A 57,161-nucleotide genomic window follows, 5' to 3' on the forward strand; every position below is an offset into this window, starting at 1 on the left:
TCAAGTCGCACCATTGGCGGGCTCGCCACCACTTGCTGCTGGGTTTGATACTGCTCCTGACCGTTGACCTGCTGCCAGCTGAAGATGCGCACCTGCATCATGGTGGTGGCGTTACCACGATTCTCCAGCCACAGCTCGCTGGCTTTATCTTGCGGATCAATCGCCGGATCGATCGGCCACACCATCAGTGAATTGGCGGCCTGTACCACAGGCGTTAGTGCCACACATAACAACAGAATCAAGGCGCGCAGGTTCATCATCATTCATCCTTCTTATTGACGCCGTCACCAACTCAGCGTGACGGTTAAGGTGTCGGTATACGTCCCGGCGCGCGTGGGGCCAGGCAGCGTTAATAAGCCGTAAATCGGCAAAGTGATGTTGTTGGCATTGCTGTAGCTCAGCGCCATCGGGCTGTTCACCGGAATGGCCGTGGTGTGTGCCGCATTGGTATACAGGCTGTACGCCACGGTATTGGTGTTGGTGGTGTGTTTGAGATTGCGCGTGGAGGTGTAATTACTGCCGCCGTTGATGCTCATACTTACGGCGGTGCCCGGCGTGCAGGCGAGCGTGATGGTGGTGCTTTGCACATAGCTGGCGCTGACGCTGCTCGCGGCCACGCCAGATTGGGTACCAAAATTAAGCGTGCCAAATACCCCGGTATTGGTACCGGAGACAACACAGCCTGCCACTACTGATGCTGAAACCTGAAACGTTGCGGTCGGCAAGCCCCAGGCGGAGACGCTCCCTATCAGCAGGGCAAGGCCGCCTGCACTGTGCACCAACCGCTGCACCACGGCCTCCCTGATTATCCTTTCCCTCAGTAATTCACCGCCACGTTGATGGTGTCAGTGTATGTTCCTGCCGGAATCAACGGGTTAAAGCCGCCGCCGACCACGCGACCATATATGGCGTAGTTGGTCCCGAGCGTTGGATCCGTGGTGCCACTGGCGGCAATATTCGTGTTGTTGGCGATAGCAGTCGTAAACGCGGCGTCGCTATACAGCGTATAGGCGATGCCCTGCGTATTGTTGGATCCGAGGATCAGGTAGCGCGGCTGGCCGCTGACCGTACCGTAAATGGTCGCTGGAGCGGCATTACTGCTGGTGACCTGCACGTTGAAGGTTTGGCCGGTGGTGCAGCGGACAAAAATACCGTTACCCGACGCGCCGACCAGCGTGGCGTTGAGGGTATCAAAGGTGGCTGCGCTGCTACCAAAGTTCAGGGTACCGAAGTTCACCCCCGTCGTAGCAGATTGACCGTTCACCAGACACCCCGTGGTCAGCGTCAACGTAGCATTGATGGTTCCCGTTGTGGTGGCGGCAAAAACAGCAGTGGGTGCAAGCGCGGCGCTTAGGCTAGTAGCCACAAGAAAAAGCTTGAGTTTCATAATCATTCCTTACTGATTATCCAAGGTCAGTGCTTTTTCACCTGGTCATACATTTATGGAAATACATCCGAAATCAAACAAGAGCCGCATTCGGCCCGATAGCGTAAGCGCCTGCCATCTAAGAAAATTCCTAGATGGTGGATTAATGATTTATATCAGTTTTCTTTACTATAGATCAGCAAATCGGCACTTGTACGCCGAGGGTTCAATTTTTCCCTAATCAATTCACACTTTTCGCCGATAACTCAGTATTCACAAGGGGTAGCGGGTAGTTAAAAAAACTAAACAGCCGATGATTTCTCCCTCTACCGCGCGCTTCGGTTCAATGTTATGTTCGTGCATTAATCAGATATTATTAATTTTTCTCTTAAAGACTGACGATGAAAATAAAAAAAATCCGCACGATGACTCCAGATTTGTCTGGAACGACTTTTTGTTGAACTTCGCCGCAGGCGGTCATTAATCGCCCATGAACGGCGCTTTATCATCCTTGTATTAATTTGACGACACCGCACCTGCTGCGCAGCGGGTGGAGTTTAGGAGCGCACATGCTGCTGGTTACCTGGGATAGCGTTCTGGTTACCGTTTCACTGATCGTGGCCTTCATTGCCGCCTTTACCGCGCTGGATACTGCCGGGCGCGTGGCCGTTTCACGCGGCTGTCTGGCAAAACTGTGGTTAATCGGCGGAGGTACCGCGATGGGCATCGGCGTGTGGGCGATGCACTTTATTGGCATGCTGGCGATGATGATGCCGATGACCATGCGCTACGACGTCGAGCTCACCGCCATCTCATTGCTGGTGGCGATTGTCACCGCCATCTTCGCTTTCGCGCAGGGCGTACAAGGCAGCCATCTCACCCGACGCCGCTTAGTGCGCGGCACGCTGATTATGGGCAGCGGCATTATTGTCATGCACTACCTCGGCATGAACGCGCTGATGATCGCCACCCCGATTAACTGGAATCTGCTGCTGGTGGCGCTCTCGGTGCTGATTGCCTACGCAGCATCGGGCGCGGCGTTGTGGCTGGCGTTTCATCTGCGCCAGGGCGAAAGCCTGCTGTTACTGCGCGCCTGCGCGGCGCTGGTGATGGGCATTGCGATTGCCGGCATGCATTACACCGGCATGGCGGCAGCAGAATTCGTTATGCCGGTGAACATGCAACATCACGGTGCCAGCGAAGAGGGAATGGCGGTGTGGGTCACGATTATCACGCTGAGTATTCTGGGGCTGATGTTGCTGATCTCGATGCTGGATGCGCAACTGCGCGCCGCGCGTCTTGCCGCCAAGCTCAAGCGCGCCAACAGCGAGCTGCGCCAGCTGGCGCTGCACGACAACCTCACCGCGCTGCCGAATCGCGTGATGCTGGAGCAGCAACTCACCACGGAGATTAAGCAGGCGACGCTGCAGGATGAGAACTTCGCGCTGATGTTTATGGATCTCGATGGTTTCAAAGCCATTAACGACACATGGGGCCATCACGTCGGCGACCGCTTATTGATTGCCGTCGCCGATCGCTTGCGGGATGAACTCAGTGAAGAGATTCTGCTGGCGCGTCTGGGCGGTGATGAATTTGTACTGCTGTGCCCGCAATTTCATCTCCATCAGGCCACCAAACTTGCGCAGCAGCTGGTGCAGGTCATTGATGCGCCTTTCGATCTCGATCGCTATTCGCTCCGCGTCTCCTTAAGCGTCGGCATTGTCATCTTCCCGCTGCACGGCCGTAGCCAGCAGGAGCTGATGTTCAACGCCGACTCCGCCATGTATCACACCAAACACAGCGGTCGTAACGGCTGGTGCCTGTTTGAACCGGCGATGAGCGCGGTGGCGCAGCATCAGCTGGAGCTAGCCAACGATCTGTGGAACGCGCTGGAGTATCAGGAGATGCGCCTATTCTATCAGCCAAAATTCCGTGCGGGCGGCACCGTATTGATGGGCTTTGAGGCGCTGCTGCGCTGGCAACATCCGCGTCGCGGGCTGCTAATGCCAGATGCGTTCCTGGCGCGCGCCGAGAAAACCGGGCAAATTGTCGCGCTGGGCAACTGGGTGATTAATGAAGCCTGTCGCCAGCTCAAGCAGTGGCACGATGAAGGCAATGGCGACTGGACAGTGTCGGTCAATCTCTCCGCTCTGCAGTTCCAGCAGCGCGATTTGATTGAGAGCGTACGTCAGGCGTTGCAGCGCCATCAGATTCCTGACGGAGCGTTGATGCTGGAAATTACCGAGAACATCGCCATGCGCGATCCGCAGTTCAGCCAGCAGCGCATTGCCGAACTGCATCGTCTCGGGGTGAAAGTGGCGATCGATAACTTCGGCATCGGCTACGCCAACTTGCTGCATTTGAAACATCTCGAAGCCAGCGAGCTGAAAATCGACCGCGCCTTTATCAACAGCTTGCGCGCTGGCAGTGAAGACGCCACGGTGGTCACTGCGATGTTGACGCTGGCACAAACGCTTAACCTGCGCATGGTGGCGGAAGGGGTCGAAACCGAGGAGCAGCAGCGTTTACTCACCGGTTTAGGCTTCGACACGCTGCAAGGTTATCTACTCGGCAAGCCCACGCCAGCCGATCGCATCGGTGAGTTTACCGCTGCGCTTACGGTGCCGCTGGCGTTTAGCGGTAACGTGGTGCCACTGGCGGGCGCGCAATAAACAATTTTTAGTTTCTTCCGCATCGGAAGGTTTCATCGTTCAAAAACTCAGATCGGCAGGCACTCTGCCGATAATTCCTACAATAAAACCAATAGATCTCACTTTTAACAATAACACCACAGCTGACTTACACCGGCTTTAACTTGGGAAATCACTATGTTAGTGACTTCGTACGACTCGTTTACCGTCATCGTCTCGATTCTGGTGGCGATGCTGGCTTCATTTACTGCGCTGGATATGGCAGGACGCGTGGCTTCCTCAACTGGCAAGGTAGCGCTGGTTTGGTTATTCGGCGGTGGATTCGCTATGGGCGTGGGCATCTGGGCGATGCACTTCATTGGTATGTTGTCGATGAGCCTCGATATGGTAATGAGCTACGATCCCACGCTCACCGTCACCTCCATGGTGGTGGCAGTTTTAGCTTCGGTTTTTGCGCTGTGGCTGGTGTGTGCCACGCCAACCTTGCCGTGGCTGCGACTGTGTGGCGGTGCCTTGGTGCTGGGGTCCGGCGTGGTAGCCATGCATTACACTGGCATGGCGGCGCTGATGTTTACGCCCGGCATCACCTGGAATTGGGGTTGGGTGGCGGCATCGGTGGCGATTGCGCTGGTGGCCTCAGGCGCCGCGCTCTGGCTGGCGTTTAACCTGCGCGAAGGCCACGGCCGCGTTACCGTCTTACGTTTAGGCGCATCGGTGGTAATGGGCTGCGCGATTGCCGGTATGCACTACACCGGTATGGCGGCGGCCGACTTCCCGATGCACAGCCATGCGACGCACATGGGCGTGAACAGCAACTGGTTGGCGGTGGTGGTGACGGTGGTGACGCTGGCAATCCTCGGCATTACTTTGCTGGTCTCGATGTTGGATGCACGTTTGCAGGCGCGCACGTCGATCCTCGCCCACTCGCTGGCGGAAGCCAACCGCGAACTGGCCCAGCTGGCGCTGCACGATAACCTGACGCGCTTACCTAACCGCATTTTGTTAGAAGATCGCCTTGAACAAGCGATCAATAAAGCCAACCGCGAGAAGTCGCAGTTTGCGCTGATGTTTATGGATCTCGACGGCTTTAAAGCGGTGAACGATGCTTTTGGTCACCACGTTGGCGACAACCTGCTGATTGGCGTGACCGAGCGTATGACCGACCAGATGAAAGGGCACTACACGCTGGCGCGCATGGGCGGCGATGAATTTGTGCTGCTGCTGGAAATTGATGATCCCAACGATGCCGCAGCGGTCGCCGATACGCTGGTGAAAGCGGTGGATCGTCCGTTCGACATCTCGCGCTATGAGCTGGTGGTGTCGCTGAGTATCGGTATTGCGGTCTATCCCGGCGATGGCAAAGATGAGCGCGAGCTGATGTTCAACGCCGATGCCGCCATGTATCACACCAAAAACAACGGCCGCAACGGTTACACCTTCTTCCAGCCGTCGATGAACACGCTGGCGCAGTCGCAATTACAGCTGAATAACGATCTGTGGCAAGCGCTGGATAATGAAGAGTTACGCCTGTTCTATCAGCCAAAATACTGCGCGCCGAGCGGCCCGATCCTCGGCTTTGAAGCGCTGCTGCGCTGGCAGCATCCTTCACGCGGTCTGCTGGCACCGGACGCCTTCCTACCGATGGCGGAAAAGACCGGCATGATCATTAACATCGGTAACTGGGTGATCAACGAAGCCTGTCGCCAGCTGCGTTCGTGGCATCTGCAGGGCCATCCGCACTGGTCGGTGGCGGTCAACCTGTCGGCGCTTCAGTTTGAGCAGAGTAACCTGGTAGAAACCGTTACCGAGGCGCTGGCGCAGCACCAGATTCCGGCTGAGCTATTGACGCTGGAAGTGACCGAAACCACGGCGATGCGCGATCCGGAAGAGAGCGTGCGTATTCTTACCGAACTCACCAACATGGGCGTGAAGGCGTCGATTGATGATTTTGGTACCGGCTATTCCAGCTTGTTGTATCTCAAGCGTTTACCGGCCAGCGAGCTGAAAATCGATCGCGCCTTTGTTAATGAACTGCAAGCGCATTCGGAAGATGCCACCATCGTCTCCGCCATTGTCGCGCTGGCGCAGTCGCTGCATCTGAAAGTGGTCGCTGAAGGAGTAGAAACTCAGGATCAGCAGGCGTTCCTCACCGGTTTGGGCTGCGATACCTTGCAGGGCTATTTGTTGGGCAAACCGGTCCCGCCGGAGCGCATTGACGAACTGCCTAATTTTTATGCAGAAGAGCAGGAGCTGGAGCGCATGTCTTAATCTCTTCATTCCTTCTCCCGCTAACGGGATAAGGCTATAGAGAGGTAACAACCTGCTCCCGCCCCCGCATTTAATGCGCCTTTAACGCTCTTCCGGTAAAGGCGCATTTTTTTACTGTTAATTTCTTTAGTTATAAAACACTGTAATCATGCTAAAACGCAGAGTTTTAATTCGTAAAGTAGCTTAAGCACCCTGAAAAATTCAGTTTGCCGGTCGATAACTGGGGGAGCCGAAACGCATCCCTGGAGATCCCATGTTAAAACGAATCAATGTAGTGACCAGTTTAATCGCCGTATTGCTGGTGTTTGGCGCTTTACAATTACTGTCGGGTGGCCTGTTCTGGTCCGCCTTACAAAAAGATAAAGAGGCGTTTGCGGTAGCGCAGATCTCTTCTAACAACGTTGGCGCGATGTCAGACGCCTGGATTGAACTGAACCAAACCCGCACCGTACTCAACCGCGCCATGCTGCGTATGCAGGGCACCATGGCCGCGCAGTCGAATGGCGGTCAGCTGAGTGCCTTAATCGCCCAGACCGAAAAACAGCTCAATGTGGCTGCCGGCCACTATCAACGCTACTACGACTTGCCGGCCACGCCGGGCTTGCCAGACGCGTTGCGCGATAAGCTGGAAGCGAACTACGCCGCTTTCAACGACGGGTTGAAAGCGATGCTGGATCGCCTGAAAGCCAACGATCTGCAAGGCATGTTTGCGCAGAACATTGAAGCTAAACAGGTAGCGATGAAAGCCACTTACGAAGAGTGGCGGACTGAGCAAAGCACATTGGCGGCAGAAGGCGTGGCGCAGAATCAGCGCGCCTTCCACACCATGATGTGGCTGCTGGCGTCGGTGGCGCTGGTGGTGATTGCGGTGATCGTGGGCTGCTGGTTCGGCCTGCGTAGCGTGCTGATTCAGCCGCTGCATCAGCTGCTGGCGCATATTCGCCATATCGCCGCGGGCGATCTCACACAAAATATCGTGGTGGAAGGGCGCAATGAAATGAGCCAGCTGGCGGGAAGCCTGCATGAAATGCAGCAGTCGCTGGTCAGCACCGTGGGCAATGTGCGTGACGGTTCCGATGCGATTTTCACCGGTGCCAGCGAAATCGCCGCCGGGAATAACGATCTTTCGGCGCGTACCGAAGAGCAGGCCGCCTCGCTGGAGCAGACGGCGGCCAGCATGGAGCAGCTCACCGCGACGGTGAAACAGAACGCCGAGAATGCGCGTCAGGCGTCACAGCTGGCACTGAGCGCATCCGATACCGCGCGCAAAGGCGGTGAGGTGGTCGATGGCGTGGTGCGTACCATGCAGGATATCGCCGGCAGCTCGAAGAAGATCGCCGACATTATTAGCGTGATCGATGGCATCGCCTTCCAGACCAATATCCTGGCGCTGAACGCGGCGGTAGAAGCAGCACGCGCCGGTGAACAGGGCCGTGGTTTTGCTGTAGTGGCTGGTGAAGTGCGCAACCTGGCGCAGCGCAGTGCGCAGGCGGCGAAAGAGATCAAAGGCTTGATCGAAGATTCGGTGAACCGCGTCAACAACGGCTCGCAACTGGTCGGCACCGCCGGAGAAACCATGAACGATATCGTCGGCGCCGTCACGCGCGTCACCGATATTATGGGCGAAATCGCCTCGGCATCGGATGAGCAGAGCCGTGGTATCGATCAGGTGGGACAAGCGGTGACCGAGATGGACCGCGTCACCCAGCAGAACGCCTCGCTGGTGGAAGAGTCCGCCGCCGCCGCCGCATCACTGGAAGAGCAGGCGAGCCGCCTGAGCCAGTCGGTATCGGTGTTCCGCATTCCGCGCGCCGCACAGGCGCAACCGAAGGCGAGCACGGTGCGCCAGATCGCCAGCGCACCGCGTAAAGCGGCTGCCGCGCCGGTGAGTGAGGGTAACTGGGAGACGTTTTGAGTTCTGAGTTGCTTCCCCTCACCCCGGCCCTCTCCCGTAAACGGGAGAGGGAGACGCTGCCATATGTTAGCTCGATCAATTCCCTCTCCCGCCTGCGGGAGAGGGTTAGGGTGAGGGACAGCGAGCACCCATCAACCCCCCGCTGGTCCAACCCCTGCGAACACACATAAAGATCCCCTCAGAAAAGCCGATAACAGAGGCGATCCGCCAACCAATGAGGTGTTTATGTTTAGTCGTATTCGTGTTGTATCCGGCCTGCTGTGCGTGCTGGCGCTGTTTGCCTTACTGCAGCTGTTCTCCGGTGGAGTGTTCTACTCCACGGTCAAAGCCGATAAAGAAAATTTTGCCTATAACCAGCGTCTTAGCACGCTGCAGCGGGCAATGGGCACCTCATGGGTATCGCTGGTTCAGGCGCGTAACACGCTGAACCGTGCGGGGATCCGTTACCTGCTGGACAGTCAGCAGGCTGGCTCAGGCGCAACCGTGAAAGATCTGGTGGCGCTGGCGAGTGAGGAGTTGAAGCACGCTGATGAGGGTTTTGCCGAATTTAACGCCAACCTGTCTGAAAAGGGCAAAAAGGCCGAGAACGTGCTGACGCTACAGGCCAACTACAACGCCTATCGCGGAGCATTGGGTGAGTTGATTGATTTCCTCAGTAGTGGAAATTTCAAAGGATTTGTCGATCAGCCGACGCAGGGATTCCAGGACAAGTTTGCTAAGGATTACAACGAATGGTTGAGCTACAACATTGTGCTCGCCAATCAGGGCATTGCAGCCAATGAGGCGGCGTATAACCAATCCATCATGCTGGTGGTCGGCACGCTGCTGGTGACCTTGCTGGTGATTGCGCTGGTGTGGAGCGGCATGCGTACGGTGCTGATCCGTCCGCTAAAGCACAGCATCGAGCACATTCGTCACATCGCGCGTGGCGATTTGACGCAGCAGGTGGAGATCACGGTGCGCAACGAGATGGGCGAGCTGCTCACCTCGGTGCAAGAGATGCAGCAAGAGCTGGCGCGGACGGTGCGTACCGTGCGTGACGGTTCCGATGCGATCTACACCGGTGCGAGTGAAATCGCCATGGGCAACAACGATCTCTCCTCGCGTACCGAGCAGCAAGCGGCTTCGCTGGAAGAGACCGCTGCCAGCATGGAGCAGTTAACCGCCACCGTGAAGCAGAACGCCGAAAATGCCCGTCAGGCGTCACAGCTGGCGCTCACCGCCTCGGAGACCGCGCAGCAGGGCGGCAAAGTGGTGGATGGCGTGGTGACTACCATGAAAGAGATCACCGGCAGCTCGAAGAAAATCGCTGACATCATCAGCGTGATCGACGGCATTGCCTTCCAGACCAATATCCTCGCACTGAACGCTGCGGTAGAAGCGGCACGCGCCGGTGAGCAGGGACGTGGATTTGCCGTGGTAGCGGGCGAGGTGCGCAGTCTGGCACAGCGCAGCGCGCAGGCGGCGAAAGAGATTAAAGGATTGATCGAGGATTCGGTCAGCCGTGTCAACACCGGTTCCGTGCTGGTGGAGAGCGCCGGGGAAACCATGACCAACATCGTGAATGCGGTCACGCGGGTCACCGACATCATGGGCGAAATCGCCTCGGCGTCGGACGAGCAGAGCCGTGGTATCGATCAGGTCGGTCTGGCGGTGAACGAGATGGATCGCGTGACGCAGCAGAACGCCGCGCTGGTCGAAGAGTCGGCAACGGCGGCGGCCGCGCTGGAAGATCAGGCCAGCCGACTGAAACAGTCGGTTGCGGTGTTCAATATCGGTAAAGAATTTGTCGTTCAGGCCGTTAACGTATCTACAGCGGCAAAAAATTTGCGTTCCGGCACGCCAAAAGCACTGGCACCGGCAGGCGCACGTAGCACTGACGATAACTGGGAAACCTTTTAATCCTTGTGGCCGCCGCAAGGCGGCCCATGAGAATGGCGCGACTGGCAGCACAGTAGCAACCGCAGTATCACAATTTAAACAGTTTGTTGCCGGGTGACCTGAAATGAAGAAATCGACGTTATTGGATCAAAGTGAAGCGACCACGCTGCTCTCGCAAATGGTGCAGCGGTTACCGCTCTCAGATACGCATTTTCGTCGCATTAGCCAGCTGATCTATCAGCGCGCGGGCATTGTGCTGGCCGATCACAAACGCGAGATGGTTTACAACCGTTTAGTGCGTCGTCTGCGCATGCTGAATATTGATGACTTTGGCCGCTATCTGGCGCTGCTGGAGCAAGACCAAAACAGTGCGGAGTGGCAGGCGTTTATTAACGCGCTGACCACCAATCTGACCTCTTTCTTCCGCGAGGCGCATCACTTCCCGATCCTCGCGGATCATGCGCGTAAGCGCACGGGTAACTACAGCGTGTGGAGCACCGCCGCCTCAACCGGCGAAGAGCCGTACTCCATCGCCATGACGCTGGCGGAAACGCTGGGCACCGGTCCGGGTAAATTCCAGGTCCACGCCAGCGATATCGATACCCAGGTGCTCGAGAAAGCCGTGGCCGGCGTGTATCGCCAGGAAGAGCTACGTACGCTATCGCAGTCGCAGCTGCAGCGCTTTTTCCTGCGCGGCACCGGTCCGCATGAAGGCATGGTGCGTGTGCGTTCCGACCTCGCCAACATGGTGAACTATACGCAACTGAATTTACTGGCACACGACTGGGCGTTGCCGGGTCCGTTCGACGCAATTTTCTGTCGCAACGTGATGATCTATTTCGATAAAGAGACGCAGGAACAGATTCTGCGCCGTTTCGTGCCTCTGCTGAAACCCGGCGGTCTGCTGTTTGCCGGGCATTCAGAGAACTTTAGTCAGATCAGCAAAGAGTTCTGGCTGCGTGGACAGACAGTCTATGGACTGAGCAAGGAAAGACGATGAGCAAAATCACCGTGATGTGCGTGGATGACTCTGCGCTGATGCGACAGTTGATGACAGAAATCATCAACAGCCATCCCGATATGGAGATGGTCGCGAGTGCGCCCGATCCGCTGGTGGCGCGGGATTTAATCAAACAGTACAACCCGCAGGTATTGACGCTGGATGTGGAGATGCCGCGCATGGATGGCCTCGATTTCCTCGAGAAGCTGATGCGCCTGCGTCCGATGCCGGTGGTGATGGTCTCCTCGCTGACCGGTAAAGGTTCAGAAGTGACGCTGCGCGCGCTGGAGTTGGGTGCGGTGGATTTTGTCACCAAGCCACAGCTCGGCATCCGCGAAGGCATGCTGGCGTATAGCCAGATGATTGCTGACAAGATCCGCGCCGCCGCGCGCGCCAAGCTGCATGTGCGTGCCTCCACGCCGATGCCGGTCACGTTGAAAGCCGGCCCGTTGCTGAGCAGTGAAAAGCTGATCGCCATCGGCTCTTCCACCGGCGGCACCGAGGCGATTCGCCATGTGCTGCAGCCGCTGCCGGCGACCAGCCCGGCGCTGCTGATTACCCAGCATATGCCGCCAGGTTTTACGCGCTCGTTTGCCGAGCGTCTGAATAAATTGTGCCAAATCACCGTGAAAGAAGCGGAAGACGGCGAGCGTATTCTGCCCGGCCACGCCTATATCGCGCCGGGCGCCATGCACATGGAGCTGGGCCGAAGCGGGGCCAACTATGTGGTGAAACTGAATGACGGTCCGCCAGTGAACCGACACAAGCCATCGGTGGATGTGCTGTTCCGTTCGGTGGCGGTGCACGCAGGACGAAATGCGGTGGGTGTGATTCTGACCGGGATGGGTAACGACGGCGCGGCCGGGATGCTGGAAATGCATCGCGCGGGCGCCTGGACCATCGCGCAGGATGAAGCCAGCTGCGTGGTATTTGGTATGCCGCGCGAAGCGATTGCGATGGGCGGCACCAGTGAAGTGGTCGATTTAGGCCACATCAGTCAGCACATGCTGGCGAAAATTAGCGCCGGACAGGCATTGCGAATTTAACGAGCCCGTCCTGCTGGACGAGACAACACGGGAGTAGATATGGCTGATAAAAATATGCGCTTTTTGGTGGTGGATGACTTCAATACGATGCGTCGTATTGTCCGTAACCTGCTGAAAGAGCTTGGATTCAATAACGTTGAAGAAGCAGAAGATGGCGTCGATGCGCTGACCAAACTGCGTGCCGGTGGCTTTGATTTCGTGGTTTCCGACTGGAACATGCCGAACATGGACGGTCTGGAGCTGCTGCAAACCATCCGTGCTGACGCCACGCTGAACAAACTGCCGGTGCTGATGGTGACCGCGGAAGCGAAGAAAGAGAATATCATCGCGGCCGCGCAGGCGGGCGCCAGCGGCTACGTGGTGAAGCCGTTCACGGCGGCCACGCTGGAAGAGAAGTTAGGCAAAATATTCGAAAAACTGGGTATGTAAGGAGATGTGATGAGCGACCTTCCGAAATCAACCGAAGAAGCCTCGGCACACGACATTATTACCCGCATCGGCTCACTGACGCGCATGTTGCGTGACAGTTTGCGTGAGCTGGGGTTAGACCAGGCAATTGCTGAAGCGGCGGAAGCGATTCCTGATGCGCGCGATCGTCTGGATTATGTTGTGCAAATGACGGCGCAAGCGGCAGAACGTGCGTTGAACTGCGTTGAAGCAGCGCAGCCACACCAGGACCAAATGGAAGCCGGCGCCAACCAGCTGAAAGGCCGTTGGGATGCGTGGTTTGAAAATCCGATTGAACTGACAGATGCGCGCGAGTTGGTTTCGGATACGCGCCAGTTCCTGACTGACGTTCCGGGACACACGTCGTATACCAATAAGCAGTTGCTCGAAATCATGATGGCGCAGGATTTCCAGGACCTGACCGGTCAGGTGATCAAGCGCATGATGGATGTGATCCAGGAGATCGAGCGTCAGCTGTTGATGGTGCTGCTGGAGAATATGCCAGAAGCTAACGCCGCGGCGCGTAAAGAGGGCAACAGCCTGCTGAACGGTCCGCAGATCCACGCCAATGCACCCGGCGTGGTGGCGAACCAGGATCAGGTTGATGACCTGCTGGATAGCTTAGGGTTTTAACGGTTTGCGAGCGGTCGGCATGAATGCCGACCCTACAAAACCGCGTAGGGTGGGCATTTATGCCCACCTGGTTTTACACCGCGCGCTTCTGCGCCAACGCCAACTGCGCCACCAACACCTGCACACCTAACGCCTCAAACGCCGCGACCTGCGCCGGAGAAATGCCGCTATCGGTAATCAGATAGTGAATATGGCTCCAGTCGCACGGCAGCGCGAACATCGACACCTTATCGATCTTGCTGGAATCCGCCACCACATACACGCTGCTGGCTGACTTGATCATCGCCATTTTCACCTTGATATCGGTCTCGCTGGGAAAGCTCAAACCGAGACGCGGCGAGATACAGGCTGTGGCAAGAAACAGCTTCTCCGCCAGCACGTTTTCGAAAAACGAGGCGGCTTTCTCACCTGAAGTCGAAAGCGTCGGGAACTTAAAAGTGCCACCGGTCAGCAAAATATTGATACCCGGCTCGCCACCCAGCTTCAGCGCGATATTCACCGCCGTGGTGATCACCGATAAACGACGAATATGGCTGATCGCCTCGGCAATCGCCGTGGTGGTGGTGCCGGAATCGAAAATCACCGTGTCGCCATTTTCCACATGCTGCGCGGCAAGGCGGCCAATCGCCTGTTTTTCTTCCAGATGTGTTTGACGCTCCAGCAACATCGCGCCGGTATTCTGCTTGCCGGTCATCAGCGTGGCGCCGCCGTGATAACGCTGTACGTGCCCCTCTTGCTGCAACATGCGCAAGTCGGTGCGAATGGTGGCTTCGGTCAGGCCGAAGGTATCGGTCAGCGCTTTAACCGTGACGGTGCCGTCTTCGCGGATCATCTCCAGAATCTTCTCACGGCGCTGCTGCATATCTGCCAGCTGCTCAGTTTTGCTTTTCAATCGAAATGCTCCCTCTTTCCATTCACGGTCGGGTTTCGCCAATAAGGAAACCCGAGCTGATTTTACTCTGCGTTTTGGGCATTTGCGAGGCAGCTTCCAGAAACATTCATTTTCGAATGAAAATCATCATTTGCTATGCGATTGATTTCGCAGAAAGCCGTCAGCAGCTCGCTCCATGTCCTGAACGCGGCGAATTTTGCAAATTCAACAAAATCATGAAGATAATTTTTATTGCTGCAATTTGTATGAAATTTGATCTCCTCCACAAACCATTATTAATCGATAGCTTATATTTTTGTTCGAAAATGATATTTGTAAAAACGATAACCCGGCCAGCAATAACCAGCGCCGCCGTACACCATTATGGAGAGAGACGATGAGTGGGGAATATGACGTTAACCTGCGCTACGGCGTGAACATTGAGCAGGATTTAACTGGCAAAGTGGCGGTGGTCACCGGCGGGCTGGGCGGGATTGCGATGGCCAGTAACGCCATGCTGCTGGAGAAGGGCGCACGGCTGGCGCTGCTCTATCCGCCATTCGAAAGCGACAAAGTGGCGGGCGTGCAGGATCAATTTGCTGCCGATCGCGTGCTGCTGGTGTGCTGCGACGTGACCGACCCGGCGTCGGTTGAAGCGGCATTTGAGCGCGTCGAACAGCATTACGGTCAGATTGATATCCTGGTGAACTGCGCGGGCTACGTGATGTTGCAACCGGTGTTAGAAACCGATTTTGCCGAGTGGCAAAAGCAGATCGACGTCAATCTCACCGGGCCTTTCCTCTGCTCGCAGGCGGCCGGTAAACGCATGGTGCGCGCCGGTAACGGCGGCAAAATCATCAACATCGCATCGCAGGCCGCTTCCATCGCTATTGATAACCACGTTGCCTACACCTCCGCCAAAGCCGGTCTGCTCGGCATGACCAAAGTGATGGCCAAAGAGTTCGCTCCCTATCGCATCAACGTCAATACCTTATCGCCCACCGTGGTGCTGACGCCGATGGGTGAAAAAGCCTGGCGCGGCGAGAAGGGCGAGCAGATGAAAAAGCTGATCCCGCTGGGACGCTTTGCCTATACCGACGAAATCGCCGCCGCGGTGCTGTTCTTCGCCAGCAACGGCAGCGACATGATCACCGGCGCAGATTTGATGATCGACGGTGGCTTTACCATCTGGTAAGCCGCGCCAACACCAGAACGGCTGACCCTGCGTGACCCACTATAACAATGAGAGAACCTCACCATGAAAAAACGTACCCTGCTGTTAACTGCCATTGCCAGTTGCCTGATCTCCCAAGCCAGTTTCGCTGCCGATAAAGGCACCATCATGATTCTGGTGAACTCGCTGGATAATCCGTATTACGCCTCCGAAGCCAAAGGTGCCAACCTTAAAGCGCAGGAGCTGGGCTATAAAACCAGCGTGCTGTCGCATGGCGAAGATGTGAAAAAGCAAAGTGAACTGATTGATGCCGCCATCGGCAAAAAGGTGCAGGGCATCGTGCTGGATAACGCCGACTCCACCGCCAGCGTCGCCGCGATTAAAAAAGCCAAAGATGCCGGCATTCCGGTGGTGCTGATCAACCGCGAAATCCCGGTGGATGACGTGGCGCTGGCGCAGATCACCCACAACAACTTCCAGGCCGGCTCCGACGTGGCAAACGTGTTTGTGGAGAAGATGGGGGAAAAGGGCAGCTACGCGGAACTCACCTGTAACCTTGCTGACAACAACTGCGTCACACGCTCCAAATCCTTCCATCAGGTGCTCGACCAATATCCCGATATGAAAAGCGTGGCGCGTCAGGATGCCAAAGGCACGCTGATTGACGGCAAACGCATCATGGACAGCATTCTGCAGGCGCATCCGGATGTGAAAGGCGTGATCTGCGGTAACGGCCCCGTGGCGCTGGGCGCGATTGCAGCTCTGAAAGCGGCAGGCCGTAACGACGTCATCGTGGTCGGCATTGACGGCAGCAATGATGAACGTGACGCGGTGGAAAAAGGGGATCTGAAAGCCACGGTGATGCTGCAGGCACAAGCCATCGCCGCACAGGGCGTGACCGACCTCGACAACTTTATTCAGAAAGGCACCAAGCCTGAGAAGCAGCGCGTGATGTTCCGCGGCATTCTCATTACGCCAGACAACGCCAAAGGCGTGCAGGACTTTAACTTCAAGTCGTAATCAATGCGGTGCGCCCGTAGATCGGGCGCCCAGGAGAATGTGATGCACAGACGACTCTGGTTACTGCTTCCTGTCGTGATCCTTAGCGGTTGCCGCATTGTGTCGCAGCAGGAGCTGGCCGACCTGAAAAATCCTCCCAATCCCAAAATGGGCAATATTGCCCAAACGTGGCAACAGAAACTGGTACCGCAAGTTCAACATGATGCGAAGCCGGTGGCCGAGTTATTGAATGCGCTGAAATCCGCCAAAGATTTTGATAGCGCTTGTAAAACCTACGGCTATCGCAGTCAGGATGAGAACCCGTGCGTGTTCAGTGTCAACGTGAGCGGTGAAATCACGGCGGTTAACACCACGTCGCGTAACGGTCGGATGACAGTGAAAGATGTGTCCGGTGACACTGTCACGGTACAGGTTGGCCCGATTTTTCCCGGCACGGTGTTGCGCGATGCCTACAAAGGTGCCAGCTATCAGGACTTTAACGATCAGGTGCTGTTTGGCGACTACAGTCGTGCCATCAATCAGCAGGCGGCGAACATGATGAGTGCTTTCAAGCCCAAAGTGGGTGACAAAGTGCAGCTGGCTGGCGTGTTTAGCAGCTTTGATACGCCGGAGCAGGTGCCGAATGTGACACCTGCGGCGATTACACGTCAGTAAGGAGCGGATATGCAACAGCCTCAACATGACGTGATTATTGAAACCCGCAACGTGTCGCGCATCTATCCCGGCGTCACCGCGCTGGATCAGGTCAATTACCGCGTCTATCGCAATAAAGTTAACGTGCTGATTGGCGAAAACGGTGCCGGCAAATCCACCATGATGAAAATGCTGGCGGGCGTGGAGATCCCGTCATCCGGCGAGATTCTGCTGGACGGCGCAGCAGTGTCGCTGAGCTCCACGCATCAGGCGGAAAAACAGGGCATCAGCATTATTTTTCAGGAGCTGAACCTGTTTCCCAATATGAACGTGATGGACAACATCTTCATGGCCAATGAGTTTTTCCAGCGCGGCGTGATCAACGAGAAGTATCAATATTCGCTCGCCAAAGCGCTGCTGGAACGGCTGGAACTGGATGTCGATCCCTACGCGCCGCTGGCTGAACTCGGTATCGGCCATCAGCAGCTGGTGGAGATCGCCCGCGCGCTGTCCAAGGACACGCGCGTGCTGATCATGGATGAACCGACCAGCGCGCTCAGCCAGTCAGAAGTGAAAGTGCTGTTCAACGTCATCGACCAGCTTAAACGGCGTGGCGTCACCATTATCTATATCTCACATCGGCTGGAAGAGCTGATGGAGATTGGCGATCACATCACCATCTTCCGCGACGGACGCTTCATCAGCGAACGCGAAGTCCGCGACGCCTCGATTCCGTGGATCATCGAGCAGATGGTGGGTGACAAGAAGAAACACTTCGATTATCAACCGGCGACGCAGGGTGAAACGGTACTCAGCGTCAACGGGCTGACCGCGCTGCATCAAAACGGCGGTTACAAGCTCAATGATGTCTCTTTCTCGCTGCGAAAAGGCGAAGTGATTGGCATCTACGGTTTGCTGGGCGCCGGGCGCACCGAGTTGTTCAAAGGGTTGATTGGCATGATGCACTGTCAGTCGGGCAGCGTCAGTCTGAACGGCGAAGCGCTGGAGAAGCGCAGTTTCCAGCAGCGACTGAAAAAAGGCATCGCGCTGGTGCCGGAAGATCGTCAAACCGAAGGCGTGGTACAGCTGATGTCGATCACCGCCAACATGACGCTCAGCGATCTCAGCCTGCGGGGTTTCCGCCGCTGCTGGCGCAAGCTCAATCCGCACAACGAGCAGCGCCGTGTGGATGAAATGATTGGCCATCTCGCCATCAAGGTCAGCGATCCCGAGCTGCCGATCACCTCCTTAAGCGGCGGCAATCAGCAAAAAGTGGTGCTGGGCAAAGCCCTGATGACCGGGCCGCAGGTGGTGCTGCTGGATGAGCCAACGCGCGGCATCGATGTGGGGGCCAAAACCGACGTTTATCACCTGATTGGCAACCTGGCGCAGCAGGGATTAGCGGTGATGTTCTCCTCCTCCGAACTGGATGAAGTGATGGCGCTGGCTGACCGCATTCTGGTGATGGCGGATGGTCGCATCACCGCCGATTTACCGCGCGCGGCGGCCACGCGCGAAGCCCTGATTAGCGCCTCAACGCCACATGATTGAGCCCGCTGGAGAGTAAAACGATGAATCAAAAATACCTGATCTACATGTACCTGCTTAAGGCGCGCACCTTTATTGCCTTACTGATCGTGGTGAGTTTCTTCAGCTTTATGGTGCCTAACTTTCTCACCACCTCCAACCTGCTGATCATGACGCAGCATGTGGCGATCACCGGCTTGCTGGCGATCGGCATGACGCTGGTGATTTTGACTGGCGGCATCGATCTTTCGGTGGGGGCGGTGGCGGGCATATGCGGCATGGTGGCGGGTGCGCTGCTCACCAACGGCGTACCGCTGTGGGGCGGCAATGTGCTGTTCTTCAACGTGCCCGAGGTAATTCTGGTGGTGGCGCTGTTCGGCGTGGCGCTGGGATTGATTAATGGCGCGGTGGTGACGCGACTCGGCGTAGCGCCGTTTATCTGTACGCTCGGCATGATGTACGTGGCACGCGGCGCCGCGCTGCTGTTCAACGACGGCAGCACTTACGCCAACCTTGTCGGCACGCCAGCACTGGGTAATACCGGCTTCGCCCTGCTCGGTTCGGGTTCGATATTGGGCGTGTATATCCCGATATGGATGATGCTCGGCTTCCTGCTGCTGGGGTTGTATCTGACGCGTAAAACACCGCTGGGTCGTTACATCTATGCCACCGGTGGCAACGAATCGGCGGCGCGCCTGGCGGGTGTGCCGATCATCAAGGTCAAAGTGTTTGTCTACGCCTTTTCCGGCTTATGCGCCGCGCTGGTCGGTTTGATTGTGGCGTCGCAGCTGCAAACTGCGCACCCGATGACCGGCAACATGTTCGAGATGGACGCCATCGGTGCCACGGTGCTAGGCGGCACGGCGCTCGCGGGCGGACGCGGTCGCGTTTCAGGCTCGATTATCGGTGCTTTTGTTATCGTGTTCCTCGCCGATGGCATGGTGATGATGGGCGTCAGCGATTTCTGGCAAATGGTGATTAAAGGCTTAGTGATTGTCACTGCGGTGGTGATCGACCAGTTCCAGCAAAAATTACAAAGTAAGGTGGTGCTGCTGCGCAGACATGAAAAAAAGCAGCAATCGGCCGCCCTGCCTGAAGCGACACATGGATAACAGGAGGCAATATGACACGCGATTTTAGTGGAAAGACGGTGGTGATTACCGGCGCCTGCCGCGGCATTGGCGCGGGCATTGCAGCGCGCTTTGCCCGCGACGGGGCGCGTTTGGTGATGGTGTCGAATTCGGAACGCGTCTTCAGTACCGCGCAGGCCATCGAACAGCAGTTTGGCAGTGAGGTTCTGGCGCTGCAGGTCGATGTTACCGATGAAACGGAGGTGCAGCAGCTCTACCAGCAGGCGGCTGAGCGCTTTGGCAGCATTGATGTGTCGATTCAGAATGCGGGGGTGATCACCATCGATCGTTTCGATGCGATGCCCAAAAGTGACTTCGAGAAGATCCTCGCGGTGAACACCACGGGCGTGTGGTTGTGCTGCCGCGAAGCGGCGAAATATATGGTTAAGCAGGGCAGCGGAAGCCTGATCAACACCTCATCCGGTCAGGGACGTCAGGGCTTTATTTATACACCGCATTATGCCGCCAGCAAGATGGGCGTGATCGGTATCACCCAGAGCCTGGCACTTGAGCTGGCGCCGTGGCATATCACGGTGAATGCCTTCTGTCCGGGCATTGTTGAGAGCGAAATGTGGGACTACAACGATCGCGTGTGGGGCGAGATCCTCAGCAGCGATAAAAAGCAGTATGGCAAAGGCGAATTGATGGCGGAGTGGGTAGAAAATATCCCGCTTAAGCGCGCAGGACAGCCGCAAGATGTCGCCGGATTGGTGGCTTTCCTCGCCTCTGACGATGCGCGCTATATCACCGGGCAGACCATCAATGTGGATGGCGGGTTAATCTTCTCCTGATATTTTATTCCCGACCGTTTTTAAGGTCGCCATTGATGGCGACCTCCTTTCCAGATATGCACTAATACGCATCCCACAAATCCGAAAGTACGCATCATTGTCTTAATCGAAACCAGACATTTCCGGCACTTGCATCAGAATATGCTAGGGTAGACTTATGCAGTTTTGTGAGCCACCTCTAATTCTGAACCGGGTCGAACCCTACTTTTAGCTATGTTATCTATTTTGTTATCACTCAAAAGCGTGCGTTATCTCTCTGGTTTTTCACTACTTGCCGCATCCGCGCCTGCGCTGGCGTTAATTTCTGACACTAAACTCGCCGATGCGCCGTTTAGCGATCCCACACGTTTTCAGAAAATGGCCGATCAGTTGCCTGCTTTGGGTTACCAGGATGAAACGGAAGCGTTCAACAAAAAACTGGCGACCATTGCCAAAAGCATTGGCGAAGCCAGTCAGAACAGCACTGAAGACAATTCATTAAGTCAGCAAGCCGGCCTGTGGGCCTTTAATCATTTCCGCGATGAAGTGGGAAATCGACTGGTTAATGAAGGGCAGTCCTTGCTATCGCCGTATGGCAACGCACAGATCGACTTCAACGTGGATCTCGACGGCAACTTTACCGGCAGCGGCGCCTCGTTGCTGACGCCGTGGGCGGATAACTATCGCTATCTCACCTTCAGTCAGGTTGGCTTTCATCAAACCGATGATGGTTTGGTGGGCAATGTGGGTCTCGGCCAGCGCTGGATGGCGGGCAAATGGCAGTTGGGCTATAACGGCTTTGTCGATCGCATGTTTAGCAGTGGCCTACAGCGCGCTTCGCTGGGGACCGAAGCATGGGGCGATTATCTGCGCTTCTCCGCCAACTACTATACGCCGCTCTCAGGTTGGCAGGATCGCAATCCTTTCCAGCAGCAGCGTATGGCGCGCGGCTACGATTTCACCACCCAAGGCTATTTGCCGCAGTATCGTCAGCTCGGTGCGTCGGTGAGCTGGCAGCAATATCTTGGCGATAACGTCGATCTGTTTAGCTCCGGCAATCGCTACCACAATCCGTCGGCGTTGACCTTTGGTGTCACTTACACGCCGGTACCGCTGGTGACCTTATCCGCCAGCCACAAAACCAGCGACAGCGGTGAGAGCCAGGATCAGCTCGGATTGCGCCTCAACTATCGTTTTGGCGTGGCGCTCAGCCAGCAGTTGAGTCCGGATAACGTAGCGGCGGCGCACTCGCTGCGCGGCAGTCGCTACGATAACGTGACGCGCAGCTATACGCCGGTGCTGGAATATCGCCAGCGTAAAACGCTGTCGGTGTTTCTTGCCACGCCACCGTGGCAGCTGAATGGCGGAGAAAGCTTGCCGCTGAAATTGCAGATCCGTAGCACCAACCCAATCACTAAAGTGATGTGGCAGGGCGATACGCAGGCGCTGAGCCTGACGCCGGGTGCCAATCCCAACGATCCACAGGGTTGGAGCGTGATCCTGCCCGCGTGGGATAGCTCGCCGGGCGCGCGCAACAGTTATCGCTTATCGGTGGTGTTAGAAGACAGCAAACAGAATCGCGTCACTTCGAACGAAATTGTCCTGCAATTGCAACCGCCGTTCTCACTGGATCAGGGCGATGATAATCGCTTTGATTTGATGGCGCCGTAATTACCGCGTACCAATAAAAAAGGGCAGCTTTCGCTGCCCTTTGCGCATATTCAGCCGACACTAGCCGAATAGCCATGAGGGTATTGCCACTTAGAACTGGTAAATCAGACCCACAGCAGTGACATCATCAGAAGCGATGCCCAACGCATTGTTATCTTTCAACAGGTTGATCTTGTATTCAGCATACACAGACATGTTTTTGTTGAAGTAGTAGGTTCCACCTACAGCGACGTATTTGGTGAGATCGACATCACCAATATTTTCAATCTCTTTGCCTTTCGATGAAACATAGCCGATTGAAGGACGCAGTCCGTTAATGAACTGATACTGCGCAACGGCTTCAAAGTTAACGGCTTTGTTAGCAAAGCCACCAGTGATTGGGGTTGCGTTGAGCGTTTCGCCGTACATGGTTGCCAGGTAAATCTGGTTCGCATCGTATTTCAGGCCCGCAGTCCAGTGCTGTGCTTTCTCGCCTTCGCCATGTAAGGCCTGGTTCTGCGTATTGGTACGATCCAGGCTAGCGTAAGCGCCAACCAGGCTCAGACCGAAATCGAAGTCATAAGAAGTGGAGAGCGCGAAACCATCACCGTTTGAACGACGAACCGCAATGTCTGCATTGTTACGATCGTTTTTACCTTCGTACTGAGCGGCAACGTTCCAGCCTTTCACCAGACCGAAGAAATCTTTGTTGCGCCAGGTCAGCACGCCACCAGAGCGGCTGGACAGGAACCCATCAGAGTAACCTTGATCGCCACCGAAGAAGGGCAGCATATCGGTGTAACCCAGCACATCATAAATCAGACCGTAGTTACGACCGTAATCGATCGAGCCAAATTGACCAAACTTCAAACCGGCAAAGCCCAGACGGGTTCTGTTACCGTTGTTTGCATCGCTACTGCCTTCAGAGTTGCTCAGGCTGTACTGATATTGCCATTGACCGTAGCCGGTCAGTTGATCGTTGATCTTGGTTTCGCCTTTAAAACCAATACGGGTATAAGACGAGGTATCACCATTTGACCCTTCGTTATCGGAGAACAGATGCGAGACGTTAATTTTGCCAGTCAGGTCCAGCTTGTTGCCATCTTTGTTATAGATTTCGGCGGCCTGAGCCGAAGAAAGTCCCAGCAGTAAAGGCATCACTGCTGCCAGTAAGGAGCGCTTCATCATTTAATTTTTACCCTGTGATATTTTTTAATTTTGTCCCCATCTGCGGGGTGAAAAGAAAATGACACAAAAGGTTCAAGATCGACAGTGCAATATATGTAACCAAATATTTCTCGTTAACTTTTTGTGTGATTTTTAATCTTAAATTCCATTATGTGGAATTTTGTATTGGTTAAACTTATCCATAAAACATAAGGGGAGATGCTGAATTTAATATTTATAAATATGATTTTATTGAATAATTTTAAAATTAAAGATGCGTAAATAAAGTAAGTAGCTTGTTCGTGAAATAGCACAAGCCTATGCATTATTGTTCAATAGCAAATATCTGAATCCAACTAATCATTAGCAGGGTAATTATCGGCTTCATGGCTTTGTGTCCTTTTATTTCTGTTCTGATAATAACCTTGGTCACAAAATGTTATTTACCTCTTAGCTTAACAACGAACTGGTGAAATAATATTCAATCCCGCGAGGAAAATGTTAAAACCTGATTAATTCACTCCATGCTAAATTTGCACCGCGCTAACACTTTCCTGCACCAATCAGGCACATTGCGCCCCAAAAAAGTGCGTTTATCGCATTAATTTGGCGAAATATTTCCTGCCCGATCACAAAAGCAATATTTCATTTTGCCGATGCATAAATCCGCTAAATAAATTACTGCTATTCAGCCTGCATCAGACTGATATTCACTTTTTATGCAATTAAAGTGAATATCAGTACCCGTTAACTTATTGATATTACGTAGTGATAAGACGGTTATGCATTTTTGCGGCTGGCTGGCACGCTATCTGCAATATACAGTAGAGCTGCCACTTAACATTTTTAACAATTTCAAAACAAAAGGCTTCACCGGGTGTGGAGCAGGAGAAAGGGCTATGTCACTGCAGGTTTCACGTCAGAATTTCGATCAATGGATGATGCCAGTTTATGCACCCGCGGCTTTTATTCCGGTCCGCGCGGAAGGTTCAACGCTGTGGGATCAGCAAGGCAAAGAGTATATCGATTTTGCCGGTGGCATTGCGGTTAACGCATTGGGTCATGCGCATCCCGCCTTGCAGCAGGCGCTGATCGAACAGGCCGGCAAACTGTGGCATACCGGTAACGGCTACACCAATGAACCGATCCTGCGTCTCGCCAAGCAGTTGATTGATGCCACTTTTGCCGATCGCGTGTTCTTCTGTAACTCCGGCGCTGAAGCGAATGAAGCGGCGCTGAAACTGGCACGTAAAACCGCACACGACCGTTTCGGTGCCGAGAAAAATGGCATCGTTGCCTTTAATAATGCTTTCCACGGTCGCACGCTGTTTACCGTGACAGCAGGCGGACAACCGGCCTATTCCCGGGATTTTGCGCCGCTGCCACCGGCGGTCGAACACGCTAATTTCAACGATCTGGCCTCGGCGGCCGGGCTGATCAATGACCGAACCTGCGCGGTGATCGTCGAGCCGATTCAGGGTGAAGGCGGCGTCCTGCCAGCCGATCCCGCTTTCCTGCGCGGACTGCGTGAACTCTGCGACAAACATCATGCGCTGCTGATTTTTGATGAAGTGCAAAGCGGCGTGGGTCGCACCGGTTCGCTGTATGCCTATATGCATTACGGCGTGACGCCGGATGTATTGACCACCGCCAAAGCGCTGGGTGGCGGCTTCCCGATTGGCGCAATGCTGACGCGTGAAGATCTGGCGCAGGTGATGGGCGTGGGCACGCATGGAACCACCTACGGCGGCAATCCGCTGGCGGGCGCAGTCGCGGGCAAAGTGATGGAGCTGATTAATCAGCCGGAATTTATGGCCGGCGTGGCCGAGCGTCATCAATGGTTTGTTACGGCGTTACAGGAACTGAACAAGCGTCTGCCGGTATTTAAAGAAGTGCGCGGGTTGGGTCTGTTGATTGGCGCCGTGCTTAACGATGATTTCGCCGGTAAAGCCAAACAGTTCAACCTCACCGCGGCCGAAGAGGGCGTAATGGTGCTGATAGCAGGCGCCAACGTGGTACGTTTCGCGCCAGCGCTGAACATCAGCGAGCGCGAAGTTAAAGAAGGTTTGGCGCGCTTTGAACGTGCCTGTGAACGCGTGCTCAAAGGAGCTACATCATGATGGTGATTCGCCCCGTCGAACGTGACGATCTCTCGCAGTTGTTGTCGCTGGCGGGCAAAACCGGGGGCGGCTTAACCTCGCTGCCCGCGGATAGCGAAACGCTCAAAGCCCGTATTGAGCGTTCGCTGCTCACCTGGCAAGGCGCGTTGCCGCCTGCCGAACAAGGCTATGTGTTTGTGCTGGCCGACAGCGAGGATAATCGCGCCGTCGGCATTTGCGCCATCGAAGCGGCGGTGGGTTTGCAGGATCCCTGGTACAACTTCCGCGTTGGCACACAGGTGCACGCCTCGAAAGAGCTGAACGTTTACGCCAGTTTGCCGACGCTGTCGCTCAGCAACGATCATACCGGCAGCAGCGAACTCTGCACATTGTTCCTCGATCCCGATTACCGCGATGGCAAAAACGGCCATCTGCTTTCGAAGTCGCGCTTTCTGTTTATGGCCAACTTCCGCGACCGCTTTATGCAACATGTGGTGGCGGAGATGCGTGGCGTCAGTGATGACAATGGCCACTCGCCATTCTGGGACAGCGTCGGCAGCCGCTTCTTCTCGATGGAGTTCAGCAAAGCCGACTTTCTGAGCGGCACCGGGCAAAAAGCCTTTATCGCCGAGCTGATGCCCAAACATCCGCTCTACATTCATTACCTGTCTGAAGCGGCGCAAAAAGTGATTGGCGAAGTCCATCCGAAAACTGCGCCCGCGCGTGCGGTGCTGGAGGCGGAAGGTTTCCGCTATCTCAACTATGTCGACATCTTCGACGGCGGCCCGACGCTGGAGTGCGAAATCGATCGCATTCGTGCCATTCGCAAGAGTCGCCAGTTAACCGCTGAGAGCGGTGCAGCCGATGAAAGCTGGCCGCTGTGTCTGGTGGCCAACGCGGATTTTCAGCATTTCCGCGTGGCGCTGCTGCCGGTGGATATGGCATCCGGCACGGTAAAACTGACTGAAAGCCAGCGCGTGGCGCTGCACTGCAACATTGGCGATCAACTGCGTGTGGTCACGCTGTGTCGCGAGGAGAAAAAAGCATGACGCATTTTATTCAAGGTCAATGGGTGACCGGCGGCGCTGATGCGCTGAGCAAACTCAATCCGGTTAGCGGCGAAACGCTGTGGCAGGGCAAAGCGGCATCGGCAGCACAAGTGGCTGCGGCCTGCGAAGCGGCGCGCGCGGCGTTCCCGCAGTGGGCGAGAAAACCGTTTGCGGAGCGTCAGGCGCTGGTGGAAGGGTTTGCCCGTCTGCTTGAAAGCCACAAAAACGCGCTGGCGGAAACCATCGCCCAGGAAACCGGCAAGCCGCGCTGGGAAACGCTGACCGAAGTGCAGGCGATGATCAACAAAATCGCCATTTCGATTAAGGCCTATCACAGCCGCACCGGCGAACAGGCCGATGGAGAGAGCTCGCTGCGCCATCGTCCGCACGGCGTGCTGGCGGTGTTTGGTCCGTATAATTTTCCTGGCCATCTGCCGAACGGCCATATTGTGCCGGCTCTGCTGGCGGGGAACTGCGTAGTGTTTAAGCCGAGCGAACTGACGCCGCTGACGGCGGAGAAAACCGTGCAGCTGTGGCAGCAAGCCGGTTTACCGGCGGGCGTAATGGCACTGCTGCAGGGCGGTCGGGAAACCGGTCAGGCGCTGGCCAATGCGTCGCAAATTGATGGCCTGCTGTTTACCGGAAGCGCCGCCACCGGCTATCACCTGCATCGTCAGTTCGCCGGACAACCAGAAAAAATGCTGGCGCTGGAGATGGGCGGCAACAATGCGTTGATTGTTGAAGATCCTGCGGATCTCGATGGTGCGGTACACATCGCCATTCAATCGGCCTTTATTACCGCCGGGCAGCGCTGCACTTGCGCGCGTCGTCTGCTGGTGAAGCGCGGCGCGGCGGGCGATGCCTTCCTGCAGCGTTTGGTTGAGGTCAGTGCGCGCTTGCAGCCTGGCGCGTGGAATGCCGAGCCGCAGCCGTTTATAGGCAGCGTGATTTCACCCGCCGCCGCCGGACATATTTTCGCCGCCTGGCAGCAGCAGGTGGAAAAGGGCGGGAAAGTGTTGCTCGGCATGCACTGGCCGGATCGCGACAGCGCCATCATCACGCCGGGCATCATTGATGTGACCGAAGTGAAAGATTTAGCGGATGAAGAAGTCTTTGGTCCGCTGCTGCAAGTAATTCGCTACGACAGCTTCGAGCAGGCGATTGCTATCGCCAATAACACGCGCTATGGCTTATCGTGCGGCCTGATTTCGCCGCAGCGCGCGCAGTTTGATCAGCTGTTGCTGGAGGCGCGCGCCGGTATCGTTAACTGGAACAAACCGCTGACCGGTGCGGCCAGCACTGCACCTTTCGGTGGTATTGGCGCATCCGGCAATCATCGTGCCAGCGCATGGTACGCCGCCGATTACTGCGCGTGGCCAATGGCGTCGCTGGAGAGCCCAAGCCTGGCGCTGCCGGGCAGCTTAGCGCCGGGCCTCGATTTCTCCGCGCAGGGAGCGAAATAATGAAAGCGTTTGAAGCGAACTTTGATGGGCTGGTCGGTCTGACACATCACTACGCGGGATTGTCGTTTGGTAACGAAGCCTCGACGCGCAATCAGCTGCAACCTTCGAACCCGCGTCTGGCGGCGAAGCAGGGCTTGCTGAAGATGAAAGCGCTGGCGGATATGGGCTACGTGCAGGGCGTGATCCCGCCGCACGAACGTCCTAATCTGCCGCTGCTGCGACAGCTCGGTTTTAGCGGCAGCGATGAGCAGGTGCTGGCGCAGGCGGCGAAGCACGCGCCGCAGCTGCTGTCGGCGGCCAGCTCAGCCTCGGCGATGTGGGTGGCGAATGCCGCCACGGTGTCGCCGTCGGCGGACAGCGCCGATGGTCGGGTGCATTTCACCGTCGCCAATCTGAATAACAAATTCCATCGCGCCATAGAGGCACCGGAAACCGCCGATCTGCTGCGCGCCATTTTCCGTCATCCGCAGCACTTCAGCGTGCACGATGCGCTGCCGCAGGTGGCGCAGTTTGGGGATGAGGGCGCGGCCAATCACAATCGCTTCGGCAGTGATTATGGCGATGCGGGCGTGCAGCTGTTTATTTATGGCCGTGATGGTCAGCAGCAGGGCGCAACGCCAGCACGTTATCCGGCGCGCCAAACGCGGGAAGCTAGCGAAGCGGTGGCGCGTTTGCATCAGCTCGATGCGCAGCGCACGCTGTTTGCCCAGCAAAATCCAGCGGTGATCGATCAGGGCGTGTTCCATAACGATGTGATTGCGGTGAGCAATCAGCAGGTGCTGTTCTGCCATCAGGATGCCTTTGTGAACCAGCCGCAGTTGCTGAGTGACATCGCCGCCCGCGTTAGCGGTTTTCAGCCGATTGAAGTGCCGCGCGATAAAGTTTCGGTAACGGATGCGGTCAATACCTATCTGTTTAACAGCCAGCTGTTGCAACGCGCCGACGGCGGTATGCTGCTGGTGCTGCCAGAAGAGTCACGCCAGCATACAGGCGTGTGGCGTTATCTCACCGAGCTGGTGGAGAGCGGCGGGCCGATTCGTGAACTGAAAGTTTTCGACCTGCGTGAAAGCATGTTTAACGGTGGCGGTCCGGCTTGTTTGCGTTTGCGTGTGGTGTTAACCGAAACCGAGCGTCAGGCGCTGAATCCGGCGGTACTGATGAACGATCGCCTGTTTGCCACGCTCAACGATTGGGTGGATCGCCACTACCGCGATCGCTTAACCCAGGCCGATTTAGCCGACCCGCAACTGCTGCGTGAAGGGCGCACCGCGCTGGATGAGCTGACGAAGCTGCTAGACTTAGGCAGTGTCTACGCGTTTCAGCGTTAACGCCGGGGTGAGAGGTTCGCCCCACGTCGTTAAAAAGGAGTGAACATGCAGGATTTTTTACAGCAGACCTTGTCTGGTGAGCCGCCACAGCAAAGAGAGGGCAGCAACGATCATCTCAGTTGGCAATGGCATAACGAGGGACTGATGTCCCTCACGCCGCATACGCCCACACAGCAGGCGCTGGTGCTCTCTGCGGGTATTCACGGCAATGAAACCGCGCCGGTTGAGATTCTCAATATGTTGCTGACGCCACTCTTAAAAGGCGAGAAGCCGCTGGCGGTGCGCTTACTGGTGATTTTGGGTAATCCCGCCGCGTTGCGCAGCGGCAAGCGCTATCAGCAACATGATATCAATCGCCTGTTTGGTGGACGCTGGCAGCAGGTGGCTGATGTACCCGAAGCGCAGCGCGTGCTGCAGCTGGAGCAGGAGCTGGAGAGCTTCTGGCGCGCCTGTCTCGATCATGAAGTGCGCTGGCACCTCGATCTGCATACCGCGATTCGCGGCTCGTATCATGCGCGTTTTGGCGTGATGCCGCTGAATCCCAATCCGTGGCCCGAGGCGTTTATGCACTGGCTGGCGGCGGCAGAAATGGAGGCGCTGGTGTTCCATCGTTCACCGGGCGGCACCTTCACCCATTACAGCTGCGAGCACCATAATGCGGCGAGCTGCACGCTGGAGCTGGGCAAGGCTTTGCCGTTTGGTGAGAATGATTTAAGCCAGTTTGCTGGCGTACAGCGGGCGCTGGCGGCGTTGCTGTATGGCGATGCCTTGCCGGAGGTGCGTGAGCAGCCGCGCCATTATCGCGTGGCGCAACAGCTGACCCGGCACGGCGATAAGTTTGTGTTGCACATGGGGCCGGAGACGCTGAACTTCACCGCTTTCCCGCAGGGCACGCTGCTGGCGGAGGAGGGTGACCGGCGTTACTACGTGCAGCAGGCGCGCGAGTATGTGCTGTTTCCCAATCCAAATGTCGCGCCGGGATTGCGCGCCGGGCTGATGCTGGTGGAGGAGAATGAACAGACGCAGGCGCTGGCGTTGTGATTTTCTGCGTAGCTGGTCGCCATGAATGGCGACCCTACGACGGACGCGGTGCGCAATGGTGCGCACCAGCTTGCAACGGGATTAAGCGCCGACATTTCCCTTCCTGAAAACCGACAATACCGTTACACTCCTCCTTAATTCCTGCGTTTTTCCCTTGATTGTCATAAACTTTTTCAATTCCTCACGCATTTCTTCTCTTTCTCTCCATGATTGCCTGATCTCTGTCTTTTATGCTTTCAGGGCTTTACTCAGCCTCTGAGTAGTTGACGTTCAGCGTCGTATGCTTGTTTCCGAAGACGCGACACAGGCTGTCGTCATTAAACTGATAAGTAAGGACAATATTATGCGTAAATTAACTTCTGTGTTCCTGGCTACCGCAATGGCTTTTGGTGCTGCAAATATCGTCCATGCAGCGGCAGACAACCTGACTCCGCCGCCAGCAGGCAGCGAAAAACCGATGCATAAGCCGCCGATGCGTCATCACGGTATGGAGATGATGTTTAAAGGTCTGAACCTGACCGATGCGCAGAAAGCGCAGATCAAAACCATCCTGCGTGATGGACACAAAGAGATGAAACGCCCGTCGCTGGAAGAGCGTCGTGCTGACCATGCCATCATCGCTTCCGATACCTTTGACCGTGCGAAAGCCGAAGCGCAGGCTGAGAAGATGACTGCGAATGCCAAAGATCGTGCGCTGCAGATGATGGAAACCCAGAACAAGATCTACAACGTGCTGACACCAGAGCAGAAGAAACAGTACAACGCGAACTTTGAGAAGCGCTTAACCGAGAAAGGCCCGCACGATGGCAAAACGCCACCACCGCCGGCTGATGCTGAATAAGTTCTTTCGCTAACTGAATAGAGACCGCCGGGGTTGTCCATCGCATCTGATGCTTTGGGCAACCTCGGCGGTTTTGTTTTTACAGCTCGATCAGCGGGAACACGCCAGAAAGCAGCGGACGGCAAAGGATTTTATAGCCGTCATGATCGAAGCCGTGCGAGGCGCGCTGCAGCTGGCGCGCTTCGGCTTCGCTGCTGACCGATCCCAGCCAGAACCAGTGATCGATCACATGGATTTGCGTAATCTCCGTGCCCGTTTCCACCATGCCAACCGGGCCTTGCCACGGCCAGCATTGAATGCGCATCTGCTCTAATGCCGCATGCAGGCGCTGCTGATGCTCAGCAACCGACTCGTTACCACAGCAGGCACCGGCGCAACGTTTTAGTGCAGCGCGAAAACAGCCGCGTCCCGGACGCAACGACTCCAGCCCAAGCAAGCCGTGGCACAAGCGCTGCTCATCGGCGATGGCTTTTAGCTTCTCCAGCGCGGCAAAGCGACTGCGAAACAGGCCATAAAGATTAGGCGAGCGTGAGAAGTCGAGATCCTTTGCATACACCACCTGCGGCGCACCGTCGCCCAGTTGCAGCGAACAGAGCTGGCGGTTCTTACGCAGGCGCTTGTTAAACAGCGGCTGTTGCGTTTTGATCATCTGCGCTTCCAGCAGCTGCGCGCCGACGTCGCCAGCGGTGGGGATCCAGGTGACGCGTCGTGCCTGACGCAGCATTTTAGCTTCATCCGGCGCACGGAAATGCGCCATCACCCGACTGCGCAGGTTGACGCTTTTGCCGATATACAGCGGCAGATTTTCGCTTTCACCGTGAAAGGTATAGACGCCCGGCTGGTTGGGTAAACCTTCCAGCCACTGACGTAAATGTTCGGGATATTGATAGATGGCTGCCGCATCGACATCGAGGCGGTGGCTGGCTGCACGTCTGACCAAAGCACACTCCAATTACTGGTTGTCCATCCAGTGTATCAAACTGTGCTTTTTCTCGCCAGTCAGCGGCGATGAGAAAGTTTCCCGCCCACACGGCGGGAAACGCGAGGGGCTTATTTCTTCCAGAAGTCGTCGAACACGGTGATCGGCGGGCGACGCTTGTGCTCGGTTTTCAGATACCAGCCTTCGATGGTTTTCGCAGCGGCGGCATCGATGTTTTTGCCTTCCAGATAGGCATCGATTTGCTGATAAGTCACGCCGAGCGCCACTTCATCCTGCAAGCCGGGACGATCATCTTCTAAATCGGCGGTGGGATGCTTGAGATAGAGGTGCTCCGGGCAGCCCAGCGTTTTCAGCAGCTGTTTGCCCTGGCCTTTGTGCAGACGGAAGATGGGGTTGATGTCGCTGCCGCCGTCACCGTACTTGGTGAAGAATCCGGTGATCGCTTCTGCCGCATGGTCAGTACCGACTACCACGCCTTTGGTCATGCCGGCGATGCTGTACTGCGCTTTCATGCGCTCGCGCGCTTTTTCATTGCCGCGCACGAAATCCGACACCGTGATACCCGCGTCTTTCAGCGCACGTTCGCTGGCCAGAATCGCTTCTTTGATGTTCACCACCAGCGTGCGATCCGGCTGGATAAACGCCAGCGCATCCTGACAATCCTGCTCATCGGCCTGCACGCCATACGGCAAGCGCACGGCAATAAAGGTGTAATCGTTATCGCCGCTCTCTTCACGCAGTTCGCGAATCGCGGTTTGCGACAAAATGCCGGTCAGCGTTGAATCCTGGCCGCCGCTGATGCCGAGCACCAGCGTTTTCAAAAAGGGATGGGCTTTCAGGTAAGACTTCAGAAAATCAACGCTGACGCGGATCTCCTGCTGCGGGTCGATAACCGGTTTTACACCAAGGGCTTCAATGATTTCCTGTTGCAGTGACATGAACCTCTCCTCAAGTCAGTAGCCTGACGGCACAATGCGAATCATCTGCTAAAGCTAACGCCTCTCCCCACAAACAACAAGCCGCACGGCTGGTTGTTCAGGTTATTTGCTGGCAAATCAGACGTTTTTTGCCTTCTGCACCAGCAAATTGAACGACACAATCGCCAGCATAAAGCAGCCAAAGATGGTGCCGGTCATGCTCGCCACCGAGGTGCCACCCAGGCCGGTGATCGGCACGCTGATGGCACCAAAGGTGAACATGCCGACGCCAATCACCGCCGAGGCGCTGCCCGCGCGCTGGCCCTGGCTCTGCATCGCCAGCGAAGAGGCGGTGGTGGCGATCACGCCGTTACTGGCAATGGTAAAGAACAGCGCAACCAGCAGAACTGGCAGCGCCGCGCCGGTAAGTCCCGCCAGCAGCAAGCAGCTCGACGCAACAAACGCCAGTGTCAGACCACCTTTCAGTACGCGGTATTCACCCCATAGCGGACAGAGGCGCGCACTGGTTTGTGATGCAATAATCAGGCCGATCCCGTTGGCAGCGAAGCAGAAGCTGAAGGCTTGCGGCGTCAGGCCATACAGCTGTTGCAGTACAAACGGCGAGGCGCCGATATAGGCAAACATGCCGGACATCATAAAACCTTGCGTCAGGCAGAAGCCCATAAACTGCCGATGCGTGACGACCTGGCCGAGCGCCGCCCAGGCGGAAAAGATCGAGCCCTGACTGCGGCGCGCTGGCGGTAAAGTTTCGTGCAATTTCCAGCGGGCAAGGAAGATCAGCACGACGGCAATGCAGCCGAGCACCACGAAAATGCCGCGCCAGTTAAGCACCGTCATCAACGCGCCGCCCAGCACCGGCGCACCAATCGGCGCTAAACCGTTGACCAGCATCAGCAGTGCAAAGAAACGCGTCAGCTCATGGCCGCTATACATATCTCGGGCAATGGCACGCGACAGCACCGCGCCGCCGGCGCCTGCCAAACCTTCAAACAGACGCGCCACCAGCAGCGAGTGGATGTCTTTTGCCAGCGCACAGCCAATCGAGGCAATAAACAGCAGCACCAGCGATAACAGCAGCGGACGGAGGCGACCAAACTTGTCGCTCATTGGCCCAAATAGCAATTGACCCGCACCTAAACCCAGCAGGCCAGCGGTGAGGCTCAGCTGCGCCGTGGCGGTTTCGGTGTGCAGATCGCGCGCCAGCTCCGGCAGCGCCGGCAGGTAAAGGTCGATACAAAGTGGCCCGAGCGCAGCGAGCAGGCCCAACGTGATGGCATAAACCAGCCGATTAGAAGGTGCAGGTGTCATTAATCCTCTGTCATTATTCATTGCTAAAGGTATTTTTTCGCGGGTGATTATACGAACCGTAGCGCATCAACACAGCATTTTTACCAAATCCTAACGCTTCGGAATTTGGCTAAATTTATCCCATAAAGTTGATAAATCTGGGTTTATGTTCCAGGCTTACTCCACATGGACAAAAAAACGAGGAACAACAACATGAATAAAGTGATGGGATGTATCGCTGCCGCTATGACGCTGGCAGCCCTGTCTGGTTGTACGACTTATGACAAAGCCGAAAGCTACGTAACCAAGCCGGTAGTGAAGGATGTGAAGAAAGGCATGACGCGCGATCAGGTTCGCCAGATTGCCGGCCCAGCGTCTACTGAAATCACCATGGTTCACGCCCGCGGTACTTGCCAGACTTACGTGATTGGCGAGCGCGACGGCAAACCGCAGACCTACTTCGTGAGCTATAACGATACCGGTCGCGTCATGAACTACGGTTTCCAGAGCTGTAAAGACTACGATACCGATCCGCAAGCGGCTCAGTAATCGCAGCAGAATAAGAAACGGCCCGTCATTGACGGGCCGTTTTTCGTTGTGGCGCTTATAAACCGTAAGGACGCGGCACTTCGATATACTCGCCGCCGATCTCGCGCTGGTAGTAATGACCTTCCTGCACGTAATAACGCTTGCCGTTGAAATCCAGCACGCGCATACCGCCGCCCGGCGGGGCTTCAGGCGGCTGCACCACCACATAGGTGTCGCCCTGACGCTGATAGTAGTTACCGTTCAGCATGTAATAGGTCAGACCGCCCAGCAAAACGGCGGTTGCTGCTTCGGGTAGGAAACGCAGCGGGCCGGGACCGCCCCAACGTGGACCTCCACCCCAATGCGGGCCTGGGCCGGGGCCCCAACCGCCGGGATGGGCAAAACTGATGGCTGGTGTTAATAAGGTTAACGCCAGCACCGAGGCGATAACTGTTTTCATCGGTGATTCTCCTGCTGTGATTAACAGCAGAATTGGCCTTCCTGAGCGAAAACTCAAGCGAAAAGCGGCTGATTTTTCCTCTGTTTACCATGCTTAACGCTTTCCTGACGCTAGCGCCATGATTGGGTTGAATTGGGGAGGAAAGCGGGGAAGGTCGTCATAAACGGCGACCTTACGGGGCATATCGCGCAGGCATAAAAAAACGGCAGACCTTGCGATCTGCCGTTGTTGCAACTCATCAATTTAGCGGTGTGCCAGTTCGGCGTGTTCGTCGCTCTCCAGCACTTTCTTGTCGGTCAATCCGAGCCAGCGGCTGGTGAGTGAACCGGCGGTCATTGAACCATTAACGTTGAGCGCGGTACGCCCCATATCGATCAGCGGTTCGATGGAGATCAGCAGCGCGACCAGCGTGACCGGCAGGCCCATCGCCGGCAGCACGATCAGCGCGGCGAAGGTGGCACCGCCGCCGACGCCAGCCACACCGGCAGAACTCAGCGTCACGATACCTACCAGCGTTGCAATCCACATTGGATCAAACGGGTTGATGCCCACGGTTGGCGCAACCATCACCGCCAGCATGGTGGGATAGAGACCGGCACAGCCGTTCTGACCGATGGTGGCACCGAATGACGCCGAGAAGCTGGCGATCGATTCTGGCACGCCCAGGCGACGCGTTTGAGTCTCCACGTTCAGTGGAATACTGGCGGCGCTGGAACGGCTGGTGAAGGCGAAGGTGATCACCGGCCATACTTTACGGAAGAAGCGCATTGGATTGATGCCGTTAACCGACAGCAGCAGCGCGTGTACGGCAAACATGATCGCCAGACCGAGATAAGAGGCCACCACGAAGCCACCCAGCTTGATGATGTCCTGCAGGTTGGAACCGGCTACTACTTTGGTCATCAGCGCCAGCACACCGTACGGCGTCAGCTTCATGATCAAACGCACCAGCTTCATGACCCAGGATTGCAGGGTATCGATCGCCACCAGTACGCGATCGCCTTTGACCTTGTCATCTTTCAGCAGTTGCAGCGCCGCCACACCGAGGAAGGCGGCGAAAATCACTACGCTGATGATCGAGGTGGGGTTGGCGCCCGCCAGATCGGCAAACGGGTTTTTCGGAATGAAGGAGAGCAGCAGCTGTGGCGTGCTGAGATCAGCCACTTTGCCCACGTAGTTGCTCTGAATCGCGCTCAGACGCGCGGTTTCCTGCGCACCTTGCACCAGACCTTCAGCGCTCAGGCCAAACAGGCCGGTCACCAGCACGCCGACCAGCGCGGAAATTGCGGTGGTAAACAGCAGCACGCCAATGGTCAGCACGCTGATTTTACCCAGCGATGAGGCATTGTGCAGTCGTGCAACCGCGCTCAGGATCGAGGCGAACACCAGCGGCATCACGATCATCTGCAACAACTGCACATAGCCGTTACCGACGATATTGAACCAGCCAATCGACGCTTTCACGGTTGGGCTGTTTTCGCCATAGATGGTTTGCAGCGCCAGACCAAAGGCCACACCGAAAACCAAACCTGTCAGCACGCGTTTGGACAGGCTCCAGCTTTGGTTGCCAATCCGATTCAGCAGAATTAGTAGTGCGATAAACGCCACGATATTAATAATGAGGGGAAAATCCATGCTCAACTCCAGAGTGTGACGCGCCATCCTGGGATGGCACGAAAAACAGTAAGTCCCCGTTAGGGAATATTTGGAATGTTATCAGCTCAGCGTGGGGCGGGCTTATACCCAAAAAGAATGCTTTATAACTTTATCGCTTGATTCGGCTGCTTATTGACCGCTTTGGCCATTAACCAACCGACCGACGCCATTTTGTAGTGTATTGAACAGTTGCTCCGGCCAGCCGTTGGCACCAAAAGAGGGCATGCCGGGCGGGAACCATAACGCATAACCGACCAGCGCCAGGCAAAGTGCTCGCTCCAGCTGGTTACCTTTTTGACTATTCAGGATGGGCAAACGGAAGCGCCAGCGGCAGGGCCACAGCAGCGGCACGCCGGCGGGCGTGAGCATATCGGCGACAATATGGCTGAGATAGCCGAGCGTCATGCCTTGCAGTACGTCGGCGGGAAGAAACCAGTCGGCGGGCACATTGATCTGGAATAGCCACAAACTCACCGCCACCGCCAGCAAACTGTGGGTAAAACCGCGATGACCAAAGATGCGGGCGATGGGATGCGATAGCCACCTTAAGCGCTGGCCAAGCACGGATTTAGGGTGATCGATATCGGGCAGCAGGCAGGTTAACAGCGCAGCAGGCACTAAATGCCACCAGTCGGCGCTGGCCAATACTGGCGTCAGCTCCGCGCGCTTGGCAAAAATGGCGCTGGCAATGGCAAAAATGATATGGCCTTCGGCCGTCATGATGAAACCTGGCTGCATAAAACTGTCGATGCATCCAGTATAGGGATTTATCCAGTGAATGAGAATGGTGACGCTGTAACGAAGCGTTAATATTTTTCACTTTCCCGCGTCACAATGACGCGGGAAAAGAACGGGTTAGCCTAGCGCGCTAACCATCCGCCGTCGACGGCCAACGTATAACCTTGCACATAGTCGGAGGCACTGGAGGCGAGGAACACAATCGGGCCCATCATGTCGTCCGGGATGCCCCAGCGACCTGATGGAATGCGGCCTAAAATCTCCTCGTTGCGTGACTCATCGCTGCGCAGCTGTTCCGTGTTATTGGTGGCCATGTAGCCCGGTGCAATGGCGTTAACATTGATGCCGTGCTTCGCCCATTCGTTGGCCATCAAACGGGTTAACCCCATCACTGCGCTTTTTGATGCGGTATAAGAAGGCACGCGAATGCCGCCCTGGAACGACAGCATCGAGGCGATATTGATGATCTTGCCGCCATTGCCTTGCGCGATAAACTGCCGGGCGACCTGCTGTGACAGGAAGAACAGACTTTTGCTGTTGATGTTCATCACATCATCCCAATCCTGCTCGCTGAAGTTGAGTGCATCTTCGCGGCGAATGATGCCGGCGTTATTCACCAGAATGTCGATGCGACCGGCCTGCGCCACCGCCTGTTCAACAATTTGCGGCACGATGGATGGCTTGGTCAGATCGGCCTGAATTGACCAAAAACGGCGGCCTAATGCCTCAACTTTGGCCTGCGTATCATCCGGTCCGGCGCGGTTAACGCCAATAATATCACATCCCGCCTGTGCCAGACCCAGCGCCATACCTTGTCCTAAACCGGTATTGCAGCCGGTGACCAGCGCGATTTTGCCTGCAAGATTAAATGCGTTGAGTATCATGATTCGCTCCTTGTTAGCGCAGTGCGCTGATGTTGACGTGGTCCATGTCATCAAATACCTGGTTTTCGCCCACCATGCCCCAGATAAAGGTATAGCGCTGCGTTCCCACGCCCGCGTGAATCGACCAGCTCGGTGAAATCACCGCTTGCTCGTTATGGACTAATAGATGACGCGTCTCCTGCGGCTGGCCCATCATGTGGAACACGGCGCTGTCGTCGGCCATGTCGAAATAGAAATAGACTTCCATGCGACGTTCGTGGGTGTGACACGGCATGGTGTTCCACAAGTTGCCGTCATCAAGGCGGGTTAATCCCATGGTTAACTGGCAGGTTGGCAACACGTCGGGCACGATGAATTTGTTAATGGTGCGGCGGTTCGAGGTGGCCGCGTCGCCGAGCGTGGCTTTCACTGCCTCGTCGAGGGTGATTTTTTTGTCTGGATAATGGGTGTGTGCCGGCGCGCTATTGTAGTAAAACTTCGCCGGGCGGCTGGCATCGCTGCTGCGGAAAATCACGCTCTGCGCGCCTTGTCCGACATACAACGCTTCCTGCTGACCAATCTCCCAGGTTTTGCCATCCACTTCAATCACCCCGGGTCCACCGATGTTGATTACGCCGAGTTCGCGGCGTTCGAGAAAGTAACTTACGCCCAGCTGCTTACCCACTTCATGGCCGATAGTTACCGGTTTCTGCACCGGCATCACGCCGCCGATAATGATGCGATCGATATGGCTGTAAGTGAGGGTGTAATTGTCGGCGTCGAAAATCTTGTCGATCAGAAACTCACGGCGTAAGCCGTCCGTGTCCAGGGTTTTGGCATGCTCGCTATGAATGCTTTGACGAATGTCCATCTCAGGCCTCTTAAGAGTCAAAGGAAGTGGTCCCGATGCGGGTCTTTGGGCATCTTAGGCAGGATGAGATGTGAATTCAATAAAAATGAAACGATGTTTTATTTATTTGCGTGCGCGATCAAGTTGCATAAAAAAGCCCGCGTTAAGCGGGCTGCGATTAACCGTGCAGATGTTCGGGTTTGAGCTGGGTTAAATCATCAAGAATCACATTGGCCAGCGCCCAACGCGCATCTTCACGATGCTCGGCCGCCGGCACCACAATTGAACGCATGCGTGCGGCTTTGGTAGCGATCATGCCGTTGAAAGAATCTTCCAGCGTGACGCAGTTAAGCGGATCGATCCCCAGTTTGGCTGCGGCGTCGAGATAGACCTGCGGATGCGGCTTGCTGTACGGCAGCGCTTCCGCGGACGCCAGCACATCAAAGTATTTGCGCAGGTCAAACATCTCCAGCACTCGCTCCAACATGTGCAGCGGCGAGGCGGAGGCGAGGCCGATTTTCAAACCTTGCTGCTGGCACAGTTGCAGCGCCTGCTCCACGCCAGGCAGCAGCGGACGCGTCTCTTCCACCAGCGCCAGCGCGCGGGCGATGATGCGTTGCGTCACTTCCTGTTGATCCGGACCGCTCCACGGCAGCGCTTCAAACCACATGCGCACGGTTTGATCGATGCGCAGACCCAGTGTATCGGGCAACTCGTGGCGGCGGGTGATATCCACGCCAAGGCTGGCGAAAATATCCAGTTCCGCGCGATCCCACAGCGGTTCTGAGTCGATCAACAATCCATCCATATCAAAGATGGCGGCCAATACAGGACGACGATATGACATATAACTGCTCCCTTAGAAATTTGGCTTACCATAGCACGAGAGCCGGATAAAGCCGACTTGCGGCAGGCCACGCATTTTTCAGGAAAAATTGCAGTAGTGCAGGTAGACTTATGCAAAACTATTTTTGGTTCAGGGAGACACCATGACTTACCAACAGGCTGGCCGCATCGCCATCCTTAAGCGAGTGGCTGGCTGGGTGATTTTTATACCCGCATTGTTATCCACGATTATTTCGCTGCTGGGCTTTATGTTTAAGCACAGTGAAAAGCAGCCGGGCATCGATGCCGTGATGCTCGATTTTGTGCATGTCATGGTCGACATGGTGAAGTTCAATACGCCGTTTCTCTATGTGTTTTGGCAGAACTCTCCGGTGCCGGAATTTAACGGTGGCGCGAATATCGGGTTTTGGCTGATGTACATCCTGATCTTTATCGGCATTGCGCTGCAGGCTTCAGGTGCGCGCATGTGGCGTCAGTCGCGCCATATTAAAGAGGGAATTGAAGATCAGCTGATCATGGAACAGGCCAAAGGCAGTGAAGGGCGCACGCGAGCGCAGCTGGAAGAGAAAATCCACATCCCGCGTCACACCATTTTCTTGCAGATTTTCCCGCTCTATATCCTGCCGATCATTATCGCTATCGCGGGCTACTTTGTGCTGAAACTGCTCGGCATGCTGTAACGCGTCAGGCCGGTCTGGCCTGACGTTCGCCCAACACATCTTCATCTAACAACTGGCCGATGGCGAACTGCGCTTCGCCCGTCCAGTTGCCACCGAAAACATTGGCGCGATTCAGCAGGTAATAGAGCTGATACACCGGCTGACGCTGCGAGAATCCGTCTTCCAGTGGCCAAACAGCCTGGTAGCCATCATAGATCTGGCGCGGCAAATCGGCGTAGTAACTCAGCATCGCTAAATCGCACTCGCGATCACCCCAATAGCAGGCGGGATCAAACAACCACGGACCCTCTGCGCTGCCGGCGCAGTTGGCGGGCCACAAATCGCCGTGTAATAAAGAAGGTTGCGGATGGTGGTTGGCTAACGTGCGCTGCACACAATCAACAATCAGTTCGGTATCGCCATAGTGCACGCCTTTTTCTGCGGCCAGTTGCAGCTGCCAGCCGATGCGCTGCTCAGCGAAGAACACTGACCAGCGGCGTAACCAGCTATTCGGCTGAGGTGAGGTGGTGATGTTGTTGTCGAAATCGAGACCAAATTGCGGTTGCTCGCTCCATTGGTGTAGATGCGCCAACTGCTGGCCGAGCTGGAAAGCGCTCTGTGCGGTAAAGGGATGAGGCGGAATATATTCCAGCAGCAGGAAGCTGGTATCACGATCATTGCCAACGCCATACACTTTCGGGACGCGAACGGTTTGCGTGCGCGCCAGCAGGTCGAGTTGATCGGCTTCCCAACTGAACAAGGTGAGCATATCGCGGGTGTTACATTTGACGAACACATCCAACTCGCCATAGCGGATGCGCCAGGCGGGATGGACATCGCCACCGGGAAGTTCCTGACGGTCGGTGATTTCGGCATCACCGGCGTACTCGCTTAACAGACGACTAATGGCTGACCACATCGGGTAATCCTCTTTGTTCGCTGCGTGAGTTCGATTGTAACGCGCAAAACCTGAGCAAACCTGGCGTCGATGCCGTTTTTTGCACTGCGTCAGGATTGTTGTTTCAGAAACCCCTCTAACGTGATGACGGTGACCTCAGGTTTATGATCGAGCGCGATTTGGGCATATCCCGCGGCTTGCTCTGCTATTTCATGCTCCTCTAACGCGCTGACAATGCCGAAGCTATTGGTGCCCAACTCATGTGGATGACCTTTATCATCGCTTAAGGTGGTGCTGTATCCGCCATTGATCATCGCGCTGTCCACTGACTGCACGTCGCCGAGTCCACTTTCCTGATATTTCAACGTGACAATGTAACGTTTGACATCATGGTCACTCATTATTCACCTCATTGTTATCGAACAGATTTCAGCGTAGACCAGCGCGCTGTATAGAGCGAATTTTAGCCAATTCAGTAGTTAAAATAGCAGGTAAAGCTTTGTCAAAAGAGTTCAGAAAAATCTTGTAGCCTTCAGGCTGCTATTTGAGTAATTGCCCCCTATAATGCGCAGCGAAAATGGGAAAAGTCCCATTAAAAGAGCGGTCCAGCGGCTTTCCTGGTTTTTTATGCGGATACATACTTTTTTACAAAACTTACGGTAAATTGCATTGATTGGCCGGAGAAACGCTTCAGACTCTTCGTTTTTTAAACTGTCGTACGGATTACTTTTAATGAAAGCCTTTAACAAGCTGTCCGCTGTTTTATTGCTCTCTGCTGGAGCATTTTGTCACCAGGCCTTTGCAGATAACGCCGTTTTCACCTCCATGGATGACCCTGCAACGGCGAAAAAGCCGTTTGAAGGCAGCGCGTCAGCGGGTTACCTGGCTCAAACTGGAAACACCACCAGTTCTTCGCTGAGTGCGTCTACCAATATGACGTGGTATCAAACCAATACCGCATTGAGTCTGTGGGGCAACGCCGCAAACAACTCCTCAAACGATGAGCGTTCATCTGAGACTTACAATATCGGTGGCCGTAGCCGCTATAACCTCAATAGCGCTGATTACCTGTTTGGCCAGGCAAGCTGGCTAAGCGACCGTTTCAACGGTTATGACTCACGCGATGTGCTGACCGCCGGTTACGGTCGTCAGATCCTCAGCGGCCCGGTTCACTCACTGCGTGCTGAATTCGGTCCGGGTGTGCGTTACGACGATTTCCATGATGGCGGCCATGAAACCAAAGCATTGGGTTATGGTGCAGTGAGCTATCAATGGCAGCTGACAGATACCACCAAATTTATCCAGGGTGTTTCTGTGCTGAGCAGCTTTGGTGAAGACACCACACTGAACTCAGAAACCGCGCTGCAGGTGGCCATCAATGCCCATTTCGCGCTGAAGCTGGGCTACAACGTGACCTGGAACAATAATCCGCCAGAATCTGCGCCGGATCGTACCGATACCAAAACTACGATCCAGCTCTCATACTCAATGTAAGCGAGACGGATGTGAATCACCGCTGCCAGGCCTGTGCCTCGCAGCGGTTTTTTTTATTTCTCTTTAGCTTAGCGAATCTCTGCACGGGTTTTGATCGGCGGCGAAAGCTGCTATTATCATCGCCGCTTTACATTCCTGGCGTCATTCCGACAACGTGGGTCTGACATCACGCCGGGTTACACACTATGAAACTCATTTTTGCATGTAGGCTTTCGTGTGGCTTACCACTGCAATTAAGGATATGAAATGCCAGTAATTACTCTTCCTGATGGCAGCCAGCGCAGCTTTGACCGTCCGGTCAGCGTGATGGATATTGCGTTGGATATTGGACCGGGTTTGGCGAAAGCCTGCATCGCGGGTCGCGTGAATGGCGAATTGGTTGATGCGGTTGATCCGATCACCGAGGACGCTCAGGTCGCGATTATTACCGCTAAAGACGACGCCGGTTTAGAAATCATTCGTCACTCTTGCGCGCACCTGTTAGGGCATGCGATTAAGCAGCTGTGGCCAAACACCAAAATGGCGATCGGCCCGGTGATTGATAACGGTTTCTATTATGACGTTGACCTGGAACATACCTTAACCCAGGAAGATCTTGAGCTGCTGGAAAAGCGTATGCACCAGCTGGCTGAAACCAACTACGATGTGGTGAAGAAAAAGGTGAGCTGGCAGGAAGCACGTGACGTGTTTGCTGAGCGTGGCGAAAGCTACAAAACCACCATTCTTGACGAGAACATCAGCCACGACGATCGTCCTGGCCTGTATCAACATGAAGAATACATCGACATGTGCCGCGGTCCGCACGTGCCGAACATGCGTTTCTGCCATCACTTCAAACTGCAGAAAATCTCCGGGGCTTACTGGCGCGGCAACAGCGACAACAAAATGCTGCAGCGTATTTACGGTACGGCCTGGGCGGATAAAAAGCAGCTGGCTGCCTATCTGCAGCGTCTGGAAGAAGCGGCGAAGCGCGATCACCGTAAAATCGGTAAGCAGCTCGATCTCTACCACATGCAGGAAGAAGCACCGGGCATGGTGTTCTGGCACAATGACGGCTGGACCATCTTCCGCGAGCTGGAAGTGTTTGTGCGTACCAAGCTGAAAGAGTACGACTATCAGGAAGTGAAAGGTCCGTTCATGATGGACCGCGTGCTGTGGGAGAAAACCGGGCACTGGGAGAACTATAAAGAAGCCATGTTCACCACCTCTTCAGAGAACCGTGAATATTGCATCAAGCCGATGAACTGCCCAGGCCACGTTCAGATCTTTAATCAGGGTCTGAAATCCTACCGCGACCTGCCGCTGCGTATGGCGGAGTTTGGTAGCTGCCATCGTAACGAGCCATCAGGTGCCTTGCATGGTCTGATGCGCGTGCGCGGCTTTACCCAGGATGATGCTCACGTCTTCTGTACCGAAGATCAGGTACGTGATGAGGTGAACAGCTGTATCCGCATGGTATACGACATGTACAGCACCTTCGGTTTTGAAAAAATCGTGGTGAAGCTGTCGACCCGTCCGGAAAAACGTATCGGTAACGACGAAATGTGGGATCGTGCGGAAGTGGATTTGGCAGAAGCGCTGAAAGAGAATGATATTCCATTCGAATATCAGCCGGGAGAAGGTGCCTTCTACGGCCCTAAAATTGAGTTTACCCTGTACGATTGTCTCGACCGCGCCTGGCAGTGTGGTACCGTTCAGCTAGACTTCTCCCTGCCGAAGCGTCTGGACGCGACTTTTGTCGGCGAAAACAACGACCGCCAGACACCGGTAATGATCCATCGCGCAATTCTCGGTTCAATGGAGCGCTTTATCGGCATCCTGACCGAAGAATTCGCTGGATTCTTCCCGAGTTGGCTGGCGCCGGTGCAGGCTGTGGTGATGAATATCACCGACAGTCAGTCAGAATACGTCAGTGAATTGACGAAGAAATTGCAGAATGCTGGCATTCGTGTCAAAGCAGACTTGAGAAACGAGAAGATAGGCTTTAAAATCCGCGAGCACACATTACGTCGCGTCCCTTATATGCTGGTTTGCGGTGACAAAGAGGTGGAAGCAGGCAAAGTTGCCGTGCGCACCCGCCGTGGTAAAGACCTTGGGAGCATGGACGTAGATGTGTTTGTTGAGAAGCTGCAACAAGAGATTCGCAGCCGACATCTTCACCAATTAGAGGAAACAGGTTATTAAAGGCGGAAAACGAGTACAACCAACACGTCCGAACCGTATCAACGGCGAAATCCGTGCCACCGAAGTGCGCTTAACTGGCGTAGACGGCGAGCAACTTGGCATTGTCACCCTGCGTGAAGCCATTGAGAAAGCTGAAGAAGCCGGCGTAGATTTAGTTGAAATCAGCCCGAACGCCGAACCGCCGGTTTGCCGTATCATGGATTACGGCAAGTTCCTTTATGAAAAAAGCAAGTCTTCTAAGGAACAGAAGAAGAAGCAGAAAGTTATCCAGGTCAAGGAAATCAAATTCCGTCCTGGTACCGATGATGGCGACTATCAGGTCAAACTACGCAACCTGATTCGCTTTCTGGAAGAGGGTGATAAAGCCAAAATCACGCTGCGTTTCCGCGGTCGTGAGATGGCGCACCAGCAGATCGGTATGGAAGTGCTTAACCGCGTCCGTAAAGATCTGTGTGAAGACATGGATCTGGCGATTGTCGAATCCTTCCCTTCGAAGATCGAAGGTCGTCAGATGATCATGGTGCTCGCTCCTAAGAAGAAACAGTAGGCCTTCAAGTAATAATGCCGCGCAGCGCTTGCGTTGTGCGGATTTTTATTCGCCTGTCTGATTCATTTTATTAACAATGCGAAGTGGATATTTGTAAAAATGCCAAAGATTAAAACTGTACGTGGCGCCGCTAAGCGCTTCAAGAAGACCGCTTCTGGCGGCTTCAAGCGTAAGCACGCGAACCTGCGTCATATTCTGACTAAAAAGTCTACTAAGCGTAAACGTCACCTGCGTCCGAAAGGCATGGTGTCTAAAGGCGATCTGGGTCTGGTTATTGCCTGCCTGCCGTACGCATAAGTAAATTTTTTTTAGTTTAATTCCCCGAAAGATTTCGGGTTGCAGCAAGGCGGCAACTGAATGAATCCCTGAACTTACATCAGTAAGTGACTGGGATGAATGAAGACAGCCAACGCCGCTGCGGCACGAAAGATGAAGGGAAATCACAGAATATGATATAGGAGAGCTAACATGGCTCGCGTTAAACGTGGTGTAATTGCTCGCGCACGTCATAAGAAAATCTTAAAACAAGCTAAAGGCTACTATGGTGCACGTTCACGTGTATACCGCGTTGCCTTCCAGGCTGTTATCAAAGCTGGTCAGTATGCTTACCGTGACCGTCGTCAACGTAAGCGTCAGTTCCGTCAACTGTGGATCGCGCGTATCAACGCTGCGGCTCGTCAGAACGGTATCTCTTACAGCCGTTTCATCAATGGCCTGAAAAAAGCCTCTATTGAAATCGACCGTAAGATTCTGGCTGACATCGCTGTATTCGACAAAGTGACATTTACTGCACTTGTTGAAAAAGCAAAATCAGCTCTGGCGTAAGTCGGTTGAAAAAGGGAGCTTGCTCCCTTTTTTATTACCCGCAACTCACGCAAAAGATTGACATTTTGGCCGCTGCGCATTTCAATAGTGCGGTTTCTAAATATGACAAGGTAACGCAAGCATGAATGCTGCTATTTTCCGTTTCTTTTTTTACTTTAGCGCCTGAACATCAGGGGCTTTTGCGCATAAGAAAAGAAACGAAAAATCGCGCTGAAAGCCTCCCTCGTGGAGGCTTTTTTGTTTCTGGCGACACTTAATCGGATCAGCTGATCCCAACGAGAACTGACCAGCCCGGCTGGAAGAAGAGGAAATCATGTCCCAACTCGCAGACCTGGTGGCTCGTGCCACGGCCGCCATCGACGAGGCGGCGGATATCGCTGCTCTGGACGCCGTGCGCGTCGAATTTCTGGGTAAGAAAGGGCATCTGACGCTGCAAATGACCACCCTGCGTGAACTGCCAGCAGAAGAGCGTCCGGCAGCGGGTGCGGTCATCAACGATGCTAAACAGCAAGTGCAGGATCGCCTTACCGCGCGCAAAGATACGCTGGAAAGCGCCGAGCTGAATGCGCGTCTGGCTGCGGAAACCATCGACGTGTCGCTGCCTGGCCGCCGCGTTGAGAATGGCGGCTTGCATCCGGTGACCCGCACTATCGACCGTATCGAAACCTTCTTCGGCGAACTGGGTTTCGCGGTAGTGACAGGTCCGGAAATTGAAGACGATTACCACAACTTTGATGCGCTAAACATTCCGGGCCATCACCCGGCACGTGCCGATCACGACACCTTCTGGTTCGATGCCACGCGTTTGCTGCGCACCCAAACCTCAGGCGTGCAGATTCGCACCATGAAAAACCAGCAGCCGCCGATCCGCATTATCGCGCCAGGCCGTGTTTATCGTAACGATTACGATCAGACGCACACGCCGATGTTCCATCAGATGGAAGGTTTGATTGTCGATAAAGACATCAGCTTTACCAACCTGAAAGGCACGCTGCACGATTTCCTGAACAACTTCTTCGAGGAGAATTTGCAAATTCGCTTCCGTCCTTCTTACTTCCCGTTCACCGAACCATCCGCTGAAGTGGATGTGATGGGTAAAAACGGCAAGTGGCTGGAGGTGCTGGGATGCGGCATGGTGCATCCGAACGTATTACGCAATGTTGGCATCGATCCGGAAATTTATTCAGGCTTTGCGTTTGGCATGGGCATGGAGCGTCTCACCATGCTGCGCTACGGTGTGACCGATCTGCGCGCCTTCTTCGAAAATGATTTACGTTTCCTCAAACAATTTAAATAAGGGCAGGTTATCCAATGAAATTCAGTGAACTCTGGTTACGCGAATGGGTAAATCCAGCCCTGGACAGCGCTGCGCTGTCTGAGCAAATCACCATGGCCGGCCTTGAAGTGGACGGCGTGGATCCGGTTGCCGGCGCTTTCAACGGTGTTGTGGTGGGTGAAGTGGTTGAGTGCGGCCAGCATCCGAACGCCGACAAACTGCGCGTCACTAAAATCAACGTCGGTGGCGATCGCCTGTTGGATATCGTCTGCGGCGCGCCAAACTGCCGTCAGGGCCTGAAAGTGGCGGTGGCGACCGTTGGCGCTGTGCTGCCGGGCGATTTCAAAATCAAAGCAGCAAAACTGCGTGGCGAACCGTCTGAAGGCATGCTGTGCTCCTTCTCTGAGCTGGGTATTTCCGACGATCACAATGGCATCATTGAGCTGCCAGCCGATGCGCCAATTGGCACCGACATCCGCAGCTATCTGCAACTGGATGACAACACCATTGAAATCAGCGTCACGCCAAACCGCGCCGATTGCCTGGGCATCATTGGGATTGCGCGTGATGTAGCAGTTTTGAACGGTTTGCCGCTGACGGCGCCCGCGATTGAGCCGGTAAAAGCCACCATCAACGATACCATCCCGATTCGCGTTGATGCCACCGCCGCGTGCCCGCGCTACCTTGGCCGCGTGGTGAAAGGTGTCAACGTCAAAGCCGCTACGCCATTGTGGATGCGTGAGAAGCTGCGTCGTTGCGGTATTCGCTCAATCGATCCGGTGGTCGATATCACCAACTTTGTACTGCTGGAGCTTGGCCAGCCGATGCATGCCTTCGATCTCGACCGCATCGACGGCGGCATCGTGGTGCGTATGGCAGAAGAGGGCGAAGTGCTGACGCTGCTGGATGGTACCGAAGCTAAACTCAGCAGCGACACGCTGGTGATTGCCGATCACCACAAAGCGCTGGCGATGGGCGGCATCTTTGGTGGCGAGCATTCGGGTGTCAACGAAGAGACGCAAAATGTGCTGTTCGAATGCGCCTACTTTGATCCGCTGGCGATTACCGGCCGCGCTCGCCGTCAAGGCCTGCATACCGATGCATCACATCGTTACGAGCGTGGTGTCGATCCGGCACTGCAGCACAAAGCGATTGAACGCGCGACGCAGCTGTTGCTCGACATCTGTGGCGGCGAAGCGGGCCCGGTTATCGACCAAACTGACGCGAGCGCGCTGCCGCCACGCGCCACTATCACGCTGCGCCGTGAAAAGCTCGATCGCCTGATTGGCCATGTCATTGCTGACGAACAGGTTACTGACATCCTGACGAGTCTCGGTTGCGAAGTTAAAGTTGGTGCAGGTGAGTGGCAAGCCGTTGCGCCAAGCTGGCGTTTCGATATGGCTATCGAAGAAGATCTGGTCGAAGAAGTGGCGCGCGTTTACGGCTATAACAACATCCCTGATGTGCCGGTGAAAGCCAACCTGATCATGACGCAGCATCGTGAAGCCGACCTGTCGCTGAAGCGTGCGAAAAATCTGTTGGTAGATAAAGGTTATCAGGAAGCGATTACTTACAGCTTCGTTGATCCAAAACTGCAACAGTTGCTGCATCCGGGCGAAGAGGCGCTGATCCTGCCCAGCCCAATATCCAGCGATATGTCGGCAATGCGCCTGTCGCTGTGGACCGGTTTGCTGGGCGCGGTGGTGTATAACCAAAACCGTCAGCAGGGCCGCGTACGCCTGTTTGAAAGCGGTTTACGCTTTGTTCCTGATACACAGGCCGATCTGGGTATCCGCCAGGATCTTATGCTGGCCGGCGTTTTAAGCGGTAATCGCTTTGAAGAGCATTGGGATCTGGCGCGTCAGACGGTTGACTTCTATGATTTGAAAGGCGATTTAGAATCGCTGCTGGATTTGACTGGTAAACTTGATGAGATTTCCTTCCGTGCGGAAGCCAATCCGGCGCTGCATCCAGGACAAAGCGCCGCAATTTATTTATGCGGCGAACGAATCGGATTTATCGGGGTGGTTCATCCAGAGCTGGAACGTAAGCTGGATCTGAATGGTCGCACCTTAGTGTTTGAACTGCTTTGGAATAAGGTCGCAGACCGCGTCCTGCCTGATGCGCGCGAGATTTCTCGCTTCCCGGCAAACCGTCGTGATATCGCCGTTGTGGTGGCTGAAAATGTGCCTGCAGCAGATATCATTGCGGAGTGTAAGAAAGTTGGCGTAAATCAGGTAGTTGGCGTAAACTTGTTTGACGTGTACCGTGGTAAGGGCGTAAACGAAGGTGAAAAGAGCCTAGCGATTAGCCTGATTTTGCAGGATACCAGCCGGACACTCGAAGAAGAGGAGATTGCCGCGACCGTTGCCAAATGCGTTGCGGCATTAAAAGAGCGATTCCAGGCAACCTTGAGGGATTGAACCTATGGCGCTTACAAAAGCTGAAATGTCAGAGTACCTGTTTGAAAAACTCGGGTTGAGCAAACGCGATGCCAAAGAGTTGGTAGAACTTTTTTTTGAAGAGGTTCGCCGCGCGTTGGAAAACGGAGAACAGGTAAAACTGTCCGGATTTGGTAATTTTGATCTGCGTGACAAAAACCAGCGTCCGGGCCGTAACCCGAAGACGGGGGAAGATATTCCTATCACCGCGCGCCGAGTGGTGACATTCCGTCCGGGACAGAAGTTGAAAAGTCGCGTCGAGAACGCGACACCCAAGGATGCTGACTAATTTCAGTACGACAAAAAGGCCGCTTAGCGGCCTTTTTTTTTGTCTTAAATCTGGCCGCTCCTCACGATTTATTCACGATGTAAGGATTTAGTAAGTATCAGGAAAATAGGGCGAAAATCGGTCCTCACCGATAGTGACGGCATTAACACTTTTGTTATAACAGCGCCATCACAGAGCAAAAGGTTCGAATAATGAAAAAGACAGCAATTTTATTAAGTGTCTTGTTAGGCATGCCGCTGCTGGCTAGCGCCAATGTTTCCGTCAACATCAATACACCGGGCGTTTCGATTCATATCGGCGATCAGGATAAACGTGGCTACTATTGGGATGGCTACGACTGGCGCGCGCCAACGTGGTGGAAACAGCACCATAACCAGCGCATCGGCACCAAAGGTCCGCACGGTTACTGGAACGGTAACGGCTGGCAGGCGCAGCATCCGGGCAATGGACCGCACCGCGACGACAAACGTCAGCCACAGCGTCAGCCGCAACCGCAGCATCACGACCAGCGTGACAATCAGCAGAAGCGTGATAATCACGGTCAGCCGCTCCCTCCGCATCAGTAAGGCTTCTCCAGCGGCGCCTCCACAGCGCCGCTTTCTTTTTGCTGTAATCCCACTACAATCAAATCTCTGTTTTCTCAGCCAATCTTATCTATGACTCTGCTGGATCAGCTTGCTTCCCAGGCAAATCGCCGCAGCCAGCGCTGGCTCATCGCACTCATTGCGCTGCTATTGCTGCTCATCGGGCTTAGCCTGTGTGCCGGCGACAGCTGGATCTCCCCCACACAATGGTTTTCGGCGGAAGGCGATCTGTTCGTCTGGCAGCTGCGCATGCCGCGCACGCTGGCGGTGCTGCTGGTGGGTGCAGCGCTGGCGGTGTGCGGCGTAGTGATGCAGGCGCTGTTCAACAATCCGCTGGCGGAACCCGGCTTACTTGGCGTGTCTAACGGGGCGGGGATTGGTCTGGTATTAGGCGTGATGCTCGGTAACGGCTCGCTATGGAGCTTAGCGCTGGCGGCCATGGCCGGTGCGCTGCTGATCACGCTGATTCTGCTGCACTTCGCCCACAAACAACTGTCGGTAAGCCGCTTGCTGTTGACCGGCGTGGCGCTCGGCATTATCTGTAGCGCCATCATGACGTGGGCGGTGTACTTTAGCACCAGCCTCGATCTGCGCCAGCTGATGTACTGGATGATGGGCGGTTTTAGCGGCATCGACTGGCGCTATGGCTGGATGATGCTGGCGCTGCTGCCGGTTACGCTGCTGCTGATCGCCACCGCGCGCACGCTGAATTTGCTGGCGCTGGGCGAAACCTCGGCGCGTCAGCTCGGATTACCGCTGCTGCTGTGGCGCAACCTGCTGGTGCTGGCGATGGGCTGGCTGGTGGGCGTGAGCGTGGCGATGGCGGGGGCAATCGGCTTTGTCGGTTTGGTGATCCCGCATTTGTTGCGTCTCAGCGGTTTCAGCGATCATCGTTATTTGTTGCCTGCGGCGGCGTTAGCCGGTGCCGCAGTGCTGCTTGGCGCGGATATTATTGCGCGGCTGGTGTTAACCTCCGCCGAACTGCCGATTGGCGTGGTAACGGCCACGCTCGGCGCGCCGCTGTTTATCGTGTTATTAGTGAAGTCTTCGCGCTAGCTTCGGCTGGCAACTTGTTATCAACAACAGGAATCGACTATGAGCATTTATCAAACAGAACTAGTTACGCTGGACGGTGAAAAAACCACGCTGGCGGCCTATGAAGGCAAGGTGCTGCTGGTAGTAAACGTGGCATCCAAATGTGGCCTGACGGCGCAGTATGAGCAGTTAGAATCGCTGCAGAAAGCCTGGCAGGATAAGAATTTCAGCGTGCTTGGCTTCCCGTGTAATCAGTTCCTCGAGCAAGAGCCGGGCAGCAACGAAGAGATCAAAACCTTCTGCAGCACCACTTACGGCGTCACTTTCCCAATGTTTGATAAAACCGACGTCAACGGCGAGCATCGTCATCCTCTCTATGCGCAGCTGACGGCGGCGCAGCCAGTGGCGCAACGCCCGGAAGGCAGCGGTTTCCTCGAGCGTATGGAGAGCAAAGGCCGTGCGCCGAAAGCGCCAGGCGATATCCTGTGGAACTTCGAGAAGTTCCTTATTAATAAGCAGGGCAAAGTGATTGCGCGCTTCTCACCGGATATGACGCCAGACGATCCGATCATCCTGAAAAGTGTAGAGCAGGCGCTGGCCGAGTAAATGCTATTGCAGTGTCAGGGAGCCAGCGTCGCAGGGCGTTTGGCTTCCGTTGAACTTAGCGTTAACGCCGGTGAATTAGTGCATCTGGTGGGGCCGAACGGCGCCGGCAAAAGTACCTTGCTCAACGCGCTGTCCGGTTTGTTGCCGAGTCAGGGCAGCATTCTGCTGGATGGCGCGCCGCTGTCAACGTTAAACTGTGCAGCATTGGCCCAGCTGCGCGGCTGGCTGCCGCAACAGCAGATGGCACCGGGACAAATGCCGGTGTGGCATTACTTACGCATGCATATCAGCGCACAAACGGCGGAAACAGACTGTGTGTTACAAGAGGTGCTCGCGCAGTTAGCGCTGCAGGACAAACTGACGCGCAGTCTTACGCAGCTTTCTGGTGGCGAATGGCAACGCGTGCGGTTGGCTGCCGTGGTGTTGCAGGTTCATCCGGCGGTCAATCCACGCGGCAAACTCCTGCTACTGGATGAGCCGATGAGTGCACTCGACGTGGCGCAACAGCGTTCGGTCGATAAGCTGCTGGCTGAACTGTGTTGCAGCGGCCTGGCGATTGTTGCCAGCGGGCACGATCTCAACCACAGCCTGCGCCATGCCGATCGCGTGTGGCTAATGCATCAAGGCGCGGTTGTCCGTCAGGGCAGGGCCAGCGAGGTGCTGACCGCTGCGCATTTAGCGCCGCTTTACCAAACCCCGTTTGAACAAATTGATACCGCACAAGGTCCGCTGCTGTTTATTCCCTGACAGAGGATTGCGTGCCGTGGCGCTTTGCCGCTACAGTGTCTGCCGGACGAGGGAGAGAGGAAAAGGCGGATGCGGCTGACAATTTTGATTTTGGCACTGTTGCTGGCGGGCTGTAGCCATCATGCACCGCCGCCGAATGGCCGTTTGTCTGACTCTATCACCGTGATTGCCCAACTCAACGATCAGCTGAGCCGCTGGCGGGGAACGCCGTATCGCTATGGCGGATTAAGCCGCGGTGGCGTGGATTGTTCCGGCTTCGTCTATCTCACCTTCCGCGATAAATTCGATATGCAACTGCCACGCTCGACCATTGATCAAACCGACATTGGTACGCGCATCGACAAAGGCGATCTGCTGCCTGGCGATCTGGTGTTCTTCAAAACCGGCAGCGGAGAAAACGGTTTGCACGTCGGTATTTACGATACCGACAACACCTTTATTCACGCCTCGACCAGCCAGGGTGTGATTCGCTCGTCGCTGGATAATGTTTACTGGCGTAAAGTATTTTGGCAGGCGCGTCGCATCTAAATAGCGTTGTTATCGCTTAATAAAGACGCGAAAAAAGAAAGTGTATCTCACCCTGAATTAAATCTGAATTCTGCCGATATTTAACTATCATTTAAAATGGCACTTTACCTGCCATCGATTTAATACTAATAATAAAGCTAAATTTATTTAATTGGTATGGACATTAACCCCGGCTTATTTGGCTTAAGTATTATTTGCGGCTTAAATCAGCGTAATAAGACCTAAAACGGCACCTCTTCAAACGTTTGGTCCTATTGCCTGGTAGAATTCGTTGATATACGATGCGCCAATTGCCATTGCTTCTGGCTTGAAAAATGAAAGTCCATTTGTCTGCCGACTATCAGTCGGAAACCTGGTTTTATCCAGTTTACTCTCTGGCGGGCCAGCTGACTGCGGTCGAGCTGGTGACGCAATTTGTCCACGACAGCGCACCTATTACGCTGCCGCAGGATTTGCTGTTGCCGCAATTGGACGATGCGCAGCAATTACGTTTGCTGCAGAGCCAGCTTTCATTGCTGGAAAAGTACCGCGATTTTTTTGAGATTAATCAAATTACCGCGTTGGTACGTATTGATGATTCTATGGCCAATACACTTTTAGCCAGCGAATTTCTGTTAAGGAAATTCCGACAAATCCCTTTTATTGTTTTAGATATCAGCGAAACGTTTCCGCAATTATCTTTGGGTAAATCCCATCCATTGCTCGCAGCATTACAAAGTGAATTTCGTTTATCGCTTTCACAATTTGGCGCAGGAAAAGCACCGGCAACCGCGGTGTACGATAATCTGTTTAGCGTGTTAAAACTGGATAAAGCCTTTATTCACAACCTGGCCAAGCGCGCCTCGTTTACGCCTTTTATTCAGACGGTTATCAATAATTTTTCCGATTTTGCGGACCAGATCATTATTTGTGGTATTGACGATAACCACATGATGGAAAAGATGACCACGTTGAGTGGTGCGCAGCTACAAGGCAGCCTGTTCCCGGTGGTGAAAGCTGAACGTCTTAACGATCTCATCTATTCCGACCTGAATTTACACACGCCTTCGCAGCAGTAACCCTTTCGCCTGTCTTCCGCGCCGCGTCGGCGTTACACTCTCTGTTATCTTATAACTCATTGCGGGTGCCTGATTTAAGCGCACCTTCCGGAGTGTCGATGCAATTTATCAATAGCTGGCAGCAAGAATTACCCGGATTCTACACCGCGCTGGATCCAACGCCATTAGCGGGCGGACGGCTGTTTTATCACAATGCCCCGCTGGCACAAGAGATGGGTTTAGACAATGCGCTGTTCGCCGGCAGCGGGCATGGCGTGTGGTCAGGACGCGAAATGCTGCCCGGCATGTCGCCGCTGGCGCAGGTTTATAGTGGCCATCAGTTTGGCGTCTGGGCCGGACAGTTGGGCGATGGGCGCGGCATTCTGTTGGGTGAACAGCAGCTGGCCAACGGCCGCAAGCTCGACTGGCACTTAAAAGGGGCCGGATTAACGCCCTATTCGCGCATGGGCGACGGACGCGCGGTGATCCGCTCCAGCGTACGCGAATTCCTCGCGTCTGAAGCGCTGCACCATCTTGGCATTCCCACCACGCGAGCGTTGGCGTTAGCCATTGGCGATGAGCCGGTGCTACGCGAAACCCAGGAACGCGGTGCGATGCTGATGCGCATTGCCGACAGCCATCTGCGTTTCGGTCATTTTGAGCATTTCTATTACGGCGGTGAACAAGACAAAGTGCGCCAGCTGGCGGATTACGCCATTCGCCATCACTGGCCGCAGCTCAAGGATGAAGCGGATCGTTACCTGCTGTGGTTCACCGATATCGTTAAACGCACGGCGAGCCTGATCGCCCATTGGCAGAGCGTTGGCTTTGCGCACGGCGTGATGAACACCGATAACATGTCGATTCTGGGCTTAACGCTGGACTACGGCCCTTACGGTTTCCTCGACGACTATCAGCCGGATTACATCTGCAATCACAGTGATTATCAGGGCCGCTACGCTTTCGAAAATCAGCCGATGATAGGCTTGTGGAACCTCAATCGCCTGGCGCATGCCTTGTCAGGCTTGATGACCACCGAGCAAATCAAGCAGGCGCTGGGTCATTATGAAGGTGAGCTGATGCGCGTCTGGGGCGAGAAAATGCGTGCCAAACTCGGCTTGCTGACGGCGGATGCCAATGACAACATGCTTCTGACCGGCTTGCTGTCGATGATGACGGCGGAACACAGTGATTACACGCTGACCTTCCGCATGCTGAGCGACACGCAGCAAGATGAAAGCCGTTCGCCGTTGCGTGATGAGTTTATCGATCGTGAGGCCTTTGATCGCTGGTACAGCGATTATCGCCAGCGTTTGTTGCAAGACCACGCCAGCGATGCGCAGCGTCAGGCGGTGATGAAAGCGGCTAATCCGGCGCTGGTGTTACGCAACTATCTGGCACAGCAGGTGATTGAAGAGGTCGAGAACGGCGAGACCACGGCGTTAGCGAAGCTGCATAGCGCGTTACAGCAACCGTTTAGCGATGTAGCCGTCAGCGCAGAGTTGCGCCAACGGCCACCAGAGTGGGGCAAAACGCTGGAAGTGAGCTGTTCCAGCTAGATCAGCATTAAAAACGGCTGTCGACCGCGGCAGCCAGTTTTGCCAGCACCTCGGCGCTGTCTTCCCAGCCGAGGCACGGATCGGTGATTGACTGACCATAGGTCAGCGCCGCACCGCTCACCACTTTCTGATTCCCTTCCTGCAGGAAACTCTCGATCATCACGCCCGCAACCGCGCGCGATCCGGCACGGATTTGCGCCGCCACATCATCGGCAACGTCACGCTGACGACCGTGCTGCTTCAGGCAGTTGCCGTGGCTGAAGTCGATCACCAATTGCTCCGGCAGATTGAAGTCGCGCAGATTGGCCGCTGCCGCCGCCACATCTTCGGCGTGATAGTTCGGCTGTCGACCGCCGCGCAGGATCACGTGACCATG

The 57,161-nt window shown here is 55.2% G+C and carries 56 protein-coding genes and 1 other annotated feature (2 of these 57 only partly in view); of the genes, 39 read left to right on the forward strand and 17 right to left on the reverse strand.

Going from position 1 to position 57,161, the window contains the following annotated elements; all coding sequences use genetic code 11:
* The 3 genes in view from K5Y32_RS04160 to K5Y32_RS04170 are tightly spaced (at most 26 nt apart) and all read right to left on the reverse strand, a layout consistent with a single transcriptional unit that may run on beyond the window.
* Positions 1-260, reverse strand: partial view of a molecular chaperone gene (locus K5Y32_RS04160; RefSeq protein ID WP_222182890.1) — the start only. The gene continues 439 nt to the left of window position 1, outside the view; 260 of the gene's 699 nt are visible here — the first part of the coding sequence; the start codon lies at positions 258-260; its stop codon lies off the left edge, out of view.
* A gap of 24 nt (positions 261-284) precedes the next feature.
* The gene (locus tag K5Y32_RS04165; protein WP_370634170.1) at positions 285-791 is read right to left on the reverse strand and encodes a spore coat U domain-containing protein; all 507 of its coding nucleotides are present in this window, start codon (positions 789-791) and stop codon (positions 285-287) included.
* A gap of 26 nt (positions 792-817) precedes the next feature.
* Positions 818-1,387 carry a spore coat protein U domain-containing protein gene (locus K5Y32_RS04170; RefSeq protein ID WP_008103338.1) on the reverse strand — a complete coding sequence of 190 codons (570 nt, stop codon included), beginning with the start codon at positions 1,385-1,387 and terminating at the stop codon, positions 818-820.
* 548 nt (positions 1,388-1,935) lie between these two features.
* Between K5Y32_RS04170 and K5Y32_RS04175 the strand changes: the two genes are divergently transcribed.
* From K5Y32_RS04175 to cheZ, 8 genes are all read left to right on the forward strand, one after another.
* Positions 1,936-4,038: a bifunctional diguanylate cyclase/phosphodiesterase gene (locus K5Y32_RS04175; protein WP_222181867.1), complete on the forward strand. Its 2,103-nt coding sequence runs from the start codon at positions 1,936-1,938 to the stop codon at positions 4,036-4,038.
* Between the two features lie 156 nt (positions 4,039-4,194).
* Positions 4,195-6,285: a bifunctional diguanylate cyclase/phosphodiesterase gene (locus K5Y32_RS04180; RefSeq protein ID WP_222181868.1), complete on the forward strand. Its 2,091-nt coding sequence runs from the start codon at positions 4,195-4,197 to the stop codon at positions 6,283-6,285.
* Between the two features lie 253 nt (positions 6,286-6,538).
* On the forward strand, positions 6,539-8,200 hold the full coding sequence (locus tag K5Y32_RS04185; RefSeq protein ID WP_192233601.1) for a methyl-accepting chemotaxis protein: 1,662 nt from the start codon (positions 6,539-6,541) through the stop codon (positions 8,198-8,200).
* Positions 8,201-8,425: 225 nt separating this feature from the next.
* Complete coding sequence (locus K5Y32_RS04190; protein WP_137385648.1) at positions 8,426-10,102, forward strand: methyl-accepting chemotaxis protein; 1,677 nt, start codon at positions 8,426-8,428, stop codon at positions 10,100-10,102.
* Between the two features lie 103 nt (positions 10,103-10,205).
* Positions 10,206-11,081 carry a protein-glutamate O-methyltransferase CheR gene (cheR, locus tag K5Y32_RS04195; protein WP_101764604.1) on the forward strand — a complete coding sequence of 292 codons (876 nt, stop codon included), beginning with the start codon at positions 10,206-10,208 and terminating at the stop codon, positions 11,079-11,081.
* Positions 11,078-12,127: a chemotaxis response regulator protein-glutamate methylesterase gene (locus K5Y32_RS04200; protein ID WP_008102868.1), complete on the forward strand. Its 1,050-nt coding sequence runs from the start codon at positions 11,078-11,080 to the stop codon at positions 12,125-12,127. The genes cheR and K5Y32_RS04200 overlap by 4 nt, the downstream gene beginning before the upstream one ends.
* A 39-nt stretch (positions 12,128-12,166) precedes the next feature.
* The gene (cheY, locus tag K5Y32_RS04205) at positions 12,167-12,556 is read left to right on the forward strand and encodes a chemotaxis response regulator CheY (protein ID WP_008102871.1); all 390 of its coding nucleotides are present in this window, start codon (positions 12,167-12,169) and stop codon (positions 12,554-12,556) included.
* A gap of 9 nt (positions 12,557-12,565) precedes the next feature.
* Positions 12,566-13,207, forward strand: coding sequence for a protein phosphatase CheZ (gene cheZ / locus K5Y32_RS04210; RefSeq protein WP_101764603.1), 642 nt, complete (start codon positions 12,566-12,568; stop codon positions 13,205-13,207).
* 73 nt (positions 13,208-13,280) lie between these two features.
* On the opposite strand, the gene K5Y32_RS04215 is transcribed toward cheZ, so the two are convergent.
* Positions 13,281-14,099, reverse strand: coding sequence for a DeoR/GlpR family DNA-binding transcription regulator (locus K5Y32_RS04215; RefSeq protein WP_222181869.1), 819 nt, complete (start codon positions 14,097-14,099; stop codon positions 13,281-13,283).
* Positions 14,100-14,475: 376 nt separating this feature from the next.
* On the opposite strand from K5Y32_RS04215, the gene K5Y32_RS04220 reads away from it, so the two are divergent.
* The 7 genes from K5Y32_RS04220 (at position 14,476) to K5Y32_RS04250 (ending at position 22,003) form a co-directional block, all read left to right on the forward strand.
* Positions 14,476-15,273 carry a GolD/DthD family dehydrogenase gene (locus K5Y32_RS04220; protein ID WP_222181870.1) on the forward strand — a complete coding sequence of 266 codons (798 nt, stop codon included), beginning with the start codon at positions 14,476-14,478 and terminating at the stop codon, positions 15,271-15,273.
* Positions 15,274-15,336: 63 nt separating this feature from the next.
* Positions 15,337-16,272 (forward strand): D-ribose ABC transporter substrate-binding protein, encoded by a 936-nt coding sequence (locus K5Y32_RS04225; protein WP_192233605.1) that lies wholly within the window; start codon positions 15,337-15,339, stop codon positions 16,270-16,272.
* Positions 16,273-16,314: 42 nt separating this feature from the next.
* Positions 16,315-16,926, forward strand: coding sequence for a DUF2291 family protein (locus K5Y32_RS04230; protein ID WP_110865997.1), 612 nt, complete (start codon positions 16,315-16,317; stop codon positions 16,924-16,926).
* A gap of 9 nt (positions 16,927-16,935) precedes the next feature.
* Entirely contained in the window at positions 16,936-18,456 is a 1,521-nt protein-coding gene (locus tag K5Y32_RS04235; RefSeq protein WP_101764598.1) for a sugar ABC transporter ATP-binding protein, read from the forward strand.
* 20 nt (positions 18,457-18,476) lie between these two features.
* The gene (locus K5Y32_RS04240) at positions 18,477-19,544 is read left to right on the forward strand and encodes an ABC transporter permease (RefSeq protein ID WP_101764597.1); all 1,068 of its coding nucleotides are present in this window, start codon (positions 18,477-18,479) and stop codon (positions 19,542-19,544) included.
* An 11-nt stretch (positions 19,545-19,555) separates the two neighbouring features.
* Positions 19,556-20,353, forward strand: a complete 798-nt coding sequence (locus K5Y32_RS04245) for a glucose 1-dehydrogenase (RefSeq protein WP_222181871.1) — start codon at positions 19,556-19,558, stop codon at positions 20,351-20,353.
* A gap of 213 nt (positions 20,354-20,566) precedes the next feature.
* Positions 20,567-22,003 carry a YchO/YchP family invasin gene (locus K5Y32_RS04250; RefSeq protein WP_222181872.1) on the forward strand — a complete coding sequence of 479 codons (1,437 nt, stop codon included), beginning with the start codon at positions 20,567-20,569 and terminating at the stop codon, positions 22,001-22,003.
* Positions 22,004-22,093: 90 nt separating this feature from the next.
* On the opposite strand, the gene K5Y32_RS04255 is transcribed toward K5Y32_RS04250, so the two are convergent.
* Positions 22,094-23,170, reverse strand: a complete 1,077-nt coding sequence (locus K5Y32_RS04255) for a porin (RefSeq protein WP_304623893.1) — start codon at positions 23,168-23,170, stop codon at positions 22,094-22,096.
* 878 nt (positions 23,171-24,048) lie between these two features.
* Here K5Y32_RS04255 and K5Y32_RS04260 point away from each other — a divergent pair.
* From K5Y32_RS04260 to spy, 6 genes are all read left to right on the forward strand, one after another.
* Complete coding sequence (locus K5Y32_RS04260) at positions 24,049-25,269, forward strand: aspartate aminotransferase family protein (RefSeq protein WP_222181873.1); 1,221 nt, start codon at positions 24,049-24,051, stop codon at positions 25,267-25,269.
* Complete coding sequence (gene astA / locus K5Y32_RS04265) at positions 25,266-26,297, forward strand: arginine N-succinyltransferase (RefSeq protein ID WP_222181874.1); 1,032 nt, start codon at positions 25,266-25,268, stop codon at positions 26,295-26,297. The genes K5Y32_RS04260 and astA overlap by 4 nt, the downstream gene beginning before the upstream one ends.
* A complete protein-coding gene (gene astD / locus K5Y32_RS04270; protein WP_222181875.1) occupies positions 26,294-27,760 on the forward strand; it encodes a succinylglutamate-semialdehyde dehydrogenase in 1,467 nt (488 codons plus the stop codon). Before astA ends, astD begins: the two co-directional genes overlap by 4 nt.
* Positions 27,760-29,088, forward strand: coding sequence for an N-succinylarginine dihydrolase (gene astB / locus K5Y32_RS04275; protein ID WP_222181876.1), 1,329 nt, complete (start codon positions 27,760-27,762; stop codon positions 29,086-29,088). Before astD ends, astB begins: the two co-directional genes overlap by 1 nt.
* Before the next feature lie 45 nt (positions 29,089-29,133).
* Positions 29,134-30,129 carry a succinylglutamate desuccinylase gene (astE, locus tag K5Y32_RS04280; protein ID WP_222181877.1) on the forward strand — a complete coding sequence of 332 codons (996 nt, stop codon included), beginning with the start codon at positions 29,134-29,136 and terminating at the stop codon, positions 30,127-30,129.
* Positions 30,130-30,472: 343 nt separating this feature from the next.
* Positions 30,473-30,970: an ATP-independent periplasmic protein-refolding chaperone Spy gene (gene spy, locus K5Y32_RS04285; RefSeq protein WP_137385657.1), complete on the forward strand. Its 498-nt coding sequence runs from the start codon at positions 30,473-30,475 to the stop codon at positions 30,968-30,970.
* A 79-nt stretch (positions 30,971-31,049) separates the two neighbouring features.
* Here spy and cho read toward each other — a convergent pair whose 3' ends face one another.
* The 3 genes from cho to K5Y32_RS04300 form a co-directional block, all read right to left on the reverse strand.
* Complete coding sequence (gene cho / locus K5Y32_RS04290; RefSeq protein ID WP_222181878.1) at positions 31,050-31,910, reverse strand: excinuclease Cho; 861 nt, start codon at positions 31,908-31,910, stop codon at positions 31,050-31,052.
* Between the two features lie 110 nt (positions 31,911-32,020).
* Positions 32,021-32,848 carry an ammonia-dependent NAD(+) synthetase gene (nadE, locus tag K5Y32_RS04295; protein ID WP_222181879.1) on the reverse strand — a complete coding sequence of 276 codons (828 nt, stop codon included), beginning with the start codon at positions 32,846-32,848 and terminating at the stop codon, positions 32,021-32,023.
* A 117-nt stretch (positions 32,849-32,965) separates the two neighbouring features.
* Positions 32,966-34,156 (reverse strand): multidrug effflux MFS transporter, encoded by a 1,191-nt coding sequence (locus tag K5Y32_RS04300; RefSeq protein ID WP_222181880.1) that lies wholly within the window; start codon positions 34,154-34,156, stop codon positions 32,966-32,968.
* A 192-nt stretch (positions 34,157-34,348) separates the two neighbouring features.
* Here K5Y32_RS04300 and osmE point away from each other — a divergent pair, with 192 nt between their 5' ends.
* Positions 34,349-34,684, forward strand: a complete 336-nt coding sequence (gene osmE / locus K5Y32_RS04305) for an osmotically-inducible lipoprotein OsmE (RefSeq protein ID WP_007892614.1) — start codon at positions 34,349-34,351, stop codon at positions 34,682-34,684.
* Positions 34,685-34,739: 55 nt separating this feature from the next.
* Here the strand turns inward: osmE and K5Y32_RS04310 are convergent, their stop codons facing one another.
* From K5Y32_RS04310 to hxpB, 6 genes are all read right to left on the reverse strand, one after another.
* Entirely contained in the window at positions 34,740-35,123 is a 384-nt protein-coding gene (locus K5Y32_RS04310; protein ID WP_101764583.1) for a DUF6515 family protein, read from the reverse strand.
* A gap of 243 nt (positions 35,124-35,366) precedes the next feature.
* Positions 35,367-36,758: an L-cystine transporter gene (locus K5Y32_RS04315; RefSeq protein WP_222181881.1), complete on the reverse strand. Its 1,392-nt coding sequence runs from the start codon at positions 36,756-36,758 to the stop codon at positions 35,367-35,369.
* A gap of 150 nt (positions 36,759-36,908) precedes the next feature.
* A complete protein-coding gene (locus K5Y32_RS04320) occupies positions 36,909-37,499 on the reverse strand; it encodes a metal-dependent hydrolase (RefSeq protein WP_222181882.1) in 591 nt (196 codons plus the stop codon).
* A 140-nt stretch (positions 37,500-37,639) separates the two neighbouring features.
* The gene (kduD, locus tag K5Y32_RS04325; protein WP_110866010.1) at positions 37,640-38,401 is read right to left on the reverse strand and encodes a 2-dehydro-3-deoxy-D-gluconate 5-dehydrogenase KduD; all 762 of its coding nucleotides are present in this window, start codon (positions 38,399-38,401) and stop codon (positions 37,640-37,642) included.
* Between the two features lie 13 nt (positions 38,402-38,414).
* Positions 38,415-39,251, reverse strand: coding sequence for a 5-dehydro-4-deoxy-D-glucuronate isomerase (kduI, locus tag K5Y32_RS04330; RefSeq protein ID WP_222181883.1), 837 nt, complete (start codon positions 39,249-39,251; stop codon positions 38,415-38,417).
* 157 nt (positions 39,252-39,408) lie between these two features.
* Positions 39,409-40,077, reverse strand: a complete 669-nt coding sequence (gene hxpB, locus K5Y32_RS04335) for a hexitol phosphatase HxpB (protein ID WP_101764580.1) — start codon at positions 40,075-40,077, stop codon at positions 39,409-39,411.
* A 142-nt stretch (positions 40,078-40,219) separates the two neighbouring features.
* Here hxpB and K5Y32_RS04340 point away from each other — a divergent pair, with 142 nt between their 5' ends.
* Complete coding sequence (locus tag K5Y32_RS04340) at positions 40,220-40,756, forward strand: YniB family protein (protein WP_222181884.1); 537 nt, start codon at positions 40,220-40,222, stop codon at positions 40,754-40,756.
* A gap of 4 nt (positions 40,757-40,760) precedes the next feature.
* Here the strand turns inward: K5Y32_RS04340 and K5Y32_RS04345 are convergent, their stop codons facing one another.
* Positions 40,761-41,654, reverse strand: a complete 894-nt coding sequence (locus K5Y32_RS04345; protein ID WP_110866013.1) for a fructosamine kinase family protein — start codon at positions 41,652-41,654, stop codon at positions 40,761-40,763.
* Positions 41,655-41,743: 89 nt separating this feature from the next.
* Positions 41,744-42,034 carry a type V toxin-antitoxin system endoribonuclease antitoxin GhoS gene (gene ghoS, locus K5Y32_RS04350; RefSeq protein ID WP_222181885.1) on the reverse strand — a complete coding sequence of 97 codons (291 nt, stop codon included), beginning with the start codon at positions 42,032-42,034 and terminating at the stop codon, positions 41,744-41,746.
* A gap of 331 nt (positions 42,035-42,365) precedes the next feature.
* On the opposite strand from ghoS, the gene K5Y32_RS04355 reads away from it, so the two are divergent.
* The 16 genes from K5Y32_RS04355 (at position 42,366) to K5Y32_RS04430 (ending at position 56,785) form a co-directional block, all read left to right on the forward strand.
* The gene (locus K5Y32_RS04355) at positions 42,366-43,127 is read left to right on the forward strand and encodes a YdiY family protein (protein WP_101764576.1); all 762 of its coding nucleotides are present in this window, start codon (positions 42,366-42,368) and stop codon (positions 43,125-43,127) included.
* 246 nt (positions 43,128-43,373) lie between these two features.
* Positions 43,374-45,311 carry a threonine--tRNA ligase gene (gene thrS / locus K5Y32_RS04360; protein WP_222181886.1) on the forward strand — a complete coding sequence of 646 codons (1,938 nt, stop codon included), beginning with the start codon at positions 43,374-43,376 and terminating at the stop codon, positions 45,309-45,311.
* Complete coding sequence (gene infC / locus K5Y32_RS04365; RefSeq protein WP_036621995.1) at positions 45,307-45,858, forward strand: translation initiation factor IF-3; 552 nt, start codon at positions 45,307-45,309, stop codon at positions 45,856-45,858. Before thrS ends, infC begins: the two co-directional genes overlap by 5 nt.
* A 99-nt stretch (positions 45,859-45,957) precedes the next feature.
* Positions 45,958-46,155, forward strand: coding sequence for a 50S ribosomal protein L35 (gene rpmI / locus K5Y32_RS04370; protein WP_004157374.1), 198 nt, complete (start codon positions 45,958-45,960; stop codon positions 46,153-46,155).
* A 171-nt stretch (positions 46,156-46,326) separates the two neighbouring features.
* Positions 46,327-46,683: a 50S ribosomal protein L20 gene (rplT, locus tag K5Y32_RS04375; protein WP_007892678.1), complete on the forward strand. Its 357-nt coding sequence runs from the start codon at positions 46,327-46,329 to the stop codon at positions 46,681-46,683.
* Between the two features lie 116 nt (positions 46,684-46,799).
* Positions 46,800-46,925 (forward strand) — a sequence feature (Phe leader region).
* Positions 46,805-46,849, forward strand: a complete 45-nt coding sequence (gene pheM, locus K5Y32_RS04380) for a pheST operon leader peptide PheM (protein WP_106120997.1) — start codon at positions 46,805-46,807, stop codon at positions 46,847-46,849. It overlaps the preceding feature by 45 nt.
* Before the next feature lie 71 nt (positions 46,926-46,996).
* Positions 46,997-47,980: a phenylalanine--tRNA ligase subunit alpha gene (pheS, locus tag K5Y32_RS04385; protein ID WP_154152484.1), complete on the forward strand. Its 984-nt coding sequence runs from the start codon at positions 46,997-46,999 to the stop codon at positions 47,978-47,980.
* Positions 47,981-47,994: 14 nt separating this feature from the next.
* Positions 47,995-50,382, forward strand: coding sequence for a phenylalanine--tRNA ligase subunit beta (gene pheT / locus K5Y32_RS04390; RefSeq protein WP_222181887.1), 2,388 nt, complete (start codon positions 47,995-47,997; stop codon positions 50,380-50,382).
* Positions 50,383-50,386: 4 nt separating this feature from the next.
* On the forward strand, positions 50,387-50,689 hold the full coding sequence (ihfA, locus tag K5Y32_RS04395) for an integration host factor subunit alpha (RefSeq protein WP_007892687.1): 303 nt from the start codon (positions 50,387-50,389) through the stop codon (positions 50,687-50,689).
* 191 nt (positions 50,690-50,880) lie between these two features.
* Positions 50,881-51,255: a DUF2502 domain-containing protein gene (locus K5Y32_RS04400; RefSeq protein ID WP_222181888.1), complete on the forward strand. Its 375-nt coding sequence runs from the start codon at positions 50,881-50,883 to the stop codon at positions 51,253-51,255.
* Between the two features lie 90 nt (positions 51,256-51,345).
* The gene (gene btuC / locus K5Y32_RS04405) at positions 51,346-52,329 is read left to right on the forward strand and encodes a vitamin B12 ABC transporter permease BtuC (protein WP_222181889.1); all 984 of its coding nucleotides are present in this window, start codon (positions 51,346-51,348) and stop codon (positions 52,327-52,329) included.
* A gap of 39 nt (positions 52,330-52,368) precedes the next feature.
* Positions 52,369-52,914, forward strand: coding sequence for a glutathione peroxidase (locus tag K5Y32_RS04410; protein WP_222181890.1), 546 nt, complete (start codon positions 52,369-52,371; stop codon positions 52,912-52,914).
* The gene (gene btuD / locus K5Y32_RS04415) at positions 52,915-53,661 is read left to right on the forward strand and encodes a vitamin B12 ABC transporter ATP-binding protein BtuD (RefSeq protein WP_222181891.1); all 747 of its coding nucleotides are present in this window, start codon (positions 52,915-52,917) and stop codon (positions 53,659-53,661) included.
* Positions 53,662-53,730: 69 nt separating this feature from the next.
* Positions 53,731-54,189, forward strand: coding sequence for an NlpC/P60 family protein (locus K5Y32_RS04420; protein ID WP_101764568.1), 459 nt, complete (start codon positions 53,731-53,733; stop codon positions 54,187-54,189).
* Between the two features lie 314 nt (positions 54,190-54,503).
* Positions 54,504-55,247: an EAL domain-containing protein gene (locus tag K5Y32_RS04425; RefSeq protein WP_222181892.1), complete on the forward strand. Its 744-nt coding sequence runs from the start codon at positions 54,504-54,506 to the stop codon at positions 55,245-55,247.
* Between the two features lie 98 nt (positions 55,248-55,345).
* Positions 55,346-56,785: a YdiU family protein gene (locus K5Y32_RS04430; RefSeq protein ID WP_222181893.1), complete on the forward strand. Its 1,440-nt coding sequence runs from the start codon at positions 55,346-55,348 to the stop codon at positions 56,783-56,785.
* Between the two features lie 7 nt (positions 56,786-56,792).
* Here K5Y32_RS04430 and K5Y32_RS04435 read toward each other — a convergent pair whose 3' ends face one another.
* Positions 56,793-57,161: the final stretch of a 3-deoxy-7-phosphoheptulonate synthase gene (locus K5Y32_RS04435; RefSeq protein WP_101764565.1), read on the reverse strand. The gene runs 678 nt beyond the window's last position; only the last 369 of its 1,047 coding nucleotides appear in the window; its start codon lies beyond the right edge, outside the window — the gene reads right to left on this strand; its stop codon occupies positions 56,793-56,795.

This window comes from Pantoea sp. DY-15 (assembly GCF_019795935.1).
Lineage (GTDB): Bacteria > Pseudomonadota > Gammaproteobacteria > Enterobacterales > Enterobacteriaceae > Pantoea > Pantoea leporis.

What these genes read in the sequence shown, in the direction of transcription:
- K5Y32_RS04185 (WP_192233601.1), top strand. Translation starts at nt 6,539, where the DNA reads ATGTTAAAACGAATCAATGTAGTGACCAGTTTAATCGCCGTATTGCTG.
- rpmI (WP_004157374.1), top strand. Translation starts at nt 45,958, where the DNA reads ATGCCAAAGATTAAAACTGTACGTGGCGCCGCTAAGCGCTTCAAGAAG.
- K5Y32_RS04190 (WP_137385648.1), top strand. Translation starts at nt 8,426, where the DNA reads ATGTTTAGTCGTATTCGTGTTGTATCCGGCCTGCTGTGCGTGCTGGCG.
- K5Y32_RS04430 (WP_222181893.1), top strand. Translation starts at nt 55,346, where the DNA reads ATGCAATTTATCAATAGCTGGCAGCAAGAATTACCCGGATTCTACACC.
- thrS (WP_222181886.1), top strand. Translation starts at nt 43,374, where the DNA reads ATGCCAGTAATTACTCTTCCTGATGGCAGCCAGCGCAGCTTTGACCGT.
- pheT (WP_222181887.1), top strand. Translation starts at nt 47,995, where the DNA reads ATGAAATTCAGTGAACTCTGGTTACGCGAATGGGTAAATCCAGCCCTG.
- K5Y32_RS04410 (WP_222181890.1), top strand. Translation starts at nt 52,369, where the DNA reads ATGAGCATTTATCAAACAGAACTAGTTACGCTGGACGGTGAAAAAACC.
- K5Y32_RS04315 (WP_222181881.1), bottom strand. Translation starts at nt 36,758, where the DNA reads ATGGATTTTCCCCTCATTATTAATATCGTGGCGTTTATCGCACTACTA.
- cheY (WP_008102871.1), top strand. Translation starts at nt 12,167, where the DNA reads ATGGCTGATAAAAATATGCGCTTTTTGGTGGTGGATGACTTCAATACG.
- astE (WP_222181877.1), top strand. Translation starts at nt 29,134, where the DNA reads ATGCAGGATTTTTTACAGCAGACCTTGTCTGGTGAGCCGCCACAGCAA.
- K5Y32_RS04170 (WP_008103338.1), bottom strand. Translation starts at nt 1,387, where the DNA reads ATGAAACTCAAGCTTTTTCTTGTGGCTACTAGCCTAAGCGCCGCGCTT.
- kduD (WP_110866010.1), bottom strand. Translation starts at nt 38,401, where the DNA reads ATGATACTCAACGCATTTAATCTTGCAGGCAAAATCGCGCTGGTCACC.
- K5Y32_RS04200 (WP_008102868.1), top strand. Translation starts at nt 11,078, where the DNA reads ATGAGCAAAATCACCGTGATGTGCGTGGATGACTCTGCGCTGATGCGA.
- cheZ (WP_101764603.1), top strand. Translation starts at nt 12,566, where the DNA reads ATGAGCGACCTTCCGAAATCAACCGAAGAAGCCTCGGCACACGACATT.
- K5Y32_RS04310 (WP_101764583.1), bottom strand. Translation starts at nt 35,123, where the DNA reads ATGAAAACAGTTATCGCCTCGGTGCTGGCGTTAACCTTATTAACACCA.
- cheR (WP_101764604.1), top strand. Translation starts at nt 10,206, where the DNA reads ATGAAGAAATCGACGTTATTGGATCAAAGTGAAGCGACCACGCTGCTC.
- K5Y32_RS04355 (WP_101764576.1), top strand. Translation starts at nt 42,366, where the DNA reads ATGAAAGCCTTTAACAAGCTGTCCGCTGTTTTATTGCTCTCTGCTGGA.
- btuC (WP_222181889.1), top strand. Translation starts at nt 51,346, where the DNA reads ATGACTCTGCTGGATCAGCTTGCTTCCCAGGCAAATCGCCGCAGCCAG.
- K5Y32_RS04320 (WP_222181882.1), bottom strand. Translation starts at nt 37,499, where the DNA reads ATGACGGCCGAAGGCCATATCATTTTTGCCATTGCCAGCGCCATTTTT.
- nadE (WP_222181879.1), bottom strand. Translation starts at nt 32,848, where the DNA reads ATGTCACTGCAACAGGAAATCATTGAAGCCCTTGGTGTAAAACCGGTT.
- K5Y32_RS04180 (WP_222181868.1), top strand. Translation starts at nt 4,195, where the DNA reads ATGTTAGTGACTTCGTACGACTCGTTTACCGTCATCGTCTCGATTCTG.
- rplT (WP_007892678.1), top strand. Translation starts at nt 46,327, where the DNA reads ATGGCTCGCGTTAAACGTGGTGTAATTGCTCGCGCACGTCATAAGAAA.
- K5Y32_RS04250 (WP_222181872.1), top strand. Translation starts at nt 20,567, where the DNA reads ATGTTATCTATTTTGTTATCACTCAAAAGCGTGCGTTATCTCTCTGGT.
- astA (WP_222181874.1), top strand. Translation starts at nt 25,266, where the DNA reads ATGATGGTGATTCGCCCCGTCGAACGTGACGATCTCTCGCAGTTGTTG.
- ihfA (WP_007892687.1), top strand. Translation starts at nt 50,387, where the DNA reads ATGGCGCTTACAAAAGCTGAAATGTCAGAGTACCTGTTTGAAAAACTC.
- K5Y32_RS04425 (WP_222181892.1), top strand. Translation starts at nt 54,504, where the DNA reads ATGAAAGTCCATTTGTCTGCCGACTATCAGTCGGAAACCTGGTTTTAT.
- spy (WP_137385657.1), top strand. Translation starts at nt 30,473, where the DNA reads ATGCGTAAATTAACTTCTGTGTTCCTGGCTACCGCAATGGCTTTTGGT.
- btuD (WP_222181891.1), top strand. Translation starts at nt 52,915, where the DNA reads ATGCTATTGCAGTGTCAGGGAGCCAGCGTCGCAGGGCGTTTGGCTTCC.
- K5Y32_RS04220 (WP_222181870.1), top strand. Translation starts at nt 14,476, where the DNA reads ATGAGTGGGGAATATGACGTTAACCTGCGCTACGGCGTGAACATTGAG.
- K5Y32_RS04245 (WP_222181871.1), top strand. Translation starts at nt 19,556, where the DNA reads ATGACACGCGATTTTAGTGGAAAGACGGTGGTGATTACCGGCGCCTGC.
- osmE (WP_007892614.1), top strand. Translation starts at nt 34,349, where the DNA reads ATGAATAAAGTGATGGGATGTATCGCTGCCGCTATGACGCTGGCAGCC.
- K5Y32_RS04235 (WP_101764598.1), top strand. Translation starts at nt 16,936, where the DNA reads ATGCAACAGCCTCAACATGACGTGATTATTGAAACCCGCAACGTGTCG.
- astD (WP_222181875.1), top strand. Translation starts at nt 26,294, where the DNA reads ATGACGCATTTTATTCAAGGTCAATGGGTGACCGGCGGCGCTGATGCG.
- K5Y32_RS04225 (WP_192233605.1), top strand. Translation starts at nt 15,337, where the DNA reads ATGAAAAAACGTACCCTGCTGTTAACTGCCATTGCCAGTTGCCTGATC.
- K5Y32_RS04400 (WP_222181888.1), top strand. Translation starts at nt 50,881, where the DNA reads ATGAAAAAGACAGCAATTTTATTAAGTGTCTTGTTAGGCATGCCGCTG.
- ghoS (WP_222181885.1), bottom strand. Translation starts at nt 42,034, where the DNA reads ATGAGTGACCATGATGTCAAACGTTACATTGTCACGTTGAAATATCAG.
- astB (WP_222181876.1), top strand. Translation starts at nt 27,760, where the DNA reads ATGAAAGCGTTTGAAGCGAACTTTGATGGGCTGGTCGGTCTGACACAT.
- kduI (WP_222181883.1), bottom strand. Translation starts at nt 39,251, where the DNA reads ATGGACATTCGTCAAAGCATTCATAGCGAGCATGCCAAAACCCTGGAC.
- K5Y32_RS04300 (WP_222181880.1), bottom strand. Translation starts at nt 34,156, where the DNA reads ATGACACCTGCACCTTCTAATCGGCTGGTTTATGCCATCACGTTGGGC.
- K5Y32_RS04230 (WP_110865997.1), top strand. Translation starts at nt 16,315, where the DNA reads ATGCACAGACGACTCTGGTTACTGCTTCCTGTCGTGATCCTTAGCGGT.
- K5Y32_RS04420 (WP_101764568.1), top strand. Translation starts at nt 53,731, where the DNA reads ATGCGGCTGACAATTTTGATTTTGGCACTGTTGCTGGCGGGCTGTAGC.
- pheS (WP_154152484.1), top strand. Translation starts at nt 46,997, where the DNA reads ATGTCCCAACTCGCAGACCTGGTGGCTCGTGCCACGGCCGCCATCGAC.
- hxpB (WP_101764580.1), bottom strand. Translation starts at nt 40,077, where the DNA reads ATGTCATATCGTCGTCCTGTATTGGCCGCCATCTTTGATATGGATGGA.
- K5Y32_RS04175 (WP_222181867.1), top strand. Translation starts at nt 1,936, where the DNA reads ATGCTGCTGGTTACCTGGGATAGCGTTCTGGTTACCGTTTCACTGATC.
- K5Y32_RS04255 (WP_304623893.1), bottom strand. Translation starts at nt 23,170, where the DNA reads ATGATGAAGCGCTCCTTACTGGCAGCAGTGATGCCTTTACTGCTGGGA.
- K5Y32_RS04260 (WP_222181873.1), top strand. Translation starts at nt 24,049, where the DNA reads ATGTCACTGCAGGTTTCACGTCAGAATTTCGATCAATGGATGATGCCA.
- K5Y32_RS04240 (WP_101764597.1), top strand. Translation starts at nt 18,477, where the DNA reads ATGAATCAAAAATACCTGATCTACATGTACCTGCTTAAGGCGCGCACC.
- K5Y32_RS04345 (WP_110866013.1), bottom strand. Translation starts at nt 41,654, where the DNA reads ATGTGGTCAGCCATTAGTCGTCTGTTAAGCGAGTACGCCGGTGATGCC.
- K5Y32_RS04340 (WP_222181884.1), top strand. Translation starts at nt 40,220, where the DNA reads ATGACTTACCAACAGGCTGGCCGCATCGCCATCCTTAAGCGAGTGGCT.